This is a genomic window from Nonomuraea sp. NPDC049725 (assembly GCF_040674795.1).
In the GTDB taxonomy this organism is placed as follows: domain Bacteria; phylum Actinomycetota; class Actinomycetes; order Streptosporangiales; family Streptosporangiaceae; genus Nonomuraea; species Nonomuraea ceibae.
In genome coordinates this window covers 453,738-496,409 of sequence record NZ_JBFANJ010000006.1, presented here as the reverse complement: position 1 = coordinate 496,409, position 42,672 = coordinate 453,738, and the positions used below count along the sequence as shown (strand labels likewise).

Annotated in this window: 51 protein-coding genes (1 of these 51 cut by a window edge); 43 read left to right on the top strand and 8 right to left on the bottom strand. The window is 68.3% G+C overall.

The annotated features are described in order from the left end of the window. The 40 genes from rpoB to truA form a co-directional block, all read left to right on the top strand. A partial coding sequence (gene rpoB / locus AB0J53_RS19320; protein ID WP_364173791.1) for a DNA-directed RNA polymerase subunit beta occupies positions 1-2,868 on the top strand: 2,868 nt, incomplete at its 5' end. Between the two features lie 14 nt (positions 2,869-2,882). Further along, positions 2,883-6,758 (top strand): DNA-directed RNA polymerase subunit beta', encoded by a 3,876-nt coding sequence (locus tag AB0J53_RS19315; protein ID WP_219500398.1) that lies wholly within the window; start codon positions 2,883-2,885, stop codon positions 6,756-6,758. A gap of 620 nt (positions 6,759-7,378) precedes the next feature. Next, on the top strand, positions 7,379-7,753 hold the full coding sequence (rpsL, locus tag AB0J53_RS19310) for a 30S ribosomal protein S12 (RefSeq protein WP_049572713.1): 375 nt from the start codon (positions 7,379-7,381) through the stop codon (positions 7,751-7,753). A 2-nt stretch (positions 7,754-7,755) separates the two neighbouring features. Continuing rightward, complete coding sequence (gene rpsG / locus AB0J53_RS19305) at positions 7,756-8,226, top strand: 30S ribosomal protein S7 (protein ID WP_043623423.1); 471 nt, start codon at positions 7,756-7,758, stop codon at positions 8,224-8,226. Between the two features lie 39 nt (positions 8,227-8,265). Further along, positions 8,266-10,365 carry an elongation factor G gene (gene fusA, locus AB0J53_RS19300; RefSeq protein ID WP_219500408.1) on the top strand — a complete coding sequence of 700 codons (2,100 nt, stop codon included), beginning with the start codon at positions 8,266-8,268 and terminating at the stop codon, positions 10,363-10,365. A 110-nt stretch (positions 10,366-10,475) separates the two neighbouring features. Then, positions 10,476-11,669 carry an elongation factor Tu gene (gene tuf, locus AB0J53_RS19295; protein WP_219500410.1) on the top strand — a complete coding sequence of 398 codons (1,194 nt, stop codon included), beginning with the start codon at positions 10,476-10,478 and terminating at the stop codon, positions 11,667-11,669. A gap of 282 nt (positions 11,670-11,951) precedes the next feature. Beyond that, the gene (gene rpsJ / locus AB0J53_RS19290) at positions 11,952-12,260 is read left to right on the top strand and encodes a 30S ribosomal protein S10 (RefSeq protein ID WP_030912931.1); all 309 of its coding nucleotides are present in this window, start codon (positions 11,952-11,954) and stop codon (positions 12,258-12,260) included. Positions 12,261-12,274: 14 nt separating this feature from the next. After that, positions 12,275-12,928 (top strand): 50S ribosomal protein L3, encoded by a 654-nt coding sequence (gene rplC / locus AB0J53_RS19285; RefSeq protein ID WP_364173786.1) that lies wholly within the window; start codon positions 12,275-12,277, stop codon positions 12,926-12,928. After that, positions 12,925-13,572: a 50S ribosomal protein L4 gene (gene rplD, locus AB0J53_RS19280; RefSeq protein WP_219500412.1), complete on the top strand. Its 648-nt coding sequence runs from the start codon at positions 12,925-12,927 to the stop codon at positions 13,570-13,572. The genes rplC and rplD overlap by 4 nt, the downstream gene beginning before the upstream one ends. Beyond that, on the top strand, positions 13,572-13,874 hold the full coding sequence (gene rplW, locus AB0J53_RS19275; RefSeq protein WP_219500414.1) for a 50S ribosomal protein L23: 303 nt from the start codon (positions 13,572-13,574) through the stop codon (positions 13,872-13,874). Before rplD ends, rplW begins: the two co-directional genes overlap by 1 nt. 107 nt (positions 13,875-13,981) lie before the next feature. Beyond that, positions 13,982-14,818 carry a 50S ribosomal protein L2 gene (gene rplB / locus AB0J53_RS19270; protein ID WP_101783543.1) on the top strand — a complete coding sequence of 279 codons (837 nt, stop codon included), beginning with the start codon at positions 13,982-13,984 and terminating at the stop codon, positions 14,816-14,818. An 11-nt stretch (positions 14,819-14,829) separates the two neighbouring features. Then, a complete protein-coding gene (rpsS, locus tag AB0J53_RS19265; protein WP_049572698.1) occupies positions 14,830-15,108 on the top strand; it encodes a 30S ribosomal protein S19 in 279 nt (92 codons plus the stop codon). Positions 15,109-15,139: 31 nt separating this feature from the next. Then, on the top strand, positions 15,140-15,493 hold the full coding sequence (rplV, locus tag AB0J53_RS19260) for a 50S ribosomal protein L22 (RefSeq protein ID WP_049572697.1): 354 nt from the start codon (positions 15,140-15,142) through the stop codon (positions 15,491-15,493). Continuing rightward, positions 15,493-16,353, top strand: coding sequence for a 30S ribosomal protein S3 (gene rpsC / locus AB0J53_RS19255; protein ID WP_219500416.1), 861 nt, complete (start codon positions 15,493-15,495; stop codon positions 16,351-16,353). The genes rplV and rpsC overlap by 1 nt, the downstream gene beginning before the upstream one ends. 2 nt (positions 16,354-16,355) lie before the next feature. Then, positions 16,356-16,775 (top strand): 50S ribosomal protein L16, encoded by a 420-nt coding sequence (rplP, locus tag AB0J53_RS19250; protein WP_219500418.1) that lies wholly within the window; start codon positions 16,356-16,358, stop codon positions 16,773-16,775. Beyond that, on the top strand, positions 16,775-17,011 hold the full coding sequence (gene rpmC / locus AB0J53_RS19245; protein ID WP_049572733.1) for a 50S ribosomal protein L29: 237 nt from the start codon (positions 16,775-16,777) through the stop codon (positions 17,009-17,011). Before rplP ends, rpmC begins: the two co-directional genes overlap by 1 nt. Then, positions 17,004-17,294 (top strand): 30S ribosomal protein S17, encoded by a 291-nt coding sequence (rpsQ, locus tag AB0J53_RS19240; RefSeq protein WP_219500420.1) that lies wholly within the window; start codon positions 17,004-17,006, stop codon positions 17,292-17,294. Before rpmC ends, rpsQ begins: the two co-directional genes overlap by 8 nt. Positions 17,295-17,484: 190 nt before the next feature. Further along, positions 17,485-17,856, top strand: coding sequence for a 50S ribosomal protein L14 (rplN, locus tag AB0J53_RS19235; RefSeq protein WP_043623452.1), 372 nt, complete (start codon positions 17,485-17,487; stop codon positions 17,854-17,856). Between the two features lie 8 nt (positions 17,857-17,864). Beyond that, positions 17,865-18,164: a 50S ribosomal protein L24 gene (gene rplX, locus AB0J53_RS19230; protein WP_246644019.1), complete on the top strand. Its 300-nt coding sequence runs from the start codon at positions 17,865-17,867 to the stop codon at positions 18,162-18,164. Next, a complete protein-coding gene (rplE, locus tag AB0J53_RS19225; protein ID WP_101783550.1) occupies positions 18,164-18,739 on the top strand; it encodes a 50S ribosomal protein L5 in 576 nt (191 codons plus the stop codon). The genes rplX and rplE overlap by 1 nt, the downstream gene beginning before the upstream one ends. A 4-nt stretch (positions 18,740-18,743) precedes the next feature. After that, entirely contained in the window at positions 18,744-18,929 is a 186-nt protein-coding gene (locus AB0J53_RS19220) for a type Z 30S ribosomal protein S14 (RefSeq protein ID WP_020542298.1), read from the top strand. A gap of 182 nt (positions 18,930-19,111) precedes the next feature. Then, complete coding sequence (gene rpsH / locus AB0J53_RS19215; protein ID WP_049572677.1) at positions 19,112-19,510, top strand: 30S ribosomal protein S8; 399 nt, start codon at positions 19,112-19,114, stop codon at positions 19,508-19,510. Between the two features lie 16 nt (positions 19,511-19,526). After that, on the top strand, positions 19,527-20,069 hold the full coding sequence (rplF, locus tag AB0J53_RS19210) for a 50S ribosomal protein L6 (RefSeq protein WP_364173777.1): 543 nt from the start codon (positions 19,527-19,529) through the stop codon (positions 20,067-20,069). Positions 20,070-20,071: 2 nt separating this feature from the next. After that, on the top strand, positions 20,072-20,455 hold the full coding sequence (rplR, locus tag AB0J53_RS19205) for a 50S ribosomal protein L18 (RefSeq protein ID WP_219500426.1): 384 nt from the start codon (positions 20,072-20,074) through the stop codon (positions 20,453-20,455). Between the two features lie 27 nt (positions 20,456-20,482). Further along, positions 20,483-21,112, top strand: coding sequence for a 30S ribosomal protein S5 (gene rpsE, locus AB0J53_RS19200; protein WP_091090115.1), 630 nt, complete (start codon positions 20,483-20,485; stop codon positions 21,110-21,112). Positions 21,113-21,114: 2 nt separating this feature from the next. Beyond that, positions 21,115-21,297 carry a 50S ribosomal protein L30 gene (rpmD, locus tag AB0J53_RS19195; protein WP_049572666.1) on the top strand — a complete coding sequence of 61 codons (183 nt, stop codon included), beginning with the start codon at positions 21,115-21,117 and terminating at the stop codon, positions 21,295-21,297. A gap of 2 nt (positions 21,298-21,299) precedes the next feature. After that, on the top strand, positions 21,300-21,755 hold the full coding sequence (gene rplO / locus AB0J53_RS19190; protein ID WP_357591403.1) for a 50S ribosomal protein L15: 456 nt from the start codon (positions 21,300-21,302) through the stop codon (positions 21,753-21,755). 170 nt (positions 21,756-21,925) lie between these two features. After that, positions 21,926-23,236, top strand: a complete 1,311-nt coding sequence (gene secY, locus AB0J53_RS19185) for a preprotein translocase subunit SecY (protein WP_364173773.1) — start codon at positions 21,926-21,928, stop codon at positions 23,234-23,236. Beyond that, on the top strand, positions 23,236-23,886 hold the full coding sequence (locus tag AB0J53_RS19180) for an adenylate kinase (protein ID WP_364173770.1): 651 nt from the start codon (positions 23,236-23,238) through the stop codon (positions 23,884-23,886). Before secY ends, AB0J53_RS19180 begins: the two co-directional genes overlap by 1 nt. Positions 23,887-23,998: 112 nt before the next feature. Then, a complete protein-coding gene (gene map / locus AB0J53_RS19175; RefSeq protein ID WP_219500433.1) occupies positions 23,999-24,802 on the top strand; it encodes a type I methionyl aminopeptidase in 804 nt (267 codons plus the stop codon). 38 nt (positions 24,803-24,840) lie between these two features. After that, positions 24,841-25,248 carry a DUF1707 domain-containing protein gene (locus tag AB0J53_RS19170; protein ID WP_246643995.1) on the top strand — a complete coding sequence of 136 codons (408 nt, stop codon included), beginning with the start codon at positions 24,841-24,843 and terminating at the stop codon, positions 25,246-25,248. Between the two features lie 106 nt (positions 25,249-25,354). After that, the gene (locus tag AB0J53_RS19165) at positions 25,355-25,783 is read left to right on the top strand and encodes a hypothetical protein (RefSeq protein WP_364173766.1); all 429 of its coding nucleotides are present in this window, start codon (positions 25,355-25,357) and stop codon (positions 25,781-25,783) included. A gap of 297 nt (positions 25,784-26,080) precedes the next feature. After that, complete coding sequence (infA, locus tag AB0J53_RS19160; RefSeq protein ID WP_012887858.1) at positions 26,081-26,302, top strand: translation initiation factor IF-1; 222 nt, start codon at positions 26,081-26,083, stop codon at positions 26,300-26,302. Positions 26,303-26,326: 24 nt separating this feature from the next. Continuing rightward, a complete protein-coding gene (gene rpmJ / locus AB0J53_RS19155) occupies positions 26,327-26,440 on the top strand; it encodes a 50S ribosomal protein L36 (protein WP_003956441.1) in 114 nt (37 codons plus the stop codon). A gap of 227 nt (positions 26,441-26,667) precedes the next feature. Then, the gene (rpsM, locus tag AB0J53_RS19150; RefSeq protein ID WP_049576926.1) at positions 26,668-27,048 is read left to right on the top strand and encodes a 30S ribosomal protein S13; all 381 of its coding nucleotides are present in this window, start codon (positions 26,668-26,670) and stop codon (positions 27,046-27,048) included. A gap of 45 nt (positions 27,049-27,093) precedes the next feature. Continuing rightward, entirely contained in the window at positions 27,094-27,498 is a 405-nt protein-coding gene (gene rpsK, locus AB0J53_RS19145; protein ID WP_020542285.1) for a 30S ribosomal protein S11, read from the top strand. Positions 27,499-27,518: 20 nt separating this feature from the next. Next, entirely contained in the window at positions 27,519-28,145 is a 627-nt protein-coding gene (gene rpsD / locus AB0J53_RS19140) for a 30S ribosomal protein S4 (RefSeq protein ID WP_219500441.1), read from the top strand. A gap of 105 nt (positions 28,146-28,250) precedes the next feature. Continuing rightward, positions 28,251-29,267, top strand: coding sequence for a DNA-directed RNA polymerase subunit alpha (locus AB0J53_RS19135; RefSeq protein WP_043623495.1), 1,017 nt, complete (start codon positions 28,251-28,253; stop codon positions 29,265-29,267). Between the two features lie 92 nt (positions 29,268-29,359). Next, positions 29,360-29,896, top strand: a complete 537-nt coding sequence (gene rplQ, locus AB0J53_RS19130) for a 50S ribosomal protein L17 (RefSeq protein WP_219500445.1) — start codon at positions 29,360-29,362, stop codon at positions 29,894-29,896. A 69-nt stretch (positions 29,897-29,965) separates the two neighbouring features. Continuing rightward, positions 29,966-30,832, top strand: coding sequence for a tRNA pseudouridine(38-40) synthase TruA (gene truA, locus AB0J53_RS19125; RefSeq protein WP_364173761.1), 867 nt, complete (start codon positions 29,966-29,968; stop codon positions 30,830-30,832). On the opposite strand, the gene AB0J53_RS19120 is transcribed toward truA, so the two are convergent. The 3 genes from AB0J53_RS19120 to AB0J53_RS19110 all read right to left on the bottom strand — a co-directional run bounded on the left by AB0J53_RS19120 (position 30,819) and on the right by AB0J53_RS19110 (position 35,903). Beyond that, positions 30,819-33,866, bottom strand: coding sequence for a hypothetical protein (locus AB0J53_RS19120; RefSeq protein WP_364173758.1), 3,048 nt, complete (start codon positions 33,864-33,866; stop codon positions 30,819-30,821). The genes truA and AB0J53_RS19120 overlap by 14 nt on opposite strands. A 103-nt stretch (positions 33,867-33,969) precedes the next feature. Further along, positions 33,970-35,124, bottom strand: a complete 1,155-nt coding sequence (locus tag AB0J53_RS19115) for a hypothetical protein (RefSeq protein ID WP_364173755.1) — start codon at positions 35,122-35,124, stop codon at positions 33,970-33,972. Positions 35,125-35,147: 23 nt separating this feature from the next. After that, positions 35,148-35,903: a CAP domain-containing protein gene (locus AB0J53_RS19110; protein ID WP_357591395.1), complete on the bottom strand. Its 756-nt coding sequence runs from the start codon at positions 35,901-35,903 to the stop codon at positions 35,148-35,150. 311 nt (positions 35,904-36,214) lie between these two features. Here AB0J53_RS19110 and rplM point away from each other — a divergent pair, with 311 nt between their 5' ends. Genes rplM through glmM form a run of 3 tightly spaced genes read left to right on the top strand, consistent with a single transcriptional unit; the run spans position 36,215 to position 38,580 of the window. After that, positions 36,215-36,658 (top strand): 50S ribosomal protein L13, encoded by a 444-nt coding sequence (gene rplM, locus AB0J53_RS19105; RefSeq protein ID WP_106236123.1) that lies wholly within the window; start codon positions 36,215-36,217, stop codon positions 36,656-36,658. 28 nt (positions 36,659-36,686) lie between these two features. Then, a complete protein-coding gene (gene rpsI, locus AB0J53_RS19100; RefSeq protein WP_219500457.1) occupies positions 36,687-37,211 on the top strand; it encodes a 30S ribosomal protein S9 in 525 nt (174 codons plus the stop codon). 1 nt (position 37,212) lies between these two features. Next, entirely contained in the window at positions 37,213-38,580 is a 1,368-nt protein-coding gene (glmM, locus tag AB0J53_RS19095) for a phosphoglucosamine mutase (protein ID WP_364173750.1), read from the top strand. A 39-nt stretch (positions 38,581-38,619) separates the two neighbouring features. On the opposite strand, the gene AB0J53_RS19090 is transcribed toward glmM, so the two are convergent. The 5 genes in view from AB0J53_RS19090 to AB0J53_RS19070 are tightly spaced (at most 10 nt apart) and all read right to left on the bottom strand, a layout consistent with a single transcriptional unit that may run on beyond the window. Continuing rightward, positions 38,620-39,336: an ABC transporter permease subunit gene (locus AB0J53_RS19090; protein WP_219500461.1), complete on the bottom strand. Its 717-nt coding sequence runs from the start codon at positions 39,334-39,336 to the stop codon at positions 38,620-38,622. Further along, positions 39,336-40,250 carry an ABC transporter ATP-binding protein gene (locus tag AB0J53_RS19085; RefSeq protein WP_364173746.1) on the bottom strand — a complete coding sequence of 305 codons (915 nt, stop codon included), beginning with the start codon at positions 40,248-40,250 and terminating at the stop codon, positions 39,336-39,338. Before AB0J53_RS19085 ends, AB0J53_RS19090 begins: the two co-directional genes overlap by 1 nt. Further along, the gene (locus tag AB0J53_RS19080) at positions 40,247-41,101 is read right to left on the bottom strand and encodes an ABC transporter permease (RefSeq protein WP_219500465.1); all 855 of its coding nucleotides are present in this window, start codon (positions 41,099-41,101) and stop codon (positions 40,247-40,249) included. The genes AB0J53_RS19085 and AB0J53_RS19080 overlap by 4 nt, the downstream gene beginning before the upstream one ends. Continuing rightward, entirely contained in the window at positions 41,094-42,002 is a 909-nt protein-coding gene (locus tag AB0J53_RS19075) for an ABC transporter ATP-binding protein (RefSeq protein WP_219500467.1), read from the bottom strand. Before AB0J53_RS19075 ends, AB0J53_RS19080 begins: the two co-directional genes overlap by 8 nt. Positions 42,003-42,012: 10 nt before the next feature. Next, positions 42,013-42,672 carry the 3' portion of a DUF389 domain-containing protein gene (locus AB0J53_RS19070; protein WP_219500469.1) on the bottom strand. It continues 297 nt past the right edge of the window, so 660 of the gene's 957 nt are visible here — the last part of the coding sequence; its start codon lies beyond the right edge, outside the window — the gene reads right to left on this strand; it ends in the stop codon at positions 42,013-42,015.

Below are 42,672 nucleotides of genomic sequence, written 5' to 3'. Positions count from 1 at the left end.
GTCGGTGTGCGCATCGACCGTAAGCGCAAGCAGGCCGTCACCGTGCTTCTCAAGGCGCTGGGATGGACCACCGACCAGATTCTCGAGCGGTTCGGTCAGTACGAGTCGATGCGGGCCACGCTGGAGAAGGACCACACGGCCGGTCAGGACGACGCGCTGCTCGACATCTACCGCAAGCTGCGGCCGGGTGAGCCGCCGACCAAGGAGTCGGCGCAGACCCTGCTGGAGAACCTGTACTTCAACCCCAAGCGTTACGATCTGGCCAAGGTCGGCCGTTACAAGATCAACAAGAAGCTCGGGGTCGGTGCGGAGATCACGCAGGGCACGCTGACCGAAGAGGACATCGTCGCCACCATCGAGTACATCGTCCGCCTCCACGCGGGCGAGGAGACGATGCCGGCCGCCGAGGGCGCGCCGATCGACACGGTGATCGTCGAGACCGACGACATCGACCACTTCGGCAACCGCCGCCTGCGCAGCGTCGGCGAGCTGATCCAGAACCAGGTCCGCCTGGGCCTGGCCCGGATGGAGCGCGTCGTGCGCGAGCGCATGACGACGCAGGACGTCGAGGCGATCACGCCGCAGACCCTGATCAACATCCGCCCGGTCGTCGCGTCGATCCGGGAGTTCTTCGGCACCTCGCAGCTGTCGCAGTTCATGGACCAGACCAACCCGCTGGCCGGCCTGACGCACAAGCGGCGTCTGTCCGCGCTGGGCCCCGGTGGTCTGTCGCGTGAGCGGGCCGGCTTCGAGGTCCGAGACGTGCACCCGTCCCACTACGGCCGGATGTGCCCGATCGAGACCCCTGAAGGCCCCAACATCGGCCTCATCGGCTCGCTGGCCTCCTACGGCCGGATCAACGCCTTCGGCTTCGTGGAGACTCCTTACCGCAAGGTCGTCGACGGCAAGGTCACCGACCAGATCGACTACCTGACGGCCGACGAGGAGGACCGCTTCGTCAAGGCGCAGGCCAACACGGTGCTCAACCCCGACGGGTCGTTCGCCGAGTCCCGCGTCCTGGTCCGCACCAAGGGCGGCGAGACCGAGCTCGCCCGTGCCGAGGAAGTCGACTACATCGACGTGTCGCCGCGCCAGATGGTGTCGGTCGCCACCGCGATGATCCCCTTCCTCGAGCACGACGACGCCAACCGCGCGCTCATGGGCTCCAACATGCAGCGCCAGTCGGTGCCGCTCCTCAAGAGCGAGGCGCCGCTGGTCGGCACCGGCATGGAATACCGTGCCGCGACCGACGCCGGTGACGTCATCAGCGCCGAGAAGGCCGGCGTGGTCGAGGAGGTCTCCGCCGACTACGTCACGGTCATGAACGACGACGGCACCCGGACGACCTACCGCGTGGCCAAGTTCAAGCGCTCCAACCAGGGCACCTCGTTCAACCAGAAGCCGATCGTGGCCGAGGGTGACCGCATCGAGGTCAACCAGGTCATCGCCGACGGTCCCTGCACCGACAAGGGCGAGATGGCGCTGGGCAAGAACCTCCTCGTGGCGTTCATGCCGTGGGAGGGCCACAACTACGAAGACGCGATCATCCTGTCCCAGCGGCTGGTCCAGGACGACGTCCTCTCCTCGATCCACATCGAGGAGCACGAGGTCGACGCCCGTGACACCAAGCTGGGCCCGGAGGAGATCACTCGCGACATCCCGAACGTCTCCGAGGAGGTCCTGGCCGACCTCGACGAGCGCGGGATCATCCGCATCGGCGCCGAGGTCGTCCCCGGCGACATCCTCGTCGGCAAGGTCACGCCCAAGGGTGAGACCGAGCTGACCCCGGAGGAGCGGCTGCTGCGCGCGATCTTCGGCGAGAAGGCCCGTGAGGTCCGCGACACCTCGCTGAAGGTGCCGCACGGCGAGCAGGGCAAGGTCATCGGCGTCCGCGTGTTCAGCCGCGAGGAGGGCGACGAGCTTCCCCCCGGCGTCAACGAGCTGGTCCGCGTCTACGTGGCCCAGAAGCGTAAGATCACCGACGGCGACAAGCTGGCCGGCCGCCACGGCAACAAGGGCGTCATCTCCAAGATCCTGCCAGTCGAGGACATGCCGTTCCTGGAGGACGGCACCCCGGTCGACATCATCCTCAACCCGCTGGGCGTGCCCGGCCGAATGAACGTCGGCCAGGTGCTCGAAACCCACCTGGGGTGGATCGCCGCCCGGGGCTGGGACATCACCGGCGTCCAGGAGGCGTGGGCCGAGCGGCTGCGCGACAAGGGCTTCGGCCAGGTCGAGCCGCGCACCAACATGGCCACGCCGGTCTTCGACGGCGCCCACGAGGAAGAGATCGTCGGCCTGCTCGGCAACACCATCCCCAACCGTGACGGCGACCGGATGGTCGAGCAGAGCGGCAAGGCGCGGCTGTACGACGGCCGTTCCGGCGAGCCGTTCCCGTACCCGATCTCGGTCGGCTACATCTACATCCTCAAGCTCCTCCACCTGGTCGACGACAAGATCCACGCGCGTTCGACCGGCCCGTACTCCATGATCACCCAGCAGCCGCTCGGCGGTAAGGCCCAGTTCGGCGGCCAGCGCTTCGGTGAGATGGAGGTGTGGGCGCTGGAGGCGTACGGCGCCGCCTACGCCCTGCAGGAGCTCCTGACGATCAAGTCCGACGACGTCCTCGGCCGCGTGAAGGTCTACGAGGCCATCGTCAAGGGCGAGAACATCCCGGAGCCGGGAATCCCCGAGTCCTTCAAGGTCCTCATCAAGGAAATGCAGTCGCTGTGCCTGAACGTCGAGGTGCTCTCCAGCGACGGCATGTCCATCGAGATGCGCGACACCGACGAGGACGTCTTCCGCGCAGCGGAGGAGCTCGGTATCGATCTGTCCCGGCGTGAGCCGAGCAGCGTGGAAGAAGTCTGAGGGGGATCGCACGAATGCTGGACGTCAACTTCTTCGACGAGCTTCGGATCGGGCTGGCGACGGCCGACGACATCCGTCAGTGGTCGCACGGCGAGGTCAAGAAGCCCGAGACCATCAACTACCGCACCCTCAAGCCGGAAAAGGACGGGCTCTTCTGCGAGAAGATCTTCGGCCCGACCCGCGACTGGGAGTGCTACTGCGGCAAGTACAAGCGCGTCCGCTTCAAGGGCATCATCTGTGAGCGCTGTGGCGTCGAGGTCACGCGCGCCAAGGTGCGCCGTGAGCGGATGGGCCACATCGAGCTGGCCGCGCCGGTCACCCACATCTGGTACTTCAAGGGTGTCCCGTCGCGCCTCGGCTACCTGCTCGACCTCGCCCCGAAGGACCTGGAGAAGGTCATCTACTTCGCGGCGTACATGATCACGCAGGTCGACACCGAGATGCGCGAGCGTGACCTGCCCTCGCTGGAGGCGAAGATCTCCGTCGAGCGGCAGCACATCGAGCAGCGTCGCGACGCCGACGTCGAGGCCAGGCAGAAGAAGCTCGAAGGCGACCTGGCCGAGCTGGAGGCCGCCGGCGCCAAGGGCGACCAGCGCCGCAAGGTGCGTGAGGGCGCCGAGCGCGAGATGCGCCAGCTCCGCGACCGGGCCCAGCGTGAGCTGGACCGGCTCGAGGAGGTCTGGAGCCGCTTCAAGAACCTCAAGGTCCAGGACCTCGAGGGCGACGAGCTGCTCTACCGCGAGATGCGTGACCGCTTCGGCCGCTACTTCAAGGGCGGCATGGGCGCGCAGGCGATCCAGGACCGCCTGATCAGCTTCGACCTCGACGCCGAGGCCGAGAACCTGCGCGAGACCATCCGCAGCGGCAAGGGCCAGAAGAAGGCCCGCGCGCTCAAGCGGCTCAAGGTCGTCTCCGCGTTCCTCAACACCACCAACTCGCCGCGCGGCATGGTCCTCGACTGCATCCCGGTGATCCCGCCGGACCTGCGGCCGATGGTTCAGCTCGACGGTGGCCGCTTCGCCACCTCCGACCTGAACGACCTCTACCGCCGGGTCATCAACCGCAACAACCGCCTCAAGCGTCTGCTCGACCTCGGCGCGCCCGAGATCATCGTGAACAACGAGAAGCGGATGCTGCAGGAGGCCGTCGACGCGCTGTTCGACAACGGCCGTCGCGGCCGCCCGGTCACCGGCCCCGGCAACCGCCCGCTCAAGTCCCTGAGCGACATGCTCAAGGGCAAGCAGGGCCGCTTCCGCCAGAACCTGCTGGGCAAGCGAGTCGACTACTCCGGCCGTTCGGTCATCGTCGTCGGCCCGCAGCTCAAGCTGCACCAGTGCGGTCTGCCCAAGCAGATGGCGCTGGAGCTGTTCAAGCCGTTCGTGATGAAGAGGCTCGTGGACCTCAACCACGCGCAGAACATCAAGTCGGCCAAGCGGATGGTCGAGCGCGCCCGCCCCGTGGTGTGGGACGTGCTCGAAGAGGTCATCACCGAGCACCCGGTGCTGCTCAACCGCGCGCCCACGCTCCACCGTCTGGGCATCCAGGCGTTCGAGCCGCAGCTCGTCGAGGGCAAGGCCATCCAGATCCACCCGCTCGTCTGCACCGCCTTCAACGCGGACTTCGACGGCGACCAGATGGCCGTGCACCTGCCGCTGTCGGCTGAGGCCCAGGCCGAGGCACGCATCCTGATGCTCTCGACCAACAACATCCTCAAGCCGGCCGACGGCAAGCCCGTCACCATGCCCACCCAGGACATGGTCATCGGCCTCTACTGGCTGACGACCATGAAGGAGGGCGCGCTGGGCGAGGGCCGGGTCTTCGGCTCCATCGCCGAGGCGCAGATGGCCTTCGACCGTCGCGAGCTGGAGATCCAGGCGAAGATCCAGATCCGGATCAAGGACGTCCTGCCGCCGCGTGACTGGGTGGCCCCCGAGGGCTGGGAGCAGGGCGACCCGATCCGCCTGGAGACGACGTTCGGCCGCTGCCTGTTCAACCAGACGCTGCCGCTGTCCTACCCCTTCGTCAACTTCCAGGTGGGCAAGAAGCAGCTGTCCACGATCGTCAACGAGCTGGCCGAGACCTACCCCAAGGTCGAGGTGGCCAACTCGCTCGACGCGCTCAAGGACGCGGGCTTCCGCTGGGCGACCCGCTCCGGTGTCACGATCTCGATCGACGACGTCGTCGCGCCGCCCAACAAGCAGGAAATCATGGAGAACTACGAGCGCCGCGCCGACAAGGTGCAGCGTGAGTACGAGCGCGGTCTGATCACCGACGAGGAGCGCCGTCAGGAGCTCATCGAGATCTGGACCCACGCCACGGCCGACGTCGAGACCGACATGGTCAACGCCTTCCCGGCGACCAACCCGGTCTGGATGATGGTCAACTCCGGCGCCCGCGGTAACAAGATGCAGGTGCGTCAGATCGCCGGCATCCGTGGTCTGGTGTCCAACACCAAGGGTGAGACGATCCCGCGGCCGATCAAGGCCTCGTTCCGCGAGGGCCTGTCGGTGCTGGAGTACTTCATCTCCACCCACGGACAGCGGAAGGGTCTGGCCGACACCGCCCTGCGCACCGCCGACTCGGGTTACCTGACCCGTCGTCTGGTGGACGTCGCGCAGGACGTCATCGTCCGCGAGATCGACTGCGGCACCGACCGCGCCGTCCCGCTGCACGTCGGCGAGCGCGACGCGTCGGGCAACCTGGTCAAGGCCGAGAACGCCGAGTCCAACGTGCACGGCCGCATCCTGGCCGAGGACGTCGAGGTCGACGGCAAGATCATCGCGGCGGCGGGTGTCGACATCAACGACACGCACGTCACCGCCCTGGTCGAGGCCGGCGTCGAGACCGTCCGCACCCGCAGCGCGCTCGTCTGCGAGGCCAAGATCGGTGTTTGCGCGACCTGCTACGGCCGTTCGCTGGCCACCGGCAAGCTCGTGGACGTCGGCGAGGCGGTCGGCATCATCGCCGCCCAGTCGATCGGCGAGCCCGGCACCCAGCTGACGATGCGGACCTTCCACACCGGTGGTGTGGCGGGCGCCGACATCACCCACGGTCTGCCCCGAGTCCAGGAGCTGTTCGAGGCGCGCATCCCCAAGGGTGTCGCCCCGATCTCCGAGGCGGAGGGCCGGGTCCGGATCGACGAGACCGACAAGTCCCGCAAGATCGTCATCACGCCCGACGACGGCTCCGAGGAGATCGCCTACCCGGTGTCCATGCGGTCGCGGCTGCTGGTCTCCGAGGGCTCGCGCGTGTCGGTCGGCCAGCAGCTGGTCGCCGGCGCCGTCAACCCCAACGAGGTGCTGCGCATCCTCGGCCCGCGGGCCGTGCAGCTGCACCTGGTGGCCGAGGTCCAGCAGGTCTACCGGTCGCAGGGTGTGTCGATCCACGACAAGCACATCGAGATCATCGTGCGGCAGATGCTCAAGCGCGTGAACGTGCTCGAGTCCGGTGACACCGACCTGCTGCCCGGCGAGCTCGTCGAGCGTCCGCGCTTCGAGCAGATGAACCGTGAGACGGTGGCGGAGAACGGCTCCCCGGCCGCCGGTCGCCCGGTGCTCATGGGCATCACGAAGGCGTCGCTCGCCACCGAGTCGTGGCTGTCGGCGGCCTCCTTCCAGGAGACGACCAGGGTCCTGACGGACGCGGCGATCCACGCCAAGTCCGACTCGCTCCTGGGCCTGAAGGAGAACGTCATCATCGGTAAGCTCATCCCGGCCGGCACGGGCATGCCCCAGTACCGCAACATCCGGGTCGAGCCGACCGAGGAGGCCAAGGCCGCCATGTACACGGTCGGCGGCTACGACGGCTCCGCGGCCGACTACACCTTCGGCACCGGCAGCGGCGAGGCCGTCCCGCTGGAGGAGTACGACTTCGGCCAGTACAACCGGTAACGGTCGTCAGCACGGCGAAGCGCCCGGGTCTCTCGTTCGAGAGGCCCGGGCGTTTCCCGTTTCCGCGCTCCGCGCCTCGGGCGTGGAGGTCCCGTGCGGGGTCCGTACGCGTCCGTCAGCCCTTCACGGGTGCGAGTGCTCCGCCGGGTGTCGTCCCGGAACGGCGCAGGCGTACGGGCGGGCGTGGGCCCGCGGCCGTGAACGCGAATGGGCCTGTTCGTGGCCTTGGGCGGGCCGGTCCGAAAAGAAGAAGGTTTTGGGGTTGAGCATGGGGAAGGGGCTATATCATGGTCGGCGGAGCAGCGGCCACGAGACGGGCCGCACAGAGCGGATGCGAGACGCCCCCCATAGCGACTCGCGCCGTTTTGACGTGTCGGGCGGGCCTGGTAACCTAGACCATCGTGCCCGTAGCTTTGCGGGCTCTCGGCTGTGCGCTCATATCAGAGGAGTGCCAGTCGGCTTCCTGGCTTGAAGCGTCGTGGATGTGTCTGTGCGGATAGCGCGACACGCCCGAGCGCGGGGGCGCGGGAGCAAGGACAATCCGCAGGTCATGACACCGGCAGAACCTGTGGATTCGCACAACTGACGTAACACCGGCCAAGGCACGAAACGGAGTGGCAGTGCCCACTATTCAGCAGTTGGTCCGCAAGGGCCGGCAGGACAAGGTCTCCAAGACCAAGACTCCTGCCCTCAAGGGGAGTCCGCAGCGGCGCGGCGTGTGCCAGCGCGTTTACACCACGACCCCGAAGAAGCCCAACTCGGCACTGCGCAAGGTGGCCCGTGTTCGGCTCACCAACGGCATCGAGGTCACGGCCTACATCCCGGGTGTGGGTCACAACCTGCAGGAGCACTCCATCGTGCTCGTGCGTGGCGGTCGTGTGAAGGACCTGCCGGGTGTTCGCTACAAGATCATCCGCGGCTCGCTCGACACCCAGGGTGTCCGCAACCGCAAGCAGGCCCGTAGCCGCTACGGCGCGAAGAGGGAGAAGAGCTAACTATGCCTCGCAAGGGTTCTCCTGGCCGTCGTCAGCTCATGTCTGACCCGGTTTACAGTTCGCCGCTGGTCACCGCCCTGATCAACAAGGTGCTCCTGGACGGCAAGCGCTCCATCGCGCAGTCGATCGTCTACGGCGCCCTCGAGGGCTGCAGGGAGAAGACGGGCAACGACCCGGTCGTCACCCTCAAGCGCGCGCTTGACAACGTCAAGCCGACCCTCGAGGTCCGCAGCCGCCGTGTCGGTGGCGCCACCTACCAGGTGCCGGTCGAGGTGCGCGCCGCGCGCAGCACCACCCTGGCCCTGCGCTGGCTCGTGCAGTACTCCCGGGCCCGCCGCGAGAAGACCATGACCGAGCGCCTGATGAACGAGCTCCTCGACGCCAGCAACGGCCTCGGGGCGAGCGTGAAGAAGCGCGAGGACACCCACAAGATGGCCGAGTCCAACAAGGCCTTCGCCCACTACCGCTGGTAACCCCGGCGGGTTCGACGAGACGACGAGGACGCGAAGAAAGTGGCCACCACGACCGCTCTTGACCTGGCCAAGGTCCGCAACATCGGGATCATGGCCCATATCGACGCGGGCAAGACCACCACGACCGAGCGCATCCTGTTCTACACCGGCATCAACTACAAGCTGGGTGAAGTCCACGAGGGCGCAGCCACCATGGACTGGATGGAGCAGGAGCAGGAGCGCGGCATCACGATCACGTCCGCCGCGACGACCTGTGAGTGGGCCGGTCACACCATCAACATCATCGACACTCCGGGGCACGTCGACTTCACCATCGAGGTGGAGCGCTCGCTGCGCGTGCTCGACGGCGCCGTCGCCGTGTTCGACGGTGTGGCGGGTGTCGAGCCGCAGTCGGAGACGGTGTGGCGCCAGGCTGACGGCTACAACGTCCCCCGCATCTGCTTCGTGAACAAGATGGACCGGGTCGGCGCGGAGTTCCACCGCTGCGTCGAGATGATGATCAGCCGTCTGGCCGCGACCCCGGCCGTCGTCCAGCTCCCGTGGGGCGTTGAGGCCGACTTCAAGGGCGTCATCGACCTGATCAAGATGAAGGGCCTCCTCTGGAGCGCCGAGGCTGCCAAGGGCGAGATGTACGACGTCGTCGACATCCCGGCCGACCACGCCGAGGCCGCTCGTGAGTGGCGCGACAAGCTGGTCGAGACCGTCGCCGAGAACGACGACGAGCTGATGGAGCTCTTCCTCGAGGGCACCGAGCCCACCGAGGAGCAGCTGGTCGCGGCCCTGCGCCGCGCGACGCTGGCGAGCGCCGTCAACCCGGTCCTGTGTGGCACCGCGTTCAAGAACAAGGGCGTGCAGCCCCTGCTCGACGCGATCGTCGCCTACCTGCCCGCGCCGACCGACATCCCGGCCATCGCCGGTCACGCCGTCGGTGACGAGAGCAAGGCCGTCGAGCGTCACGCGGACCCGACCGAGCCGTTCTCCGCGCTGGCCTTCAAGATCGCCAGCGACCCGCACCTGGGCAAGATCACCTACATCCGCATCTACTCGGGCACGCTCGAGGCCGGTTCACAGGTCATCAACTCTGTGAAGGGCAAGAAGGAGCGGATCGGCAAGATCTACCAGATGCACGCCAACAAGCGCGAAGAGCGCCCGTCGGCGATCGCCGGTCAGATCGTCGCCGTGATGGGTCTGAAGGACACCACCACCGGTGACACCCTGTCCGACCCGGCCAACCAGGTCGTGCTCGAGTCGATGACGTTCCCGGCTCCGGTCATCAACGTCGCCATCGAGCCCAAGACCAAGGGCGACCAGGAGAAGCTGTCGACCGCGATCCAGCGGCTGGCCGAGGAGGACCCGTCCTTCCAGGTCCGTCGTGACGAGGAGACCGGCCAGACGGTCATCTGGGGCATGGGCGAGCTTCACCTTGAGATCCTCGTCGACCGCATGCGTCGCGAGTTCAAGGTCGAGGCCAACGTCGGCCGTCCCCAGGTCGCCTACCGTGAGACCATTCGCCGCAAGGTGGAGAAGGTCGACTACACCCACAAGAAGCAGACCGGTGGTTCCGGTCAGTTCGCGCGGGTGATCATCGACCTGGAGCCGCTGGGCGAGGGCAACGACGGTTACGAGTTCGAGAACAAGGTCACCGGTGGCCGCGTGCCGAGGGAGTACATCCCGTCGGTCGACGCGGGCGCGCAGGAGGCCGCTGAGTTCGGCGTGCTGGCCGGCTACCCGATGGTGGGCGTGAAGGTGACGCTGACCGACGGTGCCGCGCACGACGTCGACTCCTCGGAAATGGCCTTCAAGATCGCCGGTTCGATGGCGTTCAAGGAGGCCGCGCGCAAGGCTGACGCCGTGCTCCTCGAGCCGATGATGGCCGTCGAGGTCACCACGCCCGAGGACTACATGGGTGATGTCATCGGCGACCTCAACGGTCGTCGCGGGCAGATCCAGGCCATGGACGAGCGGGCCGGCGCCCGTGTCGTCAAGGCGCTCGTGCCGCTGTCGGAGATGTTCGGCTACGTGGGTGACCTGCGCAGCAAGACTCAGGGGCGCGCGAGCTACAGCATGCAGTTCGACTCCTACGCTGAGGTGCCTCCGGGCATCGCCAAGGAGATCGTCGCGAAGGCCCGGGGCGAATAGTTCCGGTCCCTGGCGGGACGGTGCGAGCCGTCCCGCCGCCTAGGGGTTCGGGATCACCCGGGCCCGAGTGTGTATGACGAAAGTCAGTCAGATTCTCAAGGAGAGAACCAGTGGGCAAGGCCAAGTTCGAGCGGAACAAGCCGCACATGAACATCGGCACCATTGGGCATATCGACCACGGTAAGACCACACTGACCGCGGCGATCACCAAGGTGCTCCACGACCGTTACCCGGACCTGAACGCGGCGACCCCGTTCGACAAGATCGACAAGGCGCCGGAGGAGAAGGCCCGCGGCATCACGATCTCCATCGCGCACGTCGAGTACCAGACCGAGAAGCGCCACTACGCCCACGTGGACTGCCCCGGTCACGCCGACTACGTGAAGAACATGATCACCGGTGCCGCTCAGATGGACGGCGCGATCCTCGTGGTCGCCGCCACCGACGGCCCGATGCCGCAGACGAAGGAGCACGTCCTCCTGGCCCGCCAGGTCGGCGTCCCCTACATCGTCGTGGCCCTCAACAAGGCCGACATGGTCGACGACGAGGAGATCCTGGAGCTCGTCGAGCTCGAGGTCCGTGAGCTCCTGTCCGCTCAGGAGTTCCCCGGCGACGACCTGCCGGTCGTCCGCGTCTCCGCGCTCAAGGCTCTCGAGGGCGACGAGAAGTGGGCCGACAGCATCATCGAGCTGATGAACGCCGTCGACGAGAACGTCCCCGAGCCCCCGCGTGAGACGGAGAAGCCGTTCCTCATGCCGGTCGAGGACGTCTTCTCGATCACCGGTCGCGGCACCGTCGTCACCGGTCGTATCGAGCGCGGCATCGTCAAGGTGAACGAGCAGGTCGACATCATCGGCATCAAGCCGGAGAAGACGACCACCACCGTCACCAGCATCGAGATGTTCAACAAGATGCTCGACGAGGGCCACGCCGGCGACAACGCCGCGCTGCTCCTCCGCGGCATCAAGCGTGACGACGTCGAGCGCGGCCAGTGCATCATCAAGCCGGGCACGACGACCCCGCACACCGAGTTCACCGGCCAGGTCTACATCCTGTCCAAGGACGAGGGCGGCCGCCACACGCCGTTCTTCAACAACTACCGCCCGCAGTTCTACTTCCGTACGACGGACGTGACCGGCGTGGTGAACCTCCCCGAGGGCACCGAGATGGTCATGCCGGGCGACAACACCGAGATGCGCGTTGAGCTGATCCAGCCCATCGCCATGGAGGAAGGCCTCAAGTTCGCGATCCGTGAGGGTGGCCGCACCGTCGGCGCCGGTCGGGTCACGAAGATCATCAAGTAGCTCGACCGCGGGGTGGCGGTCGGCCTCCACACAGGGGCCGGCCGCCGCACCACGACAGGGGTTCGGAGTCCGTACGGGCTCCGCTCCCCGGCTCCACGGCAAAGCCGTGATCCAGCAGTCACTTCGGCCCAGTGACCGAAGCAGGCCAGTGACCGAAGTTACTGCCGGATCACGGAAGAAAAGGCAGATCGACTACGTCTGTCTCGTGGAGCATCGCACCACCCAGCGGCATCCTGCCGCACGATACTTTTTCAGACGACAGCGAAGGACACCGAGGCCACTATGGCGGGACAGAAGATCCGCATCCGGCTTAAGGCCTATGACCACGAGGTCATCGACGTTTCGGCCAAGAAGATCGTCGAGACGGTGACGCGGACTGGCGCGAAGGTCGCGGGCCCGGTGCCGCTGCCGACCGAGAAGAACGTGTACTGCGTCATCCGTTCGCCGCACAAGTACAAGGACAGCCGCGAGCACTTCGAGATGCGCACGCACAAGCGGCTGATTGACATCATCGATCCGACCCCCAAGACGGTTGACTCGCTCATGCGGCTCGACCTCCCCGCGGGCGTCGACATTTCGATCAAGCTCTGAGGGAACGCACTGACATGGCTAAGACGATCAAGGGCGTCCTGGGCAAGAAGCTCGGCATGACCCAGGTCTTCGACGCGGACAACCGGATGGTCCCGGTGACCGTGGTCGAGGCCGGTCCGTGCGTGGTGACCCGCGTCCGCACCGCTGAAAAGGACGGCTACTCGGCCGTCCAGCTCGGCTTCGGGCAGGTCGACCCCCGGAAGGTCAACAAGCCGCTCGGCGACTACCTGCGTAAGCACGACATCACCCCGCGCCGTTACTTCGCGGAGATCCGCACCGACGACGCGAGCGACTACACCCTCGGCCAGGAGCTGCTGGCCGACACCTTCGAGGCCGGCCAGTTCGTCGACGTGACGGGCAAGAGCAAGGGCAAGGGCTTCGCCGGTGTCATGAAGCGGCACGGCTTCGGTGGTCTGGGCGCGTCGCACGGCACGCAGCGCAAGCACCGGTCGCCGGGTTCCATCGGTGGCTGCGCCACCCCGGGACGCGTATTCAAGGGTCTGCGCATGGCCGGTCGGATGGGTAACGTCCGCACCACCGTGCAGAGCCTGAAGGTTCATTCCGTGGACGCCGAGAAGGGCCTCATCCTGATCAAGGGTGCGATCCCCGGCGCCAACGGCAGTCTGGTCCTCGTTCGCACCGCTGCCAAGAAGGGGGCTGCCAAGTGAGCACCATTGACGTCCTTGACGCCAGCGGGGCGAAGACCGGGACCGTCGACCTGCCCGAGGACATCTTCGGCGCCAAGGTCAACGTGCCGCTGATCCACCAGGTGGTCGTGGCCCAGCTCGCCGCTCGCCGGCAGGGCACCCACAAGGCCAAGACCCGTGGTGAGGTCTCCGGCGGCGGCAAGAAGCCGTACCGGCAGAAGGGCACCGGCCGCGCCCGTCAGGGCTCGACCCGTGCGCCGCAGTTCGCGGGCGGCGGCGTCGTCCACGGCCCGGTGCCGCGCGACTACTCGCAGCGCACGCCCAAGAAGATGAAGGCCGCCGCGCTCCGCGGCGCCCTGTCCGACCGGGCCGGCGGCGGTCGTGTGCACGTGGTGAGCAGCCTGGTCTCCGGCGAGACGCCGAAGACGAAGGCCGCCCTGCAGGCGCTGCGCACCATCACCCAGGCCAAGTCGGTCCTCGTCGTGGTCGACGAGACCGACGAGCTGACCTGGCTGAGCCTGCGCAACGCGCCGGAGGTCCACCTGCTGGACTCCGGTCAGCTCAACACCTACGACGTGCTCGTCCACGACGACGTGGTCTTCACCCAGGAGGCGTACGACCAGGTCGTCGCCAGGCTGGGCCAGGGCGGGAAGGAAGAGGCCTGATGGAGAAGATCGCCGACCCGCGCGACATCATCCTCAAGCCGGTCGTCTCTGAGAAGAGCTACGGCCTGATCGATGAGAACAACAAGTACACGTTCCTGGTGCGCAAGAGCGCGAACAAGACCCAGGTGAAGATCGCCGTTGAGCAGATCTTCGGGGTCAAGGTCACCAGCGTGAACACGATCAACCGGCAGGGCAAGCGCAAGCGCACCCGCACCGGTTTCGGTAAGCGGCCCGACACCAAGCGCGCGATCGTGAGCTTGGCCGAGGGCGATCGGATCGACATCTTCGGTCAGATCGGCTAACCACGCGGGAGGCCCGGCCTCCCGCGAGCCCCTTTTTCTGGGGCTTCGCACGAAATTGATACCCCAGGTCTCCGGACCTGGGGTCCGACAGAGGATGAACGAAAAAGATGGGCATCCGTAAGTACAAGCCGACGACTCCGGGTCGCCGCGGTTCCAGTGTCTCGGACTTCTCCGAGATCACCCGCAGCACGCCGGAGAAGTCGCTGCTTGCACCCCTTCATAACAAGGGCGGCCGTAACGTACACGGCCGGGTCACCGCTCGCCACCAGGGCGGCGGTCACAAGCGCGCCTACCGGATCATCGACTTCCGCAGGCATGACAAGGACGGCATTCCGGCCAAGGTCGCTCACATCGAGTACGACCCCAACCGCACCGCCAACATCGCTCTGCTGCACTACGCCGACGGCGAGAAGCGCTACATCATCGCGCCGACCGGCCTCAAGCAGGGCGACCGCATCGAGAACGGCCCCGCGGCCGACATCAAGCCGGGCAACTGCCTGCCGCTGCGCAACATCCCGACCGGTACCTTCATCCACGCGGTGGAGCTCCGTCCGGGCGGCGGCGCCAAGCTCGGCCGTTCCGCGGGCGCTCAGATCCAGCTGCTCGCCAAGGAAGGCCAGTACGCCACGCTGCGTATGCCCTCCGGTGAGATGCGCATGGTCGACGTGCGCTGCCGCGCGTCGGTCGGCCAGGTCGGCAACGCCGAGCAGGCCAACATCAACTGGGGCAAGGCCGGCCGTATGCGGTGGAAGGGCAAGCGCCCCACCGTCCGCGGTGTCGCGATGAACCCTGTCGACCACCCGCACGGTGGTGGTGAGGGCAAGACCTCCGGTGGTCGCCACCCGGTGAACCCGAAGGGCAAGCCCGAGGGCCGCACCCGCCAGGCCAACAAGGCCAGCGACCGGCTGATCATCCGTCGGCGCAGCAAGAGGAAGAAGCGGTAGGAGCAGCCGAAATGCCACGTAGCCTTAAGAAGGGTCCCTTCGTGGACGAGCACCTTCAGAAGAAGGTCGACGTCCAGAACGAGAAGGGCACCAAGAACGTCATCAAGACGTGGTCGCGGCGCTCCATGATCGTTCCCGACATGCTCGGGCACACGATCGCCGTGCACGACGGCCGTAAGCACGTCCCGGTGTTCGTCACCGAGTCGATGATCGGTCACAAGCTCGGAGAGTTCGCCCCCACGCGGACGTTCCGGAGCCACGTCAAGGAAGACCGGCGCAGCCGGCGATAGACGCCTTCAGAAGCACTTAGAGGAGTAAGCGATGGAAGCCAGGGCTCAGGCGCGGTTCGTCCGTGTCACGCCCCTCAAGGCCCGCCGCGTGGTGGACCTTATTCGCGGGCTGCCCGCTTCGGAGGCGCAGGCCGTTCTGCAGTTCGCTCCCCAGTCGGCGAGCGAGCCGATCTACAAGGTGCTCAGCAGCGCCATGGCGAACGCTGAGCACAACTTCGATCTCGACCCCAGCACGCTCTTCGTGAGCCGCGCCTGGGTTGACGAGGGCCCGACGCTGAAGCGGTTCCGTCCGCGTGCACAGGGTCGCGCCTATCGGATCAACAAGCGGACGAGCCACATCACCGTGATCGTGGAGTCCCGCGAGCCGAAGGGAAGGACCCGATAGTGGGCCAGAAGGTTAACCCGCACGGGTTCCGCCTCGGCATCACGACCGACTTCAAGAGCCGGTGGTACGCCGACAAGCTGTACAAGTCGTACGTTGCCGAGGACGTGGCGATCCGTCGCATGCTGCAGAAGGGCATGGAGCGGGCCGGCATCTCCAAGGTCGAGATCGAGCGCACGACCGACCGCGTCCAGGTCGACATCCACACCGCCCGGCCGGGCATCGTCATCGGCCGTCGCGGCGCGGAGGCCGACCGCATCCGCGGTGACCTGGAGAAGCTGACCAAGAAGCAGGTCCAGCTCAACATCCTCGAGGTGAAGAACCCCGAGATCGACGCGCAGCTCGTCGCGCAGGGCGTGGCCGAGCAGCTCTCCAGCCGTGTCTCGTTCCGCCGTGCCATGCGCAAGGCGATGCAGTCGGCCATGAAGTCCGGCGCCAAGGGCATCCGTGTCCAGTGCTCCGGTCGTCTGGGCGGCGCCGAGATGTCGCGGTCGGAGTTCTACCGTGAGGGCCGGGTGCCGCTGCACACGCTCCGCGCGGACATCGACTACGGCTTCTACGAGGCCCGTACCACCTTCGGCCGCATCGGCGTGAAGGTGTGGATCTACAAGGGCGAGGCCGCGACGAGCCGCGCCGAGCGCGAGGCGGCGGCTGCCGGCGCCCGTGCCGGCCAGCGTCGCGAGCGTGACGACCGTCGTGGCGGCGGCGGCGACCGTCCGCGTCGTGGTGGTGGCGCCGGTGGCGCCCGCCGCGGTGGCGGTCGTGGCGGCGAGCGCGGCGACCGCGCCCCCAGGACTGAGGCGGCCTCCCAGGCTGCCCCCGAGACCGGCCCGGCTGCTCAGCCGGGTGCTGAAGGGAGCTGACCATGCTGATCCCTCGCAGGGTCAAGCACCGCAAGCAGCACCGGCCCGACCGCAGCGGAGCCGCCAAGGGCGGCACCAGGGTCGTCTTCGGCGAGTACGGCATTCAGGCGCTTGAGCACTCCTACGTGACCAACCGCCAGATCGAGTCCGCTCGTATCGCGATGACCCGTCACATCCGTCGTGGCGGCAAGGTGTGGATCAACATCTACCCCGACCGTCCCCTCACCAAGAAGCCTGCCGAGACCCGCATGGGTTCCGGTAAGGGTTCGCCGGAGTGGTGGATCGCCAACGTCAAGCCCGGACGCGTGATGTTCGAGCTGTCCGGCGTGGCCGAGCCGATCGCCCGCGAGGCGCTTCAGCGCGCGATCCACAAGCTCCCGATGAAGTGCAAGATCGTTAAGCGTGAAGTGGGTGAGGCGTGATGGCTAAGGGCCTGACCGCCGGCGAGCTGCGGGTGGAGGACCAGGACACCCTGGTCCAGAAGCTCAAGGAAGCCAAGGAGGAGCTGTTCAACCTCCGCTTCCAGTCAGCGACCGGTCAGTTGGAGAGCCACGGGCGGCTGCGTGCCGTCCGCCGCGAGATCGCCCGTATCTACACCGTGATGCGCGAGCGCGAGCTGGGCATCGTCACGGTCGAGAAGGAGTCGAGCGATGGCTGAGACCGAGACCACCGAGACCACCGAGTCGACGGGGCGTAACTTCCGTAAGGTCCGTGAGGGCCTGGTCGTCAGCGACAAGATGGACAAGACCGTCGTCGTCGCCGTCGAGGACCGCGTGAAGCACCGCCTCTACGGCAAGGTCATCCGCCGGACGACCAAGTACAAGGCACACGACGAGTCCAACGCCTGTGGCGTGGGCGACCGCGTGCTTCTGATGGAGACCCGCCCCCTCTCCGCCACCAAGCGGTGGAGGGTCGTGGAGATCCTCGAGAAGGCCAAGTAGGCCCTCTCGGATATACCGCGCCTCGTGGGGGCCTCAGGGCCCCCATGACGGTGTCCAAGGACGCGGGAGCCTCGCTCCCGCGTCGCCTGCGGTGCGGCCCCCTACGGGGGGCTGTGGCCGGAGGAACAAGACAACGATGGGTTCCGCCAGGCTCAGCGATGAGAACCGGCGCGACTAACAGGAGTACAACGTGATCCAGCAGGAGTCGCGGCTCAAGGTCGCCGACAACACGGGTGCCAAGGAGATTCTCTGCATCCGTGTTCTCGGTGGCTCGGGCCGACGCTACGCCGGTATCGGCGACGTCATCGTCGCCACTGTCAAGGACGCGCTGCCGGGCAGCACGGGCGTCAAGAAGGGCGACGTGGTCAAGGCCGTCGTCGTCCGCACGGTCAAGGAGCGCCGCCGGCCCGACGGCTCCTACATCCGCTTCGACGAGAACGCCGCCGTCATCATCAAGGACAGCGGTGACCCTCGTGGCACTCGTATCTTCGGCCCGGTCGGCCGCGAGCTGCGCGACAAGAAGTTCATGCGCATCATCTCGCTCGCACCGGAGGTGCTGTAATGCCGAAGCTGCATGTGAAGAAGGGTGACCTGGTCCAGGTCATCGCCGGCAAGAACAAGGGTGCCAAGGGTCATGTGATCGCGACCTTCCCGCGCGAGGACCGCGTGGTGGTCGAGGGCGTCAACATGATCAAGAAGCACGGCAAGGAGACCAACCAGGGTCCGCGTGGCGCCAAGACCGGCGGCGTGCAGACCATGGAGGGGCCCATCCACGTGAGCAACGTGAAGAAGCTCAAGGAAGACAAGGCCGCCGAAAAGCCCGCCGACAAGAAGGCTGACAAGGCCGACGAGACGGGTGAGGACAGCTGATGACTGCCACGACCACCGAGACCGAGCGCCCGACGCCGCGCCTCAAGACGAAGTACCGCGAGGAGATCGCGGCTCAGCTTCGCGAGCAGTTCGGCATCGAGAACGTCATGCAGATCCCCGGCCTGGTGAAGATCAAGGTCAACATGGGTGTCGGCGAGGCGGCCCGCGACTCGAAGCTGATCGAGGGCGCCGTTCGCGACCTCACCGTGATCACTGGCCAGAAGCCGGCCGTCGTCCGGGCGCGCAAGTCCATCGCGCAGTTCAAGCTGCGTGAGGGCATGCCGATCGGCGCGCACGTCACGCTTCGCGGTGACCGCATGTGGGAGTTCCTCGACAGGCTGCTGTCGCTGGCGCTGCCCCGCATCCGTGACTTCCGGGGCCTGTCGCCGAAGCAGTTCGACGGCAACGGCAACTACACCTTCGGTCTGACCGAGCAGGTCATGTTCCACGAGGTCGACCAGGACAAGGTCGACCGGCCGCGGGGCATGGACATCACGATCGTGACCACCGCGAAGAACGACGACCAGGGCCGGGCGCTGCTCAAGCTCCTCGGCTTCCCCTTCAAGGAGGCCTGATCCAATGGCGAAGAAGTCGCTGATCGCCAAGGCGGGGCGCAAGCAGAAGTTCGAGGTCCGGGCCTACACCCGTTGCTCGCGCTGCGGTCGTCCGCGCGCCGTCTACAGGAAGTTCGGCCTGTGCCGCGTGTGCTTCCGTGAGATGGCGCACCGGGGCGAGCTGCCTGGCATCACCAAGTCCAGCTGGTAGTTACCCTTGGGGGCGGCACTGGTCGCCCCCGGGGCGGCTTCCGGCCGTACATATCCGTAAATGTCAAAATCAGGGGGCTCTCGTAGAGAGCACCCACGACCGCGCCGAAGGTCCACCGGCAGAGCAGTGCGCAGCACTGAAGCTTCGCCGACTGGAAACCGCGGCGAGGAAGGCCATTGGCCATGACGATGACCGACCCGATCGCAGACATGCTCACGCGTCTGCGTAATGCGAACTCGGCGTACCACGACAGCGTGTCGATGCCGTACTCGAAGATCAAGGCGCACATCGCCGAGATCCTCCAGCAGGAGGGTTACATCCAGGCTTGGACCGTCGAAGACGCCAAGGTTGGCAAGAACCTCGTGGTGGAGCTCAAGTTCGGGCCTACTCGTGAGCGTTCGCTCTCTGGACTGCGCCGGGTGTCCAAGCCCGGTCTGCGGGTCTATGCGAAGAAGGACAATCTGCCTCGAGTCCTGGGCGGGCTGGGCGTCGCGATCATCTCGACGTCCGCCGGTCTCATGACCGACAAGCAGGCCGGCAAGCGTGGCGTGGGCGGGGAAGTCCTCGCCTACGTCTGGTAGAGGGGAGGAACACAGCATGTCGAGAATCGGACGGCTGCCCATCCCTGTGCCCAGTGGCGTAGACATCACGATCACCGGCCAGGATGTCCAGGTCAAGGGCCCGAAGGGCACGCTTTCTCACACGGTCGCCGAGCCCATCGTGGTGGGCCGCGACGAGGACGGCGCCATCGCCGTCACCCGTCCCAACGACGAGAACAAGGTCCGTGCGCTGCACGGCCTCTCGCGGACGCTGATCGCCAACATGGTGCAGGGCGTCACGCAGGGCTACTCCAAGACCCTGGAGATCGTCGGCGTCGGTTACCGCGTCCAGGCCAAGGGCCCGGCGCAGCTGGAGTTCTCGCTGGGCTTCAGCCACCCGGTCATCGTCGACGCCCCCGAGGGCGTCACCTTCCGCGTCGAGAAGCCGACCCTGTTCCACGTGGACGGCATCGACAAGCAGAAGGTCGGCGAGGTCGCCGCCAACATCCGCAAGCTGCGCAAGCCCGACCCGTACAAGGGCAAGGGCGTGCGCTACCAGGGCGAACAGATCCGCCGCAAGGTCGGAAAGGCTGGTAAGTAGGCATGGCTCCGAAGACTGCGTTCGGCAAGCACACGGCTGCCCGCACCGTCTCGCGGGCCCGCCGTCACCGCCGCGTCCGCAAGAACGTCGTCGGTACGGCCGCGCGTCCGCGCCTGGTCGTCAACCGTTCGACGCGTCACCTGTTCGTGCAGATCGTGGACGACACCGTCGGCCACACCCTGGTGAGCGCGTCCACCATGGACGCCTCGCTGCGCACGCTGGAAGCGGACAAGACGGAGAAGGCCAAGAAGGTCGGCGAGCTCCTCGCTCAGCGGGCCAAGGAAGCCGGGATCACGGCGGTCGTCTTCGACCGCGGTGGCAACCGCTACGCCGGGCGCATCGCCGCTCTGGCGGACAGCGCCCGCGAAGGTGGGCTCGAGTTCTGATATGGCAACTGAGATGAGGAACCACTGATGGCTGCAGCTCCGCGTCGCGGTGGCGGCACCGGTGGCGAGCGGCGGGACCGTCGTGACGATCGCCGCGGTGGCGCCGCTGACAAGGGCGTCTCGTACATCGAGCGCGTAGTGAAGATCAACCGAGTGGCCAAGGTCGTGAAGGGTGGTCGTCGCTTCAGCTTCACCGCCCTCGTCGTCGTCGGCGACGGCAACGGCCTGGTCGGCGTCGGCTATGGCAAGGCCAAGGAAGTCCCCGCGGCCATCGCCAAGGGCGTCGAAGAGGCGAAGAAGCACTTCTTCAAGGTGCCTCGCATCCAGGGCACGATCCCGCACACGGTGCAGGGCGAGGAGGCGGCCGGCGTCGTCTTCCTGCGTCCGGCCTCGGCCGGTACCGGCGTCATCGCCGGTGGCCCGGTCCGCGCGGTCCTGGAGTGCGCGGGCATCCACGACGTGCTGTCCAAGTCGCTCGGCTCGGACAACCCGATCAACATCGTGCACGCCACCGTGGCGGCTCTGAAGGGCCTTTCGCGCCCCGAGGAGATCGCCGCCCGCCGTGGCCTGCCGATCGAGGACGTGGCCCCGGCCCGGATGCTGAAGGCTCAGCGCGAGGGTCTCGCCGAGGCGGCGGCCGCGAAGGCGGTGAGCTAGTCATGGCACGCCTGAAGATCACTCAGGTTCGCTCGAAGATCGGTGGCAAGCAGAACCAGCGTGACTCGCTGCGCTCGCTTGGCCTGAAGCGAATCGGCGACGTCGTCGTCAAGGAGGACCGGCCCGAGATTCGCGGCATGGTCTCCGTGGTGACGCACCTCGTCGTGGTGGAAGAGGTCGACTAGTCATGACTGACAAGGCTCCGCTCAAGATTCACGACCTGCGTCCTGCTCCTGGCGCCAACAAGTCGAAGGTCCGCAAGGGCCGCGGCGAGGCGTCCAAGGGCAAGACCGCCGGTCGCGGCACCAAGGGCAGCCACGCCCGTACGACGGTTCCCCTCGGTTTCGAGGGTGGCCAGGTGCCGCTGCAGAGGCGTCTGCCGAAGCTCAAGGGCTTCTCCAACGCCATGTTCAAGACGACCTACCAGGTCGTCAACCTGGACCGGCTCGGCGAGCTGTTCCCCGAGGGTGGCGACGTCACCGTCGAGGCGCTGGTGGCCCGGGGCGCTGTCCGCAAGAACCAGCCGGTCAAGGTGCTGGGCACCGGTGAGATCTCGGTCGCGGTGAACGTGACGGCGCATGCCTTCTCGTCCACGGCGAAGGAGAAGATCGCCGCTGCCGGCGGCTCCGTTACCGAGCTGTAAGTGCATTTACGACGCGTGGGGGTTCTGACAATGGGCCCCCACGCGCGTAGTGCGTTAGAGTTCGCGAGACGGCAGGATACTGTCCTGCTGGATGTTGACCTGAGACTTCAGATGGCAGATCCCCGCACCATCGCATACTCACATCGCCTCATAGGCGCGCAGGAGGGACCGTGCTGACCGCGTTTACCCGGGCGTTCCGGACGCCGGACCTGCGCAAGAAGTTGCTCTTCACGCTGGGCATCATCGCGCTTTTCCGACTCGGCTCGGTTCTTCCGACTCCGGGCGTTCACGTCCAGAATCTGGCGGCCTGTTTTGAATCGGCCCGTGAGGGCGCCGCCGGCCAAATCTATGGAATGGTCCAGCTGTTCAGCGGTGGCGCGCTGCTCAAGCTGTCGATCTTCGCACTGGGCATCATGCCCTACATCACCGCGAGCATCATCCTGCAGCTGCTCGTCGTGGTCATCCCGCGGCTTGAGGCGCTGAAGAAGGAAGGCCAGTCGGGCCAGGCCAAGATCACGCAGTATACGCGTTATCTGACCGTCGGTCTCGGTGTTCTGCAGTCGACGGCGTTCATCGCCCTCGCCCGCTCGGGCCAGCTGTTCCCCAACTGCCAGCAGGACGTGCTGCTCGACCCGGACAACGTCTTCCAGATCGTCACGATGGTCGTCATCATGACCGCGGGCACGTCCGTGATCATGTGGCTGGGCGAGCTCATCACCGACCGTGGTGTGGGCAACGGCATGTCCATCCTGATCTTCACCTCGGTCGTGTCCATCTTCCCGTCCGAGATGGCCAACATCTTCCAGGCGAACAAGTTCACCTTCGCGGTCGTCATGGTGGTCGGCATCTTCCTGATCGCCGCCGTGGTCTTCGTCGAGCAGGCGCAGCGCCGCATCCCGGTCCAGTACGCCAAGCGCATGGTGGGCCGGCGGATGTACGGCGGCACCTCGACCTACATCCCGCTGAAGGTCAACCAGGCCGGCATCATCCCGGTCATCTTCGCCTCCTCGCTCCTCTATCTGCCGCAGCTGATCACTTCGCTCTTCGCCAACGCGGAGAACCCGAACCCGGTCGTGCAGTGGATCTCCCAGAACCTCGCCACCGGCGACACGCCGATCTACATGGCGACGTTCTTCCTCTTGATCGTCTTCTTCACGTACTTCTACGTGTCCATCACTTTCAACCCCACTGAAGTGGCTGACAACATGAAGAAGTACGGTGGGTTCATTCCGGGCATCCGCCCGGGCCGGCCGACGGCTGAATACCTGAACTTCGTGCTCACCCGTCTGACCGCGCCCGGCGCGCTCTATCTGGGTCTGATCTCCATGGTCCCGATCGTCGCGCTGGCGGTGGCCGGTGCGAGCCAGAACTTCCCGTTCGGAGGGACGAGCATTCTGATCATGGTTGGTGTCGGCCTGGACACGGTCAAGCAGATCGAGAGCCAGCTGCAGCAGCGTAACTACGAAGGTTTCCTGCGGTAGTGCGTCTCGTTCTGGTCGGGCCCCCTGGAGCGGGTAAAGGGACGCAGGCCCAGTACATCGCATCGAACCTGTCAATCCCGAAGATCTCGACAGGTGACATTTTCCGTGCCAACGTCTCAGGCGGCACGGACCTCGGCAAGCTGGCCAAGACATTCATGGACCGCGGCGACCTGGTGCCCGACGAGGTCACCATCGCCATGGTCCGCGACCGCCTCTCGGAGGACGACGCGCAGGACGGTTTCCTGCTCGACGGCTTCCCGCGCAACGTGCCGCAGGCGGAGATCCTCAAGAAGATGCTCGCCGACTGGGGTCAGGCGCTCGACCTGGTGCTGGAGCTCGTCGTCGACGACGACGAGGTGGTCCGGCGGCTGGCGGGCCGGCGCACCTGCAGCCAGTGCGGCCGCATCTGGCACGTGGAGTTCGACGACAAGCAGGACGACCGCTGTGACGCCTGCGACGGCGCGCTGTTCCAGCGCGACGACGACAAGGAAGAGACCGTCAGGCACCGCTTGGAGGTCTACGGAGAGCAGACGGCTCCGCTGATCTCCTACTACGCGGACGAGGGCATCCTCGTCGGGGTCGACGCTACCGGCCCGGTCGAAGAGGTCACCCAGAGGGCCATGGAGGCCATCAGGCCCTTCATGGGGTGAGGGTGACGACCTACTGCGGAGGTGGCACGGGTTTCCGTGCCACCTCGCGGCTATTGTGGGGGGAATTGGGCTCCCACGTTTGCCCGTTGAAGTCCCTGGGGGTGCCGTAAACGTGTTCAAGAGAAACAAGCATGGGATTCAGATCAAGTCGCCCGAGCAGCTGGAGAAGATGCGGGCGGCCGGTCTGGTCGTCGGGCGCACGCTGGAGCTGCTGAAGCAGTCGGTGCAGCCGGGCATGACGCCGCTCGACCTCGACGTCATCGCCGAGAAGGCGATCCGGGACGAGGGCGCGATCCCGTCGTTCAAGGGCTACCAGGGCTTTCCGGCGACGATCTGCGCGTCGGTCAACCACGAGGTGGTGCACGGCATCCCGACGGACGCCCGCAAGCTGCGCGAGGGCGACGTCATCTCGATCGACTGCGGGGCCATCCTCGACGGCTGGCACGGCGACTCGGCCGTGACCGTGCCGGTGGGCGAGGTCGACCCGAAGCTCACCGAGCTCATGCGCATCACCGAAGAGGCGATGTGGGCCGGCATCAGGGCCCTGACCCCCGGACGCCACCTGTCCGACATCGGGTACGAGGTCGAGCGCTACGTCAAGTCGCAGGGCCGGTTCGGCATCCCGCCGGAGTACGGCGGCCACGGCATCGGCACCGAGATGCACATGGACCCGTGGATCGCCAACCACGGCAAGCCGGGCCGGGGTCCGGTGCTGGAGGTGGGCATGTGCCTGGCCGTCGAGCCCATGGTGAACCTCGGCACCGAGCGCACCCGCGTGCTGGCCGACGACTGGACCGTGGTGACCGTCGACGGAAAGGCGTCGGCTCACTTCGAACACAGCGTCGCCGTGACACATAATGGACCTTGGGTGCTGACCGCCCTTGATGGGGGCAAAGAGCGCTTGGCACAGCCGTAGACGAGCCGGGAGTGGTGGGAATGGCGCAGAGTCCCGAGATGCGTGCCTCCGACGTCGACCGCGACCGGGTGGCGGCAGTACTGCGCGAGCACACCGCCCAGGGCCGCATCACGATGGAAGAGTTCAACGAGCGGCTCGAACAGCTCTACCAGAGCAAGACGTACGGCGACCTGGCCAAGCTGACCGCCGACCTGCCGGACGTCGACCTGCGCAACCGGCCCGCCAAGGTGACGCCGGAGCCGCTGGCCAAGCGGCGGATGCACCCCGGCATGGTGGCCGCCTGGAGCGCCTGGGCCGGCGCCAGCGCGGTCAACTGGGTCATCTGGCTGATCATCAGCATCACGGCGGGCGACTTCATCTATCCGTGGCCGCTGTGGGTCATGGGCCCGTGGGGCGCGATCCTGCTGGTCAGCACGGTCTTCGGGAACCCGCCGCCGAAGCGGTGACGACGGGCTTGTGTGCATAAGTGCCGTCTGCGCATTCGTCCACAGAACGCCGGGGCGCGCATTCCTAACGTGAGCGGTGTCCAGAACACCACCCACGGAGGAAATCATGCGCAAGATCTTCGCGGCCACCGCCATCGCCGGCTCCCTCGCCGCCACCGGCCTCGTCCTCGCCCCGGCCGCCACCGCTCACGCCGCCACCGCCCAGGCGTCGCCCGCCACCAGCGTCCAGGCCGCCTCCTCGGCCGGAGCCTGGGGCAAGTACTACTCCAGCAACAAGAAGGCCTACACCTTCGGCAAGACGTGGAAGGCCGGCGGCAAGGTCTTCACGAAGTGGTACGGCAAGGAGTTCACCGCCAAGCGGGGCTACGTCTGGTTCCGGTACGAGTACAAGAACGGCCGCACCGGCAAGCACTTCTACGGCTGGAACGGATCCCAGGTCCACACCTGGGGCAAGGGGAACATCAAGAAGCTCTGGACGTACACCTGCTGGGGCGGCGCGGCCAAGTTCTGCGGTGCGGCCCACCGCATCTACTGAGCCGCCAGAAGGGCCGCTGAGGCCCGGGGAGAGGCGTTCAGGCCCGCCGGCGTCCTGTCGGCGGGCCTCCGGCATGCGTCAGGGCGCGATATCGGGTACAGTGACACGTGGTTGTGTCAGGGCACCTGGCACGCGTTTCGCGTTTGAGCAACAGGTGTCGTACACTCCTTAGTCGGCTCACTATGACTATCACGCGTCGGCGGCCTTTGCCGGTCGCCGCTCTCTTCGAAGCGTGAGGTCGCGGCTGCTTAGTGAACCGGAGCCTCAGACGACCGATCAGTGAAACGCGAGGGACTTTTGGCCAAGAAAGACGGCGCCATCGAGATCGAGGGCACTGTGGTTGAGTCGCTCCCGAACGCCATGTTCCGGGTGCAGCTCGACAACGGCCATAAGGTCCTGGCCCACATCAGCGGACGGATGCGGATGCACTACATCCGGATCCTGCCCGACGACCGGGTAGTCGTCGAACTGAGCCCCTACGACCTGAGTCGTGGGCGGATCGTCTACCGATACAAATAAGACGTCTGAGGAACACGAAGGACAATGAAGGTAAAGCCGAGCGTCAAGAAGATCTGTGACAAGTGCAAGGTGATCCGCCGGCACGGTCGCGTCATGGTGATCTGCGACAACCTGCGCCACAAGCAGCGCCAGGGTTAGTCGCCGCAAGGCTTCTCCGAGTCCGCCCCGTCAGGGAGCGGGCTCGACGCATGAGGAGCCTGAGACAGTAATCGCGCGCCACACCTGAGCAGGCGACGCCGCCGATCCGTCGGCGCCCGTCGAACCGTTCAGGAGACCCCCGGTCGGAGGCCGGGGCCCTCACCCCGGGCATGGGGAGGGGAAGTGGGGCGCAAGACCTCCGCCACAGAGAAGGAGAATGCCCGACCATGGCTCGCCTGGTTGGCGTCGACCTCCCCCGCGAAAAGCGGCTGGAGATCGCTCTCACCTACATTTACGGCATCGGCCGCACCCGGGCCCAGGAGATCCTCCAGGCCACCGGTGTCAGCGGCGATCTGCGCGTGCACCAGCTCTCCGACGCCGAGCTCGTCCCGATGCGTGACTACATCGAGGCGAACTTCAAGATCGAGGGTGACCTGCGCCGTGAGGTCCAGGCCGACATCCGTCGCAAGATCGAAATCGGTTGCTACCAGGGCATCCGCCACCGCAAGGGTCTTCCCGTCCACGGCCAGCGCACGCAGACCAACGCGCGCACCCGTAAGGGCAAGAAGAAGACCGTCGCCGGTAAGAAGAAGCCCGGTAAGAAGTAGTCCTCGCAGCCGCGGGACCGAAGACCTCAGGAGTTAAGGCAAACAATGCCTCCTAAGAGCCGCCAGGGTGCGCCGAAGAAGGTGCGCCGCAAGGAAAAGAAGAACGTCGCTCACGGGCACGCCCACATCAAGAGCACGTTCAACAACACGATCGTCTCGATCACCGACCCCAACGGGAACGTGATCTCCTGGGCCAGCGCCGGCCACGTGGGTTTCAAGGGCTCCCGTAAGTCCACCCCGTTCGCCGCGCAGATGGCCGCGGAGAACGCCGCGCGCCGCGCCATGGAGCACGGCATGCGCAAGGTCGACGTCTTCGTCAAGGGTCCCGGCTCCGGCCGTGAGACCGCGATCCGCTCCCTCCAGGCCACCGGCCTCGAAGTGGGCTCGATCCAGGACGTCACCCCGGTTCCGCACAACGGCTGCCGTCCGCCGAAGCGCCGCCGCGTCTGATTCCCAGGAGATATTGAGAAATGGCTCGTTACACGGGCGCGGACTGCAAGCTCTGCCGTCGCGAGAAGACCAAGCTCTTCCTCAAGGGCAGCAAGTGCGAGTCCGCCAAGTGCCCCATCGAGATCCGTCCTTACCCGCCGGGTGAGCACGGCCGCGGACGCCCCAAGGAGTCCGAGTACCAGCTTCAGCTTCGCGAGAAGCAGAAGACCCGCCGCATCTACGGCGTCCTCGAGAAGCAGTTCCACAACTACTACGAGGAAGCCACGCGCAAGGCGGGCAAGACCGGTGAGGCGCTGCTCCAGATCCTGGAGAGCCGTCTCGACAACGTCGTCTACCGCGCCGGGTTCGCCCAGTCGCGTGACGCCGCCCGCCAGCAGGTCCGTCACGGTCACATCACCGTGAACGGCAAGAAGGTGGACATCCCGTCGTACCGCGTGCGCGAGCACGACATCGTCGAGGTCCGCGAGACCAAGCGCAACCTCATGCCCTACGAGGTCGCCCGGGCGACCGCGGGCGAGCGCACGGTTCCCGCGTGGCTCGGCGTCGTGCCCGAGAAGCTCCGCGTCCTGGTGCACCAGCTGCCGGTTCGCCAGCAGATCGACACCCAGGTCCAGGAGCAGCTCATCGTCGAGTACTACTCCAAGTAGTCACTCGTCCGTTTGGTTCGAGTACGGATTCCGTACTCGAACTAAACTGTTTGTCGGGGTGGCGTCATATAGCGGGCGCCACACGAAACAGGGGAGAACCCACACATGCTGATCGCTCAGCGTCCGACTCTTCTCGAAGAGTCGATCGACGAGACCCGGTCCCGGTTCGTCATCGAGCCGCTGGAGCCCGGCTTCGGCTACACCATCGGCAACTCGCTGCGTCGCACGCTGCTGTCGTCCATCCCGGGCGCCGCCGTGACGAGCATCCGCATCGAGGGCGTGCTGCACGAGTTCTCGACCGTTCCCGGGGTCAAGGAAGACGTCACCGACATCATCCTCAACCTCAAGGAGCTGGTCGTCTCCTCCGAGCACGACGAGCCCGTCGTGATGTACCTGCGCAAGCAGGGCCCGGGTGAGGTCACCGCCGCCGACATCGCGCCTCCGGCCGGTGTCGAGGTGCACAACCCCGAGCTGCGCATCGCCACGCTCAACGGCAAGGCCAAGCTGGAGATGGAGCTGACCGTCGAGCGCGGTCGCGGCTACGTCTCCGCCGCCCAGAACAAGCAGCCGGGCCAGGAGATCGGTCGCATCCCGATCGACTCCATCTACTCCCCGGTGCTCAAGGTCACCTACAAGGTCGAGGCGACCCGAGTCGAGCAGCGCACCGACTTCGACCGTCTGATCCTGGACGTCGAGACCAAGCCGGCCATGAAGCCCCGCGACGCGGTGGCCTCCGCCGGTAAGACCCTGGTCGAGCTGTTCGGCCTGGCCCGCGAGCTCAACGTCGAGGCCGAGGGCATCGACATCGGCCCGTCGCCGACCGACGCCGCCCTGGCGGCCGACCTGGCGCTGCCGATCGAGGAGCTCAACCTCACGGTCCGCTCCTACAACTGCCTCAAGCGCGAGGGCATCCACACCGTGGGCGAACTCGTCGCGCGCAGCGAGCAGGACCTGCTCGACATCCGCAACTTCGGCGCCAAGTCGATCGAAGAGGTCAAGCAGAAGCTGCACGAGATGTCGCTGGCGCTCAAGGACTCCCCGCCCGGGTTCGACCCGAGCGCGGTGGCCGGCGGCGGCTACGACGACGACGACAGCGCGTACGTCGAGACCGAGCAGTACTGATATTTCCCGATAGCGCGGACCCGTCCCGGGTCTGGCGGCCCGACCCCGGTACCTGGTACGGCCGGGGCGGGTGAACACACAAGGAGAGAGCAATGCCCAAGCCCACCAAGGGCGCGCGTCTTGGCGGCAGCCCGGCGCACGAGCGGCTGATCCTGGCCAACCTTGCCACGGACCTGTTCCGTCACGGCAAGATCCGCACCACCGTCGCCAAGGCCAAGCGCCTTCGCCCGGTCGCGGAGCGCCTGATCACCAAGGCGAAGAAGGGCGACATCCACAACCGTCGCCAGGTGCTCACCGTCGTCAAGGACAAGGGCGTCGTTCACCACCTCTTCACCGAGATCGCGCCGACGTTCGCCGAGCGTCCCGGCGGCTACACCCGGATCACCAAGGTCGGTGCGCGTAAGGGCGACAACGCCCCGATGGCCGTCATCGAGCTGGTGACCGAGCCGCTGAACGGTGTCACCGTCTCCCGTCCGGCCGCGCCGGCCGCCGCCGAGGCGCCCGCCGCCCCGGCTGAGGAGAAGACCGAGGACAAGACCGAGGAGACCGCCCCGGCCGCGCAGGCCGAGGAGACCGAGGCTCCTGCCGAGGAGGCCCCGGCCGCCGAGGCGAAGAAGGACGAGGCCTGATCCATCAGGCTGCCGGGCCCGGACCCCTTCGTGGGGGCCGGGCCCTTTTCGCTTACCGGGAGGAAGATCGTGGTACGGCTCCGGCTCGACCTCGGCTATGACGGGGGCGGCTTTTCCGGGTGGGCCCGCCAGCCCGGGCTCCGTACGGTCCAGGGGGAGATCGAGCGGGCGCTGGGGCGGATCCTGCGGCTGCCCGAGCCGCCCGACCTGACCGTGGCCGGCCGCACGGACGCGGGCGTGCACGCCCGGGGGCAGGTGGCGCACGTCGACGTGTCGGACGAGGCGCTGGCGGAGCTCGACGGCAACAGCCCGGCGCCGCTCGGCGTGGACGAGAGGCTCGCTGCGCTGGTGCGGAGGTTCGGGGGAGTGCTGGACCCCGATGTACGGATATTTCGTGTCTGCGTGGCTCCTGAGGGCTTTGACGCCCGGTTCTCCGCCGTCTCCCGGCGCTACGCGTACCGGATCAGCGACGCCGTCGGCGGCGTGGACCCGCTGCTGCGGCACGCGGTCGTCTGGCACAACCGGCCCCTCGACCTCGACGCGCTCAACGCCGCCGCCGCCCGGCTCCTCGGCGAGCACGACTTCGCCGCCTTCTGCAAGAAGCGCGAAGGCGCCACCACGATCCGAGAACTCCAGCGGCTCGACTGGATCCGCGAGGACAACGGCGTGCTCGTCGCCACCGTCGTCGCCGACGCGTTCTGCCACTCGATGGTGCGGGCGCTCGTCGGCTCCCTGCTGGCCGTCGGCGACGGACGCCGGCCGGTGCTGTGGCCAGGCGAGGTGCTCGCCCAGGCCGTACGCGACTCCGGCGTCCACGTGGCGCCCGCGCGGGGCCTCTGCCTCGAAGAGGTGACCTACCCGCCCGCGGCCGAACTCGCCGCGCGGGCCGCCGCCACCCGGCGCGTCCGCACGCTGCCGGGCGTCAGTTCTGGTTGATCCGCCGCTCCAGAACCTCCGCCGTCTCGTCCCGGAACGCGCTGCTGACCTTGATGAGCGTCTTCTCCTTGGCCTCCGGCGTGTGCCCGTCGGCGTGGGTGGCGTAACTGAAGACGATGTAGCGGCCCCACACCAGGCCCGCCGCGTAGCCGCCCGCGATGTGCACCCGGTCGCCGCCCGTGCCCGCCGCGCCGGGCAGCGCGCGGAACCAGACATTACGGCTCAGGTTCTTCGCCCGGTCGGCCTTGAGCGCCGCGTCCTTGCTGGGCAGCACCGCGATCCCGGTCGTCACCGCGTAGCGGCGCTTGGAGTCGACGTACGTGGCGCGTAGCACGCGGCTGCACTTGTGCTCGCGCAACGCCTCCGCGAACGGGCCCGCCGCCGCCTCGTCACACTTGGCCGCCAGGTCGGACTTCACGCGGGTGAACGAGGCGCCCGCGGCCGACACCTTCTTCTCCGGGAACGCCTCCGCCAGCGACAGCTTCTTCGGGTCGGTGATCTCCGAGTTGAGGATCGACGCACCGGCCGGCTCTTGCGGCGTGCTCGCGGGCGGGGCCGACGTCGGAGTCGGCGGCTGGACCGACGGCTGCGAGGCCGCCTCCGGCGTGGGCGAGCTCACCGATCTGACGGCGAAGAACCCGCCCGTCGCCACCCCGGCCAGCACCAGCACCCCCAGCGTCGCGAACAGCGCCCGCTTGCTCTTGCCCGGCTGCTTGACCGGCGGCATCGGCGCGAACGGCGGCTGCCGGAACGCCTCCGGAGCCAGCGCCGGCAGGCTGTTGCCCGGGCCCTGGTGACGGTTGCCCCACACCTCGGGGCTGAACGGCAGCTCGGGGCCCTTGGCCGCCGGGTCCTCGTTCGGAGGCCAGACGGGTACGTCGCCGGGCTCGGGCTGGCGCTGGGTGCTCGGGTCGAACAGCGGGGCCGGCGGCTGCTTGACCCCTGGCATCGGCACCGGCACCCCACCGGCCTTCCGGCCTGCGGGGGGAGGAGCGGTGTCCCCGGTGGTGAACGGTTGGGGCGCGACCTGTCCGTGGCCGCTCTGGTCGTGGCCGCTCTGTCCGTGGCCGTTCTGGTCCTGGCCGGGGTGGTCGTGACCGTTCTGGTCGTGCCTGGTCTGGTGCTGCCCGGGCTGGTCGTGGTCGTAACCTGGCTGGTCATGCATGGGCTGGTCGTGCGCGCCCTGGTCGTGTGCAGGCTGGGGGGAGGCGGCGGCGGGGAGAGCCGGTTCGGTGGGCTGACCGGCGGCAGGCTGTACGGGCCCGGAGGGCTGGCCGTGGGTCGGCGGCTGACCGTGGGCGTCGGGGTGACCGGACGGGACGGCCTCCCCGCGACCGTCCGGCTGTCCGTGCAGGGCCGGAGCGTGCGCGGGCTGACCATGCGGAGCCGGGGCTTGCGGGGCCTGACCGTGCGGGGCCGGAGCATGGGCGGTGGGTTGCCCTGGGGCGCCCGGGTGGGCGGGCCCGTTGGGGTGGTCCGGGGCGGTGGCCGGGTGCTCGGCGGTGGGCTGGGCAGCGGCCGCTGCAGGTGGCTGGTGGGCTCCGGTGGCAGGCTCGGGTGCGGGGTGGGCGCGGTCGTCCGGGTGGTGCTGGGCCGGGCCGGTCGGCTCGGCGGCGTACCCGGAGGGCTGCCGCGCCTGGCCGGGGGCGGTCGGGTGGGGGACGTCGTCGGCCTCGGCCTCCAGCTCACCGGTGGCGGCAGGCCAGGGCGGCATGGCGACCGGGTCCGCGACCGGAGCGGGCCACACCTGCATGCCCGCTGCGGCGGCGGTGAACGCGGGCGGCGGCTCCCACTGCGGTCCGCCCGGCGCCGCCGGATCGGCGGTCCACCCCTGAGCGGCGGCCGCCTCGGCGTTCTCGGGGTCGGCGAACCAGTCGTACGGCGCGGCGTCCCCGTCGTTCACCTCCCACGGCTGGGCACCGGGGAACGCGGGCAGCGCCGACATCCCGCCGCCCTGCCCGTCCGCAGGGGGGTGCCACTGCCCGGCAGCACCGGGGGCCTCGTCGGCCGCCCGCCTGTGCGGTTCGTCCTCGTACGTGTGCCCGGCCTGCGGGTTGCCCGGCTGGTTGCCGTACGTGGGTCCCGGGTGCGGTTCGTTCTCGTACGCGGGTCCCGGTGGGGGTGGGCTCGGCTGGTTGCCGTACGCGGGGCCCGCCGGGGGCTGGTTCTCGTACGTGGGGCCCGGTTGCGGGGATTGTGCCTGGTCGGGGTTGTGCCACTGGTTGACGGGCTGGGCGGGGGGCCAGGCGGTGCCGGGGCGGGTGGCGCCGTCGTCCTGGGGGGTGGCCCAGGGGGCGGCGGGGGTGGCCTCGGTCGTCGGGGGCCAGGGCATGGGGGACGGCGCGTCGCCCTGGGCGGGCCAGGGGCGCGTGGGCGGGGCTTCGGCGTGTGGGGGTTCTCCGTGTGGGGGTTCGGCGTGGGACGGCCACGGCGGGGTGGGCGGGGCGTCGCCGGCCGGGGTCGGCCACGGGGGCGGGACCTGGGGCTGGGGCGGCGTCCAGGGAACGGCGGCGTGCGGGGGGAGGCCGGCGGGCGGCCAGGCCATGGCGGGCCGGGTGTCGCCCTCCACCGGCGGGGTGTCGGCGACGGAGAGCCACGCCTCGGCCGGGGGCGTGTCGCCGGGCGCCGGCCAGCCTTCCCTGGCGGGCGGCTCGCCTTCGACCGACAGCCAGCCCTCCGCCTCCTCGGCGGTCGGCTCAGGGTAGACGGCCGGTGGCTGCTGCTCACCGCCGTGCTCGCCGGACCTCGCGTACGGGCTCGCCGCGTGCTCGCCGGACCCCGGGGCCGCTCCCGCGTACGGAGACGCCGGGTGCTCGCCGGAGCCCGAGGCCGTCCCCGCGTACGGGGATGCCGGGGGCTCGCCCGAGCCCGGGCCGTGGTCCGGGGGTGGGGGTGCGTAGGGGGCGGCGCGGTGGCCGCTTGGCGGTTCGCCCGGCGGCGGTTGATGGCCGAAGCTAGGCGGTGGCGTCGATGGTGCGGTCGCGGAGTCGGCTTCGCCACGCTCGTGCTCAGACCCGGGTCCCTGGCCACGCATAAGGGCGAGCCTAGCGAGAGTCGCTAGATCGTTCCCTAGGTATGAGCGTTCCCGGTCGGATCGATCGTCCTGTTTGCGGGGTTAACCGACCGGATGGCCGATATCAGGTTGCGCGCATCCCGGTCAGCGCCCGCTTGTCGAGGGCCTGGAAGACCGTTTGCTTGGTGATGTCCTCGGCCGCCTGGAAGAGCTGCTTCGACAGCTTCTTGTCGGGCTTGACGCCGTCCTTGCTCTGGAACCACACCAGCACCGCGTAGTGGCCGTGCGCCCAGACCTTGGCGCCGCCGCTGCCCGAGCCGAGGAACTTGGTGATCTCGTCCTTGCCGGCGAGCGGCTTGACGTAGTCGGCGGTGCCGCCGGCCTTGGCCACCTTGGCGGCGCTCTTGAAGGTGTTGAGGTTGGCGACGCCGACGGTGCCGATCACCTTGCCGGACTTGTCACGGAAGCTGGCCCGCATCATCTGGGTGCACTTGCCGCTCTTGAGTGCCTTGGCCATTTTGTCGCCGAGCACGCCGTCGGCGCACTTCTTGTCCTTGCTGGTGACCGTCATCTGGTAGGCGCGGCCGGAGACGGTGAACTTCTTGGCCCGGAAGAGCTCCTTGACCGTGAGCGGGTCGGGGTCCGTACTGCGGCTGGCGGCGTAGCCGAACTCGCCGGGCGGGGGCGACGGGAGCGGGGCGGAGGTGCGCTGCTCGGAGTTGGCGGCGGTGGTGGCCGGGTCGTCGGCGTTGAACATGATCGCCAGGCCGCCGCCGAACAGGCCGAGCACGGCGACGCCGGCGACGACCGCCCAGAGCGGGCCGCGCGAGCGGTTCTCCTCGTCGTAGGGGCTCCAGGTCTGCCGGGGGCGCTTGCCTTCGGAGCGGCTGGAGCCGGACCTGCGGCCGCGCTTGGGCTCGTCCAGAGGCGCGTCGGCGTCGGGGTCCCCGTCCGGGGAGGGGGCGCCGTCCAGATTGAAAGCACCGCCGGGGTTGGGGCCGCCGCCCGGGTTGAAAGCGCCACCCGAGTTGGGGGCACCGCCCGGGTTGGGGGCACCGCCGGGGTTGGGGCCGCTGCCCGGGGTGGGGGCGCCGCTGGAGTAAGGGGGGCCGCCCAAGCCGCCGAGGCCGCCCTGGTTGGGGGCGCCGCCGGGGGGAGGGGGGCCGGCCGGGGTGAAGGCGCCGGCGAAGGAACCGGGGTCGGCGTCGGCCTTGCGGTCCCTGCGGGAGCGGCGGGGGGTGCTGTCCGTGCCGGATTCACGTTCGTCGGGAAAACCCATGCGGAGACATTACCGTGCGAAGGTCACGAGCGTCCGAAGTCCTGGGTCCACCAGATGCCCTCGGGGCTGGAGACCACGCCGACGCCGATGGCCTTGAAGTCGCAACTGAGGATGTTGCGCCGGTGGTCGGGGCTGTCGAGCCAGCCGCTCACGGCCTCCTCGGCGGAGGAGTAGCCGCGGCCGATGTTCTCGGCGGCGCCCGCGGGGTAGCCGGCGCGCTCCATGCGGTCCCAGGGCGAGGACCCGTCGGGCGATTCATGCGTGAACTGGCCGGAGCGGGCCATCTCGTACGAGTGCTCCCGGGCGGCCCTGGTCAGCCGGGCGTCGGCGCGCAGCGGGCCGCAGCCCTGCCTGGCGCGGGCGGTGTTGGTGAGGCGGACGACCTCGGAGGCCATGCCCGGCACGCTCTGTACGGGCTCGCTGTCGCGCAAAACCTGGACCGGCTCGTCGGCGGTGTAGCCGGGCACCTGGTCGGTGGGGCTGGGCGTGGGCCTGACCTGCCGGTGGCGGGCGCGGGGCGCGGCGGCGGTGGTGGTCTGGCGGGGCACGGCCTCGGCCATCGGCTGGGCGGCCCGCTTCTGCGCTGGGGCGGCGGCCTTGGGGGTGGCGGCCGGGGTGGCCTCGTTGAGGTAGATGTGGCCGGTCGGCACGGGGTCGCCCGACATGCGGCCGAGCAGCACGCCGGTGAACAGCGCGGCCATGAGGCAGGCCAGCAGACCCAGATGGTTCCGGCGCCGTGCGCTCCGCTGGGTGTGCCGGGTGTGAGAACTCTGCCACATACCGCCACCAACGATAGGGATGTCTCGTCCTGGTGAAGAAGGGATCTCAGGGAACTGAAATAGAACCGTTCTGTGATCAGGTAGACTCGACCAGGGTTACCGGTCTTTTGACCTGCCGCCGTTCAGGCGGGTAACCTAATCGTTCGTTGTGTGCATAGGTCCAGCGTGACCAATGCGCGGCGCGTCCGGCGTCATCTCCCATCTGTGCGGAGACGGAAGGTCCGGGCCGTCGTGTGCCCGCACCGACCGACCCCAAGCGCTGCCGCATCCGGCAGCGCGCCGAAGACGCGAGCATAAAGAAGGCTACGACCGTGCGCACGTACTCACCGAAGCCCGCCGACGTCCAGCGTCAGTGGTACGTCATCGACGCGACCGATGTCGTGCTGGGCCGGCTGGCCAGCCACGTCGCGACCCTGCTCCGCGGCAAGCACAAGCCGATCTTCGCCAACCACGTCGACACCGGTGACTTCGTCATCGTCATCAACGCGGACAAGATCGCGCTCAGCGGCAACAAGCGTGAGCAGAAGAAGGCCTACCGCCACTCGGGTTACCCGGGCGGTCTGCGTTCCGTCAGCTATGGCGAGCTCATGGACAAGCGCCCGGACAAGGCCGTGGAGAAGGCCGTGAAGGGCATGCTGCCGAAGAACTCCCTCGGCCGGAAGATGGCCAAGAAGCTGAAGGTCTACGCGGGTTCCGAGCACCCGCACCAGGCCCAGCAGCCGGTGCCGTTCGAGATCACCCAGATCGCCCAGTAGTAGTTCGCGAAAGAGTTAGAGGAGAACCGTGGCTGAGCCCACCGGTGTCGAGACGGCCGTCGAGACGGCCGAGGTCGAGGACTACTCCGGCGAGGAGTTCCCGTCCGAGTACACCACCGAATCCACCGCCAGCGCTGACGCTCCCGTGCGCAAGCCCGTCACCACGGGCAACTCGTACGGCACCGGCCGCCGTAAGGAGGCGATCGCCCGCGTGCGCATCGTCCCCGGCACCGGCAAGTGGACGATCAACGGTCGTTCGCTGGACGTCTACTTCCCGAACAAGGTCCACCAGCAGATCGTCAACGAGCCCTTCGTGGTGCTCGGCGCCGAAGAGGCGTTCGACGTCATCGCGCGCATCGACGGCGGCGGCGTGACCGGTCAGGCCGGCGCGCTGCGCATGGGTCTGTCCCGCGCCCTGGCGATCCTGGACGTCGAGGTCAACCGCCCGCCGCTGAAGAAGGCCGGCTTCCTCACCCGTGACGCCCGCGCCACGGAGCGGAAGAAGTACGGCCTCAAGAAGGCCCGCAAGGCTCCGCAGTACAGCAAGCGCTAAGTTGGCGCGGCTTTTCGGCACCGACGGGGTACGTGGGGTCGCGGGACGCGACCTCACGGCCGAGCTCGCCATGGACCTTTCGGTCGCGGCGGCTCATGTCCTCGGCGATGCAGGCGTGTTCGCCGCCACCGGCTCCAGCGGCTCAGGCCGCAAGCAGCGGCCGGTGGCGGTCGTAGGCCGGGACCCGCGTGCCTCGGGAGAATTTCTCGAGGCCGCCGTGGTCGCCGGCCTCGCGTCGTCTGGAGTGGATGTGCTGCGCCTCGGCGTGCTGCCCACACCGGCCGTCGCCCACCTCACCGCCGCGCTCGGCGCCGACCTCGGCGTCATGCTGTCGGCGTCGCACAACGCGGCGCCCGACAACGGCATCAAGTTCCTGGCGCGGGGCGGCTTCAAGCTGTCCGACGCGGTCGAGGACGAGATCGAGCGGCGGCTCGGCGAGGACTGGAGCCGTCCCGTCGGCGCGGCCGTCGGCCGGGTCCGCGACGCCTACGGTGAGGCCGACCGCTACATCACGCACGTCCTCGACACGGTCGCGGGGCGGCTGGACGGGCTGGACATCGTGGTCGACTGCGCCCACGGCGCGGCCCACATGGTGGCCCCGGAGGCGCTGCTGCGCGCGGGCGCCCGCGTCGAGGCGATCGGCGCCAGGCCCGACGGCCTCAACATCAACAACGGCTACGGCTCCACCCACCTGGACAAGCTCCAGCAGGTGGTGGTCTCGCGCGGCGCCGACCTGGGCATCGCCTACGACGGCGACGCCGACCGCTGCCTGGCGGTCGACCACACCGGCGCGATCGTCGACGGCGACCAGATCATGGCCATCCTCGCCGCCGACATGCACGCCGCCGGCACGCTGGCCAAGGACACGGTGGTCGCGACCGTCATGTCCAACCTGGGCTTCAAGCTGGCGATGCGCGAGGCGGGCATCACGGTGGTGGAGACCGCCGTCGGCGACCGTTACGTGCTGGAACGCATGAAGAGCGAAGGCTACAACCTGGGCGGCGAGCAGTCGGGCCACGTCATCATGCTCGACCACGCCACCACGGGCGACGGCCTGCTCACCTCGCTCCACCTGCTGTCGGTGGTGGCCCGTTCGGGGAGCACGCTGCGCGACCTGGCGTCCGTCATGACGGCGCTGCCGCAGATCCTGATCAACGTCAAGGACGTCGACCGGGGCAAGGCGTCGGCCGGCGAGCTCACCTCCGCGGTCGCCGAGGCCGAGGCGGAGCTGGGTGAGACGGGCCGGGTGCTGATCCGGCCCAGCGGCACCGAGCCGATGATCCGCGTGATGGTCGAGGCGGCCTCCGAGGAGCAGGCGACCAAGGTCGCCGAACGCCTCGCCGACGTCGTCCGCGTGGCCTGCGTCTGACGTCTTCTCCGGGTACGGGATCCCGTACCCGGAGATCGGTCACTCGTCGCCCGTGAGGGCGAAGCCGCGCAGGCGGTGGCCCGCCCAGAGGACGGCGCCGACGGTGACGACGACCAGGGCCGGGACGGCGAAGCCGAACGTGACCCGGGTGGTGAGGAACGGCGAGTCGGAGAGCTGGTCGGCGACGGTCAGGGCCCACCGCTGGATCGAGAACTGCTGCGCGCCGGGGACGAAGCCGCCGACGAGGCTCTCCCAGACGAGGGCGTAGGTGATGCCGATCGTGACCGCGTGGCGGGTGACGATGCCCAGGAGCAGGAAGACGGCGGCGTAGGCGATGCCGGCGACCAGGGCGCCGAGGGCGAAGCCGGGGGCGAGGCCGTCCTCGTTGCCGACCAGGAGCCAGACGGCGACGTAGGTGGGCACGGCGGCGAACAGCGCCAGGAGCGAGGCCGCCACCAGGAACTTCGTCCGTGTGATGGCCGGGCGGGAGATCGGCTTGGACAGCAGGTGGATGATGGTGCCGTCGTCGATCTCGGGGGCGATGACGCCGGTGCCGGCGATGAGGCCGAGCAGCGGCAGCATGGTGCCGATGGCGAACTTCTCCATCAGCAGCACGGCCGAGCGCTGGTCGTCGCTGCCGATGACGCGGAGCAGCACGGCCAGGCCGATGAGGGCGAGCGGCAGGAGGAGCAGCAGGATGATGCGCCGCCTGCCGAGCAGGGCCCGGTAGGTGATGCCTGCGACCACGGTGTTCATCAGGTGCTCCTGGTGATCAGGTAGGAGAAGACGCTCTCCAGGTCCTCGTCGGCGGGTGACACCTGCTGGAGGTGGACGCCCTCGGCGCGGGCCACGCGGGGGAGCAGGCGGGCGAAGCGCCGCAGCTCGGTGGCCTGCACCTCCAGCCCGTCGGGGCCGAGCGTGACGCCGCCGGTGGAGTCGTCGAGGAGGAGGGCCGCGGCCAGCCTGCGGTCGTCGCTGGAGCGGATCTTGAACAGGTGGGGCCGGTCGGTCATCAGGCGCCGGATCTCGCGGAAGTTGCCGGAGGCGGCGTGCCTGCCGGCGACCACGACCTCGATCTGCTGGGCGACCCGCTCGACCTCTTCGAGGATGTGCGAGCTGAACAGGATCGTCTTGCCGGCGGCGCCCATCGCGCGGATCAGGTCCATCAGGTGCATGCGCTGACGCGGGTCCATGCCGTTGAAGGGCTCGTCCAGCAGGAGCACGTCCGGGTCGTGGACGAGCGCGGCGGCGACCTTGACGCGCTGGCGCATGCCCTTGGAGTAGGTCTCGACGCGGCGGTCCTTGGGGGCCTCCATCTCGACGGTGGCCAGGGCCTTGCGGGCGGCTTCGGCGGGGTCGGGCAGGCCGTGGAGCTTGGCGGCGGACAGGACGAACTGCCAGCCGGTGAGGAAGCCGTAGACGCCCTCCCGTTCCGGCACTAACCCGATATTTCGATAAATATGGTGGTTCTTCCAGACGTTCTGGCCGTCCAGCGTGACCGTGCCGCCGGAGGGCGCCAGGAAGCCGGCCATCATGTGGAGCAGCGTCGACTTGCCGGCGCCGTTGGGCCCGAGCAGCCCGGTCACCCCGGGCCCGATCGTCATCGTGACGTCGTTGACCGCGACGACGTTGCCGTACCAGCGCGACACCTGCGCGAGCTCGATCTTCATCGCGAGGCGGCCTTCCGGTAGCGGGCGGCCAGGACCGCCAGGGCGAGGCCGATGAGCGCCACCACGATGACGGCCGGCATCGGGCCGCCGGGGTAGGCGCCGTCGGCGTTGGGCGGGGTGTCGAACAGCCACACCTGCACCGCGTCGACCAGCCAGAACGGGTTCATCAGCCAGGCCCACGAGGCGGCCGAATGGTAGCCCGACATGTCCAGCGCGGTGTAGACGAGCGGGACCGAGGCGAAGGACAGCAGGTAGACGGCGATGACCGAGGCGACGCCGAGCCCGCGCCGGGGCGTCAGCGAGGCCAGCGCCAGGCCGAACGTGGCCAGCAGCAGCGCCAGCACCAGGGCCATCGACAGGGCGCCGAGGAACTCCTTGGTCTGCGGCGGCCCGTCGAGGTCGATGACCAGCTCGCCCACGTACATGAGGATCAGCGGCGCCGCGAGCATGAGGAACAGCGCCCCGGTCATGGCCGCGACCTTGGCCCCCACGTACGCGGAGACCGTGATCGGGCGCGACAGGTAGAGCGGCAGCACCCGGTGGCGCAGGTCGGGGGCGACGGCGGTGGGCGCCTGCGAGGCGAGGAAGATCGCCGCGATCGGCTGCATGATGACGGCGTAGCCGCTGTAGGTCATGGCGCGCTCGCCGAGCATCGCCATGACGGCGACGGACACGACGGCGGGCAGCAGCATGATGGTGGCCAGCGAGAACGGCATGATCTTGCTGCGCGCGGTGCGGCCGAGGCCGTAGATGCCGCGCAGGCTGTGGACGGCGAGCGCCCGTGTGGCGTGGCCGCCGCCGAGGCGGGGGCCGTCGTAGTGGCGATAGCCGATGTCGTAGATCTCAGACATGGGCCGCCTCCTCCCGGAAGACGTCCTCGATGCGGTGGCGGCCCTGCTCCAGCCGGATGAGGCACAGGTCGAGGTCGACGGCGGCGTCGCGGATCGCGTCGTAGGTGCCGGGGCCGGACACCTCGACGAGCAGCAGGCGGCCGTGCGGGCTGACCTTCTGGCCGAGCTCGGTCAGGCGGGCGGCCAGCGGCTCGGTGCCCTCGTCGACCTCGACCGTGACGGTCCGGGTCGCCTGGGTGAACTCGGTGATCGCCGAGGAGCGCAGCAGCCGCCCGGCGTCGATGACGATCACGTGGTCGCAGATCCGCTCAAGCTCGCCGAGCAGGTGTGAGGTGACCAGCACGCTGATGCCGAACTCGGTGCCGATGCGCCTGATCAGCGCCAGCATCTCGTCGCGGCCGCGCGGGTCGAGGCCGTTGGTCGGCTCGTCCAGGAAGATCAGCTTGGGGTCGTGGACGAGCGCCTGGGCCAGCTTGACCCGCTGCTTCATGCCGGTCGAGTAGCCGCCGATCGGCCGGTAGCGCTCCTCGGCCAGGCCCACGTGGCGCAGCACGTCGGCGGCCCGCTCGCGGGCGGCCGTGCGCGGCAGGCCGGACATGCGCGCCATGTGCACCACGAACTCGGTGGCCGACACGTCGGGCGGCAGGCACTCGTGCTCGGGCATGTAACCCACGAGCCTGCGGATGTCGGCGCCCCGGGTGGACACGTCGAGGTCGAGCACCCGGGCGGTCCCCGAGGAGGCGGGCAGCAGGCCGAGCAGGATCTTGATGAGCGTCGACTTGCCCGCGCCGTTCGCCCCGACGAGGCCGGTGACGCCGGTTCCGACGGTGACCGTGAGCTGGTCGAGCGCCGTGACGGTGGGGAAGCGTTTGGTCAGCCCCTCGGTGGCGAGGATGTGCATGCCCGGGACACTACCCGCCCAGGTGCTCGTGGGGCCTCGTCCCCGGGGATGAACGGCGTCCTACCTGAGGCCAGAATTTCCGCTGGACCCACAGGGTGGCGGTGCCCGCGATGACCATGCCGAGCACGTTCAGCGCGAGCTGCGAGACCGACCCGGCGACCGCCCGCCACTCGCCGAGGGCGAGCGCCACGGCCATGTAGCCGGCGGCGGGCACGGTGGTGACCGAGATGAACACGCCGATCAGCGCCGACGACTTGCCCGCCGTGACCGACAGCACCCCGGCGGCCCCGGCCAGCACGGCCACGATGAACGACCAGCGGTCGGGCGTGACGATGAAGCCGACCTCGACGTTCGTCCGCAGGCTCTCCGGCCCGATCCAGCCGAGCCGGTACGAGACGAACGCGCAGGCGAACGTGAGCCCGATCGCGAACGCGAACCCGGCGACCAGCGTCCGGAACGCCCCGATGATCAGGTGCAGCCGGCCGCCCAGCAGCCCGAAGCAGATCGCGGCCACCGCGCCGAACTCCGGTCCGAGCACCATCGCGCCGACGATGAGGATGACCGAGTCCTGCAGCACGGCGATGCCCGCGAGCTGCGTGGCGATGCCGAGGAAGGCCAGGTACGCCCAGGTGATGCGGGAGTCGGCGTGCACCTTCTGGGCCAGGTCCTC

Coding starts and splice junctions, on each gene's coding strand:
- rplF (WP_364173777.1), top strand. CDS start 19,527: ATGTCGAGAATCGGACGGCTGCCCATCCCTGTGCCCAGTGGCGTAGAC.
- rpsK (WP_020542285.1), top strand. CDS start 27,094: ATGCCTCCTAAGAGCCGCCAGGGTGCGCCGAAGAAGGTGCGCCGCAAG.
- rpmD (WP_049572666.1), top strand. CDS start 21,115: ATGGCACGCCTGAAGATCACTCAGGTTCGCTCGAAGATCGGTGGCAAG.
- AB0J53_RS19315 (WP_219500398.1), top strand. CDS start 2,883: ATGCTGGACGTCAACTTCTTCGACGAGCTTCGGATCGGGCTGGCGACG.
- AB0J53_RS19080 (WP_219500465.1), bottom strand. CDS start 41,101: ATGTCTGAGATCTACGACATCGGCTATCGCCACTACGACGGCCCCCGC.
- rpsH (WP_049572677.1), top strand. CDS start 19,112: ATGACGATGACCGACCCGATCGCAGACATGCTCACGCGTCTGCGTAAT.
- AB0J53_RS19085 (WP_364173746.1), bottom strand. CDS start 40,250: ATGAAGATCGAGCTCGCGCAGGTGTCGCGCTGGTACGGCAACGTCGTC.
- AB0J53_RS19090 (WP_219500461.1), bottom strand. CDS start 39,336: ATGAACACCGTGGTCGCAGGCATCACCTACCGGGCCCTGCTCGGCAGG.
- AB0J53_RS19220 (WP_020542298.1), top strand. CDS start 18,744: ATGGCGAAGAAGTCGCTGATCGCCAAGGCGGGGCGCAAGCAGAAGTTC.
- rpsQ (WP_219500420.1), top strand. CDS start 17,004: ATGGCTGAGACCGAGACCACCGAGACCACCGAGTCGACGGGGCGTAAC.
- rplC (WP_364173786.1), top strand. CDS start 12,275: ATGGCTAAGACGATCAAGGGCGTCCTGGGCAAGAAGCTCGGCATGACC.
- rplW (WP_219500414.1), top strand. CDS start 13,572: ATGGAGAAGATCGCCGACCCGCGCGACATCATCCTCAAGCCGGTCGTC.
- AB0J53_RS19120 (WP_364173758.1), bottom strand. CDS start 33,866: ATGCGTGGCCAGGGACCCGGGTCTGAGCACGAGCGTGGCGAAGCCGAC.
- AB0J53_RS19165 (WP_364173766.1), top strand. CDS start 25,355: ATGCGCAAGATCTTCGCGGCCACCGCCATCGCCGGCTCCCTCGCCGCC.
- rpsM (WP_049576926.1), top strand. CDS start 26,668: ATGGCTCGCCTGGTTGGCGTCGACCTCCCCCGCGAAAAGCGGCTGGAG.
- AB0J53_RS19110 (WP_357591395.1), bottom strand. CDS start 35,903: ATGTGGCAGAGTTCTCACACCCGGCACACCCAGCGGAGCGCACGGCGC.
- AB0J53_RS19135 (WP_043623495.1), top strand. CDS start 28,251: ATGCTGATCGCTCAGCGTCCGACTCTTCTCGAAGAGTCGATCGACGAG.
- rpsG (WP_043623423.1), top strand. CDS start 7,756: ATGCCTCGCAAGGGTTCTCCTGGCCGTCGTCAGCTCATGTCTGACCCG.
- rplV (WP_049572697.1), top strand. CDS start 15,140: ATGGAAGCCAGGGCTCAGGCGCGGTTCGTCCGTGTCACGCCCCTCAAG.
- AB0J53_RS19075 (WP_219500467.1), bottom strand. CDS start 42,002: ATGCACATCCTCGCCACCGAGGGGCTGACCAAACGCTTCCCCACCGTC.
- AB0J53_RS19115 (WP_364173755.1), bottom strand. CDS start 35,124: ATGGGTTTTCCCGACGAACGTGAATCCGGCACGGACAGCACCCCCCGC.
- rplB (WP_101783543.1), top strand. CDS start 13,982: ATGGGCATCCGTAAGTACAAGCCGACGACTCCGGGTCGCCGCGGTTCC.
- AB0J53_RS19170 (WP_246643995.1), top strand. CDS start 24,841: ATGCGTGCCTCCGACGTCGACCGCGACCGGGTGGCGGCAGTACTGCGC.
- rplR (WP_219500426.1), top strand. CDS start 20,072: ATGGCTCCGAAGACTGCGTTCGGCAAGCACACGGCTGCCCGCACCGTC.
- rplE (WP_101783550.1), top strand. CDS start 18,164: ATGACTGCCACGACCACCGAGACCGAGCGCCCGACGCCGCGCCTCAAG.
- rplQ (WP_219500445.1), top strand. CDS start 29,360: ATGCCCAAGCCCACCAAGGGCGCGCGTCTTGGCGGCAGCCCGGCGCAC.
- rpsS (WP_049572698.1), top strand. CDS start 14,830: ATGCCACGTAGCCTTAAGAAGGGTCCCTTCGTGGACGAGCACCTTCAG.
- rpmC (WP_049572733.1), top strand. CDS start 16,775: ATGGCTAAGGGCCTGACCGCCGGCGAGCTGCGGGTGGAGGACCAGGAC.
- rpsE (WP_091090115.1), top strand. CDS start 20,483: ATGGCTGCAGCTCCGCGTCGCGGTGGCGGCACCGGTGGCGAGCGGCGG.
- rpmJ (WP_003956441.1), top strand. CDS start 26,327: ATGAAGGTAAAGCCGAGCGTCAAGAAGATCTGTGACAAGTGCAAGGTG.
- rplP (WP_219500418.1), top strand. CDS start 16,356: ATGCTGATCCCTCGCAGGGTCAAGCACCGCAAGCAGCACCGGCCCGAC.
- rplO (WP_357591403.1), top strand. CDS start 21,300: ATGACTGACAAGGCTCCGCTCAAGATTCACGACCTGCGTCCTGCTCCT.
- rpsD (WP_219500441.1), top strand. CDS start 27,519: ATGGCTCGTTACACGGGCGCGGACTGCAAGCTCTGCCGTCGCGAGAAG.
- rpsJ (WP_030912931.1), top strand. CDS start 11,952: ATGGCGGGACAGAAGATCCGCATCCGGCTTAAGGCCTATGACCACGAG.